A 55,362-nucleotide genomic window follows, 5' to 3' on the forward strand; every position below is an offset into this window, starting at 1 on the left:
CCGACGAAATCTCCTCGCCATACATCGACCAAGCAGCGAACTGGCCGATCTCGAGGAAGGGTGAACCGACATCCAGCAATTGCGCGAGGCGCTCGCGCGGCAGGAGCTTGCCGCGCGAAACATGCCGCTCACGCGCTTCCTCCGAGCCGCCGCGCTCGACGGTGGCCGCCTTCTCCGCAATGTCGGCGACCAGCGCCCGCATGCGCTCGGCATTGGCATGGAATGCTTCGGAGGAGGGGGATATCTGGGTTTGCAGCGTAGCCATGCTATACCCCTTCCGCCATGATCTCGCGGCCGATCAGCCAGCGGCGGATTTCGCTGGTGCCGGCGCCGATCTCGTAGAGCTTGGCGTCGCGCAGCAGGCGGCCGGTCGGATAGTCGTTGATGTAGCCATTGCCGCCAAGCAGCTGGATGGCGTCGAGCGCCATCAGCGTCGCCTTCTCGGCGGCAAACAGCACGCAGCCGGCGGCGTCCTTGCGCGTCGTCTGGCCGCGATCGCAGGCGGCGGCAACGGCATAGACATAGGCGCGCGCGGCGTTCATCACCGTGTACATGTCGGCCAGCTTGCCTTGCACCAGCTGGAACTCGCCGATCGCCTGGCCGAACTGCTTGCGCTCGTGCACATAGGGGACTGCCACGTCGAGGCACGCCGCCATCAGGCCGATCGGGCCGCCGCCAAGCACGGTACGTTCATAGTCGAGGCCCGACATCAGCACTTCGACGCCGCGCCCTTCCTCGTGCAGCACATTGTCGAAGGGCACCTCGACATCCCTGAACACCAGTTCGCCGGTGTTGGAGCCGCGCATGCCGAGCTTGTCGAGCTTTTGCGCCACGGAAAACCCGGCAAAAGCCTTCTCGACGATGAAGGCGGTGATGCCGCGCGATTTCAGGTCCGGGTCGGTCTTGGCGTAGACGACCAGGGTCTCGGCGTCAGGCCCGTTGGTGATCCACATCTTGGTGCCGTTGAGCACGTAGCGGTCATTGCGCTTTTCGGCACGCAGCTTGAGCGAGACGACGTCCGAGCCGGCGCCGGGTTCCGACATCGCCAGCGCGCCGACCCGCTCGCCCGAGCACAGTGGCGGCAGGAATTTTTCCTTCTGCGCCGTCGTCGCCCAGCGGTTGATCTGGTTGACGCAGAGATTGGAATGGGCACCGTAGGAGAGGCCGACCGAGGCCGAAGCGCGCGAGATTTCCTCGACGGCGATCACATGCGCAAGATAGCCCATGCCGCTGCCGCCGAAATCGGGATCGGCGGTGATCCCAAGCAGGCCGAGCGCACCGAGTTCACCCCACAGATGCGCCGGGAATTCGTTCGAGCGATCGATGTCGGCGGCGATCGGCGCAATGCGATCCTGGGCGAAGCGCCGCACCATGTCGCGCAGCGCCTCGATCTCCTCGTCATGCCCGAAGCTGAGCGTGTTCGTGTACATGCTTTTCCTCCCTGCCGCATGACCCCGAAAATCGACTTCGATTTTCGGGGTCATGCGAGAAATCAAAATGCTGCAGCGTCCTTTGCGCGTCCGAAGGGACGCGCGGCGCTGTAGGCGTCGATCTTCGCGCCGACGAGCCGCATTGTCATTGAAAGATATGTCGCCGTGACTTCAGCGATTGATAGCCGCTGGCCCGGCCGAAACCAGACGATCACGCCGGTCATCATCTGGATCAGCGCCATGGCCGTCAGCCCGGTGTCGTCGATGTTGAAGGCGCCCGTCTCGTCGCCGTCGCGCAGGATGGCGCGCAGCTCCTTTTCGTAGGCAGTGCGCATGCGCAGGATTTGCGTCAGCCGTTCGGGCGACAGGCTGCGCAATTCCATGTTCGACACATGCGTGGCGTGCCGTCGCTCGATGTGAAAGGCGATGTGATTGCGCACATAGACGGAGAGCAGTTGCGCCGAATCTGCGTTCGCCGGGCGGGCTGCTTCCCATGCTGTGGCCAGATCTTCCATGTGCTCGCGCATCAGCGTGAACAGAAGCTCTTCCTTGGTTGGAAAGTAGCGGTAGAGCGCGGCCGCCTGGACTCCGACCTCGGCGGCAAGCTGGCGCATCGACATCGCCTCGTAACCAAGGCGCGCGATGAGGTTGACCGCAGCCCCACGGATGGTCGCTTCGGTCTTTTCGCCATCGGACCCCGTGGTGCGTGCCATGTCAGCTCCTCCGCGGAACAATAATAAAACGAACGTTCAATTAATTCAAGATGAGGAGATCGAAACCGCAATCAGGCAATGATCCTGAACCCGACAAGGGCGTGTTGTACTGCCAACTCGTCGACGTCCACCCTGGAAACCGACGCCCCGGCCGGCCCCTTCCAGAGGCGCTCGATCATTGTCGAGACCGCCTCATCGAGCCCTGCGATCCGGGCCGTTACAGACCCGTCCGCCTCATTGCGAATCCAGCCCGCAAGGCCAAGGCTCGTGGCCTGATGCCGAGCCCAGGCCCTGAAGCCGACGCCTTGCACATTGCCGTAGACCCGCGTCAGCACTTCCCTGCGACGATCAGCCATGAATCTCTCCAAGCCTGTCTTGTTTGAATCTGGCGCATGGCGTGAGGAATGCAACCTGGGAGCTGCGCGCGGGCGCAATGGCTGGGCTCTCTGGCTCGAAATTTAATTGACTCCGTCCACTAATTTTGGAAAATACGGCTGCCTCAGGAGTGGCTGCGGATGTTGGACGAACGCAACGCATTGGTGGCCGATGTCAGGCGCTTCAATCGCTTCTACACGCGCACCGTTGGCCTTCTCGACGAGACGCTGACACAAAGTGCATTCACTTTGACCGAGGCGCGCGTGCTGTTCGAATTGGGTCACCGCAGCAACCCGGCTTCCGCCGAAATCGCCGGCGAGCGAGGTTTCCTGGCTGATGCTTTTCGGCTGGAGAATGGCCCGGCGGCCTCCGAAATATCAAGACAGTTGCGTGTCGATGCCGCCTATCTGACGCGGATCCTGCGCAAGTTCGCGGGCCAGGGGCTGACCGAGGCCAGAACGGACCCGGCTGACCGGCGCCGAAGGGTCCTCTCGCTGACCTCACGAGGCGAGGCAGCGCTTGCCAGACTGCAAGCGGCGGCCGATCGGGACACGGCGCGGCTGATCGAAAGCGTCCCCGACGACAGGTTGCATGAACTGCGCAGCGCCTTGCGCAAGGCGGGGGAATTGCTGGGCGACCCCACCCGTGAAAGCAGCGAGGTGACGTTGCGGCCGCATCGCGTCGGCGATGTCGGCTGGGTCGTGCAGCGCCAGGCCCAACTCTATGCCGAGGAATATGGCTGGACGATCGAGTTCGAGGCCATGCTCGCCGAGATCGGCGCCGATTTCATTCGCAATTTCGTGCCCGGCCGCGATTTCTGCTGGATCGCCGAGCGCGGTGGTCAGCCGGTCGGCGCGGTGTTCCTTGTTCATCAGGACGACAAGGTGGCCAAGCTGAGAATGCTGCATGTCGAGGCGTCGGCGCGCGGCCTCGGCATCGGCAAACGACTGGTCGCGGAATGCGTGAACCGGGCTCGAGCTTGCGGCTACACCAAGCTGGTGCTGTGGACCAACGACATCCTCGTTGCGGCGCGTGCAATCTACGAACGTGCCGGCTTCACGCTGGTCTCGCAGGAGCACCACCACAGCTTCGGCAAGGATCTGACCGGCCAGACCTGGGAAATGGATTTGTAGGCAGCTTTTGCTGCTGGGCTGCTTGCAGACGCGATTCTAGTTCCCCCGCGCCGTTGCCAGCGCGCCAGGCAACTCCTCGGCAAGAATATCGAGCTCGTGATCGAGGCCGACGCTGACGCGGATGCAGCGGTCGAGCCGTGGCACCATAGGCTTGCGGATGAAGACGTCGCGCGACAGCAGGCCTTGCAGAACTTTCAGCGCGAAAGCGCCATCGCCGCAGCAATCGATGGTGACGAAATTGGTCGCCGATGCCAGTGGCTTCAACCCGTTCGCTTCGGCAATGCCGGCGATGCGTCGGCGGCCGGCCGCGACCCGCGTGACCACGCTTTGCAGATAGTCCTGATCGGCGAGCGCCTCGACGCCGGCGATCTGCGCCATGCGGCTGACGCCATAATGGTTGCGGATCTTCTCGAAGTCGCGGATCACCTGGGCCTCGGCGATCGCATAGCCGCAACGTATGCCCGCCAGCCCGTAAGCCTTCGAGAAGGTGCGCATGCGGATGACGTTTGGCCTGGAGATATCGATCGGCGGCATCGCCGAGGCCGGCCCGAGTTCGCCATAGGCCTCGTCGAGCACCAGCATGGTGGTTTCCGGCAGCGCCTCGATGAAGCGGATGATCTCGCTCGCCTCCCACCAGCTGCCCATTGGATTGTCGGGGTTGGAGAGATAGACCAGCGGGGCCTTGTCCTTGCGCACCGCCGCCAGCAGGCCATCCAGGCTTTCTTTGTCGTTCTCGTAAGGGACTGTCACCAGCCGCCCGCCGACACCGGCAATGTGGAAGTTGAAGGTCGGATAAGCGCCGAGCGAGGTGACCACCGCGTCACCAGGCGCGACATACATGCGTGCCACCAGGCTGAGCAGGCCATCTATGCCTTCGCCGACAACGACGTTCTCGGCCTTCACGCCGTGATGCGCGGCGACCGCCACCTTCAGATCGTGATTGTCGGGATCGCAATACATCCACATGTCGCCGGCGATCTCGGCCATCCGGGCGGTGACGCGCGGCGAGGGACCAAAGCTGCTCTCATTGGCGCCGATGCGGGCGCGAAAAGCGCGGCCACGCTCGCGCTCCTGCGCTTCGGGGCCGACAAACGGCACCGTCGAGGGAAGCGCTGCGATGAGCGGCATGAGGGGAGGGCGCTGGTGCATGGCGGAAGCTCGCTTGAAAGGGCCTTCTTGCTAGCGCGCCGGATGGGTCGGTGCAAGTTGCCGCTGGGCAGATCCGTAACGCTGGATTCATCCGGCTCTTTTTGCTAGCGAGATATCATGAACAACCGTCTCCCGCCTGCTTGGTCAAAGCACATCAAGCCCGGGCCCACGCCGAAAGCGAAGGGGCCGATACTCAAGCCGACAGTGAGCCAAGGAAACGCTCAATCGCGAGCGCAGGCCGACGAAGCGCTGCTGAACCAGGCCTATGCCCTTCAGCAGGCCCAGCGGCTCGACGAGGCTCAGGACCTGTGCCTTCGGGTGCTGGCGCGCACGCCAAACCATCCGCTCGCTCTGTACATCCTGGGGACCCTGTACCAGCGTTACGATGACGAGATGGCCTTGCGATATTTCGCGCGGGCGGTCGGCGAGGAACCTAAAAACCCTTACTACCACCTCAGCCTCGGCGAGGCCTATGTGAAGGTCAGCGAATATTCGCCAGCCATCAAGCATATGCTGTATGCTTTGGAACTGCAGCCCAGACTTATCGAAGTGCTTTGTGCACTGGGGCGCGCCTACACCAAGTTTGACAAACCCGACATGGCTTTGCCGCTTTACGAGAAAGCGCTCAAGATCAACCGCGATCATCCCAAAGTGCGGGCGGGGCTGGCCAGCGCGCTCAGCGGCCTGGGGCGCATGGATGAGGCCGCCGCCTTTCTGAAAGAAGCAATCGGACGTCGCATCGACGTGCCGGCTGCCTACCACGACCTCGTACAGACGAAAAAATTCACCGAAGAGCCGGAGGAACTCCAATCCATCCTGCGTGAACTCGGCAATCCCAAGCTTGATCCGGACGGTGCTTACAAGCTCCATCACGCTGCCGGCAAGGTACTGAACGACCTCAAGCGCTACAGTGAGGCATTCGACCATTTCAATAGGGGGAAACGGGCCTCCGGCTACACCTTCGACATCAATCTGTATCGCCGCTGGATCGACTCCCTGATTGAAACCTTCACGCCGGACTTTCTGGCGGCCAGGGCCGGCTATGGAAATCCTTCCGAAGTGCCTGTGTTCGTGGTCGGTATGCCGCGGTCGGGCACAACGCTCACGGAACAGATCTGCGCCAGCCATCCCGATGTTCAAGGGGCAGGCGAGCTTAACAAATTAAGGCGGGTCGCCAATGCAATCGGCCTTAAAACCTCATCGGCCGGCGATTTGAGCCGGCCGGTCATGTCGGTCACGCAAGATCTGTCCAGAAAGTTGGCGGAAGAGCATCTGTCCTACCTTAGGGAGTGGGCGCCTGCCGCGCTTCGCGTGGTGGACAAGATGCCGCACAATTTTGAAATGATCGGCCTTATCGGCCTTCTCTTTCCCAACGCGCGCATCATTCATTGTCGCCGTGATGCCATCGACAATTGCGTCTCTTGCTTTGTCCAGAGCTTCAACAAAGGACACAGCTACAATACTGATTTGCGGATACTAGGTCTGTACTACCGCGAGTATGACCGACTGATGCGCCATTGGAACGAGGTTTTTCCAGGCCTTATCTTCGAAAATCGCTACGAAACGCTGGTCGAGGATCAGGAGGCGCAGTCACGCCGCCTCATAGATTACCTTGGGCTGCCCTGGGATGACGCCTGCCTGCGTTTTTTCGACAGGGATGGTTCGGTCAATACGCCCAGCCGCTGGCAGGTTCGCCAACCGATCTACAAATCGTCGGTCAAGCGCTGGAAGAATTATGAAAATGAGATTCAGACGCTGATTGATGCGTTGGGCGATCTAGCGGACAAATAATCCAATCCGAGCTGTGCGGGTGCATGCAATGCGCCCGCGACTTTCGCTGTTAATACCGAATCAATCAATTAAGACAGCGGGTTGCAGCACCGCATCCAATAGTCGCACAATGTCCTGAAAAAAACCCGGCGGTTGCCCGCCGGGTTGCAGACTGCTGACAAACCCCTAGCATTTGCTAGGGGTTTTTGATTCACTGGGTTATGTTGAAGCGACCCGCCCCTGAACAGACCGCACTCGAGATGGTGACGCTGGATCAGTTGGTTCCGGCTGATCACCGTTGCGCAAGATCGACCGTGTGATTGATTTCTCCTTCATCCACGAACTGACCGCGCCACTGTATTGCCCCTACAATGGCCGCCCGCCACTCGATCCGACGTTGATGTTCGAGGCGCTGTTCATCGGCTATCTGTTTGGAGTTCGCTCGGAACGGCAGCTGGTGCGCGAGATCGAGGTCATGTCGCCTATCGCTGGTTCCTGCGGCTGAAGCTGACGGACAAGGTGTTCGACGCCTCGACGTTGTCACAGAACCGGCGGCGGCGTTACGACGACACCAGCGTGTCGCAGGCGATCTTCGACCGCATCGTCGAGCAGGCGATCCGGGCGGGCCTTGTCGATGGCACGGTGCTTTACACCGCCTCCACCCATCTGAAGGCCAACGCCAACAAGACCCGCTTCGATCTGGCGTTCGTGGCCAAGTCGCGGGCCCATTACTGGGAGGCGCTGGACGCGGCGATCGATGAAGAGCGCGCCGTCCATAGCCAGAAACGGCTGAAGGAGAAGCAACGCCAGCCGGTGGAGAAAGAGACCAAGGTCTCGCGCATCGATCCCGACAGCGGCTACATGGTGCGCGAGGGCAAGCCGAAAGGCTTTTTCTATCTCGATCACCGCACGGTGGATGCGGCGCATGCCATCATCACCGACACACACGCGACAGCGATCGTCCATGATTCGACCGTCTACCTGTCGAGGCTCGATCGGCAGGTGGAGGGCTTCGGCTTTGATGTCGGCGCCGTCGGGTTGGACGCCGGCTATGCCACGGCCGGCATCGCCAAAGGACTGGAGGATCGAGCCATGTGCGGTGTCACCGGCTATCGCCGACCGAGACCGCCCAAGCCCGGCATGATGGCACCGTCGGCCTTCACCCATGAGCCGGCGGCTGATGGCCCACAGGGCCAGGTGCTGGCCTACGCCACCACCGACCGCAATGGCTACCGCCGCTACAAGAGCGACCCCGCCATCTGCCGCGGCTGCCCATCTCCTGACACAAACAGTCCAAGACACTTCAATCACATAACAAAAAACCCCGCCGAAAATCGACGGGGTTTGTCAGCAGTCTGAAACCCGGCGGTTGCCCGCCGGGTTTTCGATTCGACAAGTCGCAACTTATTAGAACGAGCGCTGGAAGCGAAGGAGGCCGCCGACGCTGTTCTTCTTGTCGGCCGGAGTCCAGGCGACGTTGTCCGTGCTGCCCTCATCGAACTTGCCGGCATGAAGATAGTCAACTTCGGCCGTGACGGTGAAGCCGGGGACGATGTCATAGGCGACGTTCGCTGCAACGCCGACGTTCTTCCAGTCATCAGCAGACGCCTGAAGGTTGAATGAGGTCTTCTCGTTGAACTTGTAGGTGCCACCGCCCCACACTGCCCAGTTGCCGCCCCACTGCTTGTAGAAGCCGCGACCGCCCGCGGGCTGATCATAGGTCGGGTCGTTGAGGTTGTCGTCGGTGCCATAGCCACCCATGATGAACAACGACAACTCGTTGGAAACGTTCACATCCAAGCGAACTTTGCCGGCGACTTCTTCGTAGTTGCTGTCATACGCAACAACACCAGTGATCGCGCCCCAGCCCTGGGTCCACTTCACGCCGCCGACAACATGCGGAACATAGCTGTCGATCGTGCCAACGCCATACTTGCCGTTGCCAAGATCGTCGACGGATCCAGCGCCCGAGCCTTCTTCGAGCGAGAGCACGGCCGAGAAACCATTGCCTGCGTCGAAATAGTACTGGACGACGTTGGTGTCGAAGTCGCCGTAGGGAACCAGCGTATCCTGGATGACATTGCCGGCGTAGCCGATGAACGTATCGAAGGCCGATTCGTCTTTACCGACGCGCAGACCGCCAAGTTGGATCCAGGCGAAGTTCAGCGATACGTCCTTGTTGTGCGCATCGTTCGGGCCGAAGTCGGGATCACCGTTGCTGTTGCCGAAATTGAAGCGGGTCTCGGTGTAGGTCTTCAAGGTGCCGAGCTCGGTCTCCTGGCCGGTCCAGGTTTTGAGCGTGAAGCGGGTGTTCTTGTACCAGGCTCCCTGGTTCTTGCCGTCCTGCACGTCGTTGCTGCGAGCACCATCGAACGAGCCGACGTCGCCAGCACCGATGTCATAACGGACATAGCCGCCGATGCGCAGGCAGGTTTCGGTGCCGGGGATGTAGAAGTAGCCAGCGCCGTAGACGTCGCAAATCTTGACGTATTCAGCGGGTTCCGGCTCGGCGACGACGACGGCGTCGGCGGCGCGCGCACCGGAAACTGCGATCAGGGCCGCAGCGGAGCCGAGGAGAAGGCTCTTGATGTTCATTTTCTGACCTCCAGTCAGAATCGAATGAAATTACGGGAGCCGCCGTCCGCTTCATCGGAGTAACGAGCTGTTATCGCTATCTCTTTTTGGAAAACCGTAGCATTTTTCGGTAGGCCTGCGGTCGTCACCAAAGCGTTTACTGGCGAAAGCGTGCCTGACCCGGATTTGAGATAACGTTCGAATGAAGCTGCCTTGGCCTGATTCGAGAAGGCCATATAGGTGACGATCCGCCATGGCAGGAACTTGGACGTATGGCTGGATTTTCCCGAATTGTGCTCGGCAAGCCGTCGTTTTAGGTCCGACGTCATGCCGACATAACGCCACCTTCCGCAACCTCGCTCTCCAGAAGATAAACGTACCACATGAGCCGGCCCCTCCTTTGCCAATGCGAGAAGGTATCCGGCTTGGCCGAAGGGCAGCTGCCAACCCTGTTTTTGCAAGAAATTCAGGCGCTTGAGCCCTCCTTCGCTACGGCTTCGGAGGGCATCCTGTTTCGCGCGGGGAGGTCGGGACTTGTCCTGCGAAGCGCGCAGCGCGAAGCAGGATGGCGGAGAGGATGGGATTCGAACCCACGAGAAGCTTTTGACCTCTACTCCCTTAGCAGGGGAGCGCCTTCGACCACTCGGCCACCTCTCCGTTGGGCCGCTGGATAAAGAAAAGCGCCGGCACAATCAACAAGCCCGCATCATTATATGCAAAATAAGAAGGCGCCGAACCGCGACCTTCCATAGATGTGGCGGTTCTGCGGTTGTTTCTGGCCAGCGACTCGGGAACTCGCCATGATTCCGTCGGTCCATCGCCGGATTCGGCGACGAGCAAGGGGTTGCGGTGGCCTGATGGTTAACGAGAGCTTTCTGAGTGAGGCCAAATCGTGTCATTTGTGCAACAACGCCGGGGGATAGCAGCCAGGCAGCCCTTTCACCGGTACGATCGTGGTTGAACGCCGCCGTCTCATGAGTAATGTCGATTTTGAAGGAGCGGCGCGGTGCGCATCTTTTTCGGTAGTGGGGATGGGGCAGGGAACGCTGTCCTTCAGCAAAGAATACCCAGACCCGTTTTTTAACTTTTGACTGGAGGTCAGAAAATGAACATCAAGAGCCTTCTCCTCGGCTCCGCTGCGGCCCTGATCGCAGTTTCCGGTGCGCGCGCCGCCGACGCCGTCGTCGTCGCCGAGCCGGAACCCGCTGAATACGTCAAGATTTGCGACGTCTACGGCGCTGGCTACTTCTACATCCCCGGCACCGAAACCTGCCTGCGCATCGGCGGCTATGTCCGTTATGACATCGGCGCTGGTGACATTGGTTCGTTTAATGGTGCTCGTGCTATCGACCGGATGGATGGTGACGTCCAGGATACCTGGAGAAAAAATGCACGCTTCGCGCTGAAGACCTGGACCGGCCAGGAGACCGAACTCGGCACCTTGAAGACCTACACCGAGACCCGTATCAATTTCGGCAACACGAATTTTAGCGACGAAGCCTTCAATAAGGGCATTTCGCTTAATTTCGCCTGGATCCAGCTCGGTGGCCTGCGCGTCGGTAAGGACGAATCGGCGTTCGATACGTTTACCGGTTATGCTGGCAACGTCATCCAGGATACGCTCGTTCCTTATGGTGGCTTCGACACGAACGTGATTCAGTACTACTTCGACGCTGGGAACGGCTTCTCGGCTGTGGTCTCGCTCGAAGAAGGCTATGGCGACTACACGATCGACAGCTACGTCCCTCATGTCGTTGGCGGCGTGAAGTGGACGCAGGGTTGGGGTGGCATCAGCGGCGTCATTGCTTATGACAGCAATTACGAAGAAGTTTCTGGAAAGGTTCGTTTGGATGTGAACGCCACGAATGAACTTTCGCTGTTTATCATGGGTGGCTACGGCACTGATGATAATATCAACGACTTCGGCGGTGGTCGCTCCATGTACAAGCTGTGGAGCGGTAGCTGGGCCGTATGGGGCGGTGGCACCTACAAGTTCAACGAGAAGACCTCGTTCAATGCTCAGCTGTCTTATGACGATGGCAAGAACTTCGGCGCCGCGGCTAACATTGCCTACGATATCGTCCCGGGTCTGACGATCACGGCGGAAGTCGACTACCTCCATGTTGGTGATGACACCGTCTCCAACTGGACTGGCGCCGACAAAGAAAACAACATCGGCGGTATCCTCCGCTTCCAGCGCTCGTTCTAAGGGCTGGTTCCTTACAGGTGAAATCCAGCCCGGGCGCACAACGCCCGGGCTGTTTTTGTTTTCGCGACTGGATCAAGGCAAACGGAAGGATGGGGGTAACGGTAGCTGAATGAATCCGTGGGGTGATTTCGTGGGATCTGCTGATGGGCGGATGAAATCACAACTGCGTGATTAAAATCTCTTGAAAGGACGCTTCCAAGCGGGTAGGGCTGACCTATCCCACTCGGGGGTGTGGCAAATGATGACGAACGAAGCGATTCAAGAGGGTGAGTCCTCTGATCATTTTTCGATGTTTTCTTCTCAAAGTCCGAAGATTCGATATACCTACAACAAGATTAGAGAAGTAAAGTCGCATCGGGTCGGAGATCTTTTTTCAGCATATCGGGACATATTATGGGATGATGGGCGGCATAAGTATAATGTCAGCTCGTTCATCGGCGAAATAGACGAGATCCTCCTTGGGGAGCGTTTCAGCGCCTTTGACCAAAGTACCCTGGACAACCTTATCGGCACCTTGCGCCAGCGCGGCAACAGCAACGCAACCATCAATCGAAAGATGGCTGCCCTCAGCAAACTGCTGCGCAAGGCTCACAAGATGGGGGATATCCACAGCCTGCCCGAGTTCCGCCGCCAGAAGGAGCGGGCGGGTCGGATTCGCTTCCTCGAAAGGGACGAAGAGGCGCGGCTGTTCGCCGCCATCAAGAGCCGCAGCGAGGATGCCTACAGGCTTTCCGTCTTCCTGGTCGACACCGGATGCCGTCTCGGCGAGGCGCTTGGGCTGATCTGGAACGATATCCAGGAGCATCGCGTCAGTTTCTGGATCACCAAATCCGGCCGCAGCCGCACCATCCCGATGACCGAGCGGGTCAAGGAGGTCATCAAGCTGCCTCCCACTGAGGGTCGCCGGCCCAAAGGACCGTTCACCAAGCTCAGCCAGGCACAGTTTCGTGCCATCTGGAACGACGCGAAGGCCGAAGTCGGTCTCGGCGCCGACGATCAGGTGGTGCCGCACATACTGCGCCATACCTGCGCCTCGCGTCTTGTCCAGGGCGGCATCGACATCCGGCGCGTGCAGATGTGGCTCGGCCATCAGACGTTGTCGATGACCATGCGCTACGCGCATCTGGCCACCAACGATCTCGATGGCTGTGTCATCGTGCTGGAAACGCCTCGATCGACTCAGCCGGGCGGCAATCGCGCTGAAGGCTCCATGTTTTCTTCGCCCGTGACGACGCCTTCGTCGCCGACGGCAGGGCGAAAAAAGAGGGATGAGGCAGCCGCCGCCGCAAAAGAGTCGCCGAAAGCGGCTCGGAAAAATTCAAAAGCCAAGTAGGCTGAAGAATCCTGTCTATACTATTGTAGCTATCCCGTGACCTTGTTTGGTCATGGGATTTACTTCGAGATATTCCTGCGTTCGGCTTGGTCGAGAAAAGCGGCTATGTCGCCCGGCAGGCTGCCGGTCTCCAGGAATGGCGCATGGCCCTGGCCCTCGACAGTGATCGTCTCCATCATGGAATGTCGCTCTCTCATCTGGTTGAGCGTGTCCATGGACAGCAATCTCGAATTGGCACCACGTATGGCGAGCAACGGGATGGCGGCCAACGCCTCGAATTGAGGCCATAGATCAGGCAGCTTCTGCGTCAGATCGAGGCTCGCCACGGTATCCACCAACTTCGGATCGAAATCCGGCACCAGCCCACCATCCGTTTCGCGGTAGAGAGCCCAGACCATGCGATCCCAATCGGCGCCGGCAAGGGCGGGGAAGTCTTCGCCATGCACGCTGCGCTGGGCGGCCGCCGCCTGCGTGCGGGTTTTCGGTCCCGGGTCGCGCTCGAGATAAGACTGGATATGGGCAAGCCCGGCCGTCTCGATCACCGGTCCGATGTCGTTGAAAACAATGGCTTTCAGGACGGATGGCCGCATCATCCCGAGCACATGGATGATCAGCCCGCCGCGCGAGGTGCCGATGAAGGCCGCTTCTCCGATGTTCAGCGCCGTCAGCCCGGCCAGGAGGTCGCCGGCCTCCACGCCGACATTGTAATTTTTGACGTCGGGATCATAGGTTGACTGCCCGCGCCCACGGTAGTCGAAGGCGACGACCTTTCGCGGAGTTGCCGCATCCGTCGACAGATAGAGCGCCAGCTCGTGAAAATCCCTGGCATTGCGGGTCAGGCCAGGCAGGCAGACAACCGGCCAGGATCCGGTATTGGCCTCACCATAGATGCGCGCATGAAGGCGTAGCCCATCGGGTGCGCTGAAGAAGAAGTCGGAAAAGCCTTTGGTGCTCGACATCTGGATTCTCTCCCGCCATGCCTCAGCCGACTGCTACAGGCGAGCGCGGGGATGGTCAAATAGAGGGCGGGGCGCTGAAGCTGCCGATCTCCCCCCTTGCGGGGGAGATGGCCGGCAGGCCAGAGGGGGGTGTGAAGGATTGCCAACCTTGGCCCATTACTGGGAATGAGCCATTGAACTGATAGGCCGAGGGACAGCACCCCCCCCTCTGCCTTGCCAGGCATCTCCCCCGCAAGGGGGAGATCTCCAGCTTCGACGAAGTCGCCTCTTGAGCCGTCAACCCCGCCCGTTCACCAGATCCCCGACAATGTCGTATTTGCCCGAAATACGCATCTTGTAGACCTCGTAATTCTCCATCACGCGCTGAACGTAACTTCTGGTTTCCGTGTAGGGAATTCGCTCGATCCAGTCGACGACCGCGTCGATGTCCTTGCCGCGTGGGTCGCCATACCTGGCCACCCACTGGCTGGCCCGGTTGGGGCCGGCATTGTAGCCGGCGAAGGTCAGCACGTAGGAGCCGTTGAAGCGGTCGAGCTGTTCGCCGAGGAAGGCCGAACCAAGCGTCGCGTTATAGCCGGCATCAGTGGTCAGCCGTGTTTGTGAAAACTGCAGCCCGGCCTTCTTCGCCAGTTGCCTTGCGGTTCCCGGCATCAGCTGCAGCAGCCCGCGCGCGCCGGCGCTCGACACGGCGCCGATGTTGAATTCGCTTTCCTGGCGGGCGATCGCATAGGCCAGCGCCTTGCCCGAGCCGGAAATGTCGGCCGAATCGGGAATGACGCCGAGCGGATGCGACAATGCGCCGACATCGATGCCGCGCGCCCCGGCGATCTTGCCGATTTTCAGCGCCATGAAATGGTTCCCTTGCTTTTCGGCAAGGACAGCCAGCAGCGCCAGTTCTCCCGGACTGGTCAACTGCCCGGCAAGGTCGCGATAGAGCGTCTCGGCATAGCGGTCGTAGCCCGCCTCCTGCAGCCGCTTGATGGCGCTGACGGCCTCGCGGCCGGCAAAATTCTGCCGGTCGGCTGCACTTGGCGAGGGATAGACGATGTTCAGCGCCTGCCGCCCCACGCGTTCGGCGGCAAGCTGGCCGTAGAATGTCGTGCCATAGGCAGCGGCGCGCGCAAAATAGTCCTTGGCATTGCCCGGACCGCCGACTTCCGCGGCACGGCCGAGCCAGTAATAGGCGCGCGACAGCGTCATCGGCCCCTGGGCGAGGTCCGCGATGTGAGCGAAATGACTGGCCGCGGTTTTTGGGTCGTTCAGGCCGCGCAGCGCGTACCAGCCAGCATGGAATTCGGCGTCCGCCGCATTGGTGGCACTTTCGGCGGCGTGTGTGGCGACGATCTTGTACGCGGTCTTCATGTCGCCCTGGTCTACCAGTTCGCGCGACAGCACCCGGCGCTCGACCCACCAGGCATCCGGATCGACCAGAGCTTCGCGATCGGTCGGCGCCTGCATCACAATGGCCGCGGCGCCGGCAAAATCCTCCTGCTTGCGCAGATATTCGGCCTGCGCGAAGAAGTAGCCGGCCGAACGTTGCATTGCCGGCACGGCCTTCAGCAGCTTGGGCGCGTTCTTGTCGCCTTTGTCGGCCGCCGCCCATGCATCGGCGAGCTGCTGGGCACCGGCAAGGCCGGCGACACGCAGGGCGGAATTCGCACGGTCGGCATAGAACATGCGCTCCATGCGAAAGCGGTGGTCGGCGGCCGGGATCAGGCTACCGAATTCCTTGATCAGCGCCGCCTCGTCCTTGGCCTCCAGGATCGCGGTGCGCCAGAAGGGCGACAGCACCGAACGTGCCGCCTTGATATTGCCTGACGCCACATAGGCGCGGGCAAGAACCATCACGCCTTCGAATGTCTGCGGCTGGCCGCCGTCGAATGCCGCAATGACGGCATCGGGGGCAGGGTTCTCGCGATAGAGTGCGCGTTCGCTGTTTTTGCGCAGGGTGACGGTGCCCGGCCAATTGGGCAGCATCTTGGCCGCAGCAGTGATATCGCCGCTCGGAATCTTGTCGCCGCCATAAAGCGCGATCGCCCAGGCAAGGATATGCTGGTCGAGCGACTGAGCGGGAAGGCCATCGCGCACACCACGAGCGCGGGGACTATCGCCCGCCGCCAACGCATCCAGCCCGCTTTTCAAGGGGGCGACGTCGGGCAAGGGCGGCTGTGGGATCCTGCCCTGCAGGTCAGGCAGCGCAATTGCCGCGCCTGGCATCGGAATGGCTGAGGTGACCCGTACGTCCACGCTACCACTGATCGCCATGCCCGGCATCAGCGCGAGCGTGGCGCCAAGCAGCGCGAGAATGTGAGGCCGACCGCCCGGCATGATCCTTAAATCTTCCTTGTCCTGGCATTCCACAAGCAGGCGGAGATGCCTCGAAGCCTAAACTTAGGTCGTGAAGAGCTCGTAAACAAAGAGTTATCGAGGCCGTTCGAATTGCGCTTGCTGGCACCATGGCAATGCTTGCCGTGCAACCATGTCGAGACTATGGTGCGCCGCTTCGCTTTCGGCTAGAAGGCGCGCACAACAAAACACCGACACAAAATAGAAGTGCCAAGGAGTTGGACGATATGCTGAGAGGCTCGCTTACTGCGCTCGTGACACCGTTCGAAAAGAGCGGGCGTTTCGACGAGAAAGCCTTTCGCGCATTCGTCGAATGGCAACTCGGCGAGGGCACGACTGGACTGGTGCCGGTCGGCACCACCGGCGAGTCGCCGACGCTGTCGCATGACGAGCACCGCCAGGTCGTCAAGGTGTGTATCGAGGTGGCCAAGGGCCGCGTTCCGGTCGTCGCCGGCGCCGGCTCCAACAACACCGAGGAAGCGGTCGGCCTCGTGCAGTATGCCGAGAAGGCCGGTGCGGATGCTGCACTCGTTGTCACGCCCTATTACAACAGGCCGACACAACGCGGCCTGTACGAGCACTTCGCGGCGGTCGCCAGGGCGACCAAGCTGCCGATCATCATCTACAACATCCCGCCGCGCTCGGTGATCGACATGATGCCGGAGACGATGGGGCGGCTTGCGCACGACTTCAAGAACATTGTCGGCGTCAAGGATGCCACCGGCAAGGTCGAACGGGTCTCCGAGCAGCGCGCCACGTGCGGCATGGATTTTATCCAGCTTTCGGGCGAGGATGCTTCGGCGCTTGGATTCAACGCGCATGGCGGCGTCGGCTGCATCTCGGTGACCTCGAATGTCGCGCCGCGGCTGTGCGCGGAATTTCAGGAGGCGACGCTGTCCGGCGACAGCGCCAAGGCACTGGAATTGCAAGATCGTCTGCTGCCGCTGCACAAGGCGATCTTTATCGAACCTGGCGTTTCCGGGGCGAAATATGCGCTGTCGAAGCTGGGCAAGGTCGAAAATGTGCTGCGTTCGCCGCTAATGACGGTCGAACATTCGACCGCCGACAAGATCGATGCGGCGATGAAGCACGCCGGCTTGATTAATTAGGGATGAGGCGCCACCTCTCCGCATCATGAATCAAGTCAGAAAAGCCGATCCCAACAACAAGACCGTTTCGGAAAACCGCAAGGCGCGGTTTTCCTATGAGGTGCTCGACACGGTCGAGGCCGGTCTGGTGCTGACCGGCACCGAGGTCAAGTCGCTGCGCCAGGGCCAAGCCAACATCCAAGACAGCTATGCCTCGGTCGAAGGCGGCGAGATCTGGCTGATCAACTCTTATCTGCCGGAATATCTGCAGGCCAACCGCTTCAACCATGAGCCGCGCCGGCGCCGCAAGCTGCTGCTCAACAAGCGCGAGATGGCGAAACTGTCGCAGAGTGTCGACCGCGAAGGCATGACGCTGGTGCCGCTGAAAATCTATTTCAACGACCAGGGTCGCGCCAAGCTGTTGCTCGCCGTCGGCCGCGGCAAGAAACTGCACGACAAGCGCGAATCCGAGAAGCAGCGCGACTGGTCGCGCGAGAAGGGCCGGCTCTTAAAAGAGCGTGGGTAGGCTGGGGCCATTCGCTTGACGAACCGGATTGTTCTTTTCGGTCTAGCGAGCCTGGTCTCGGTGTGCCTCATCACGGCAGGCGGCTATCTCTACTTCCGCACATTCTCGCCGGATCGCGATAAATATCCGGTCAGGGGCATCGACGTCTCCCATCATCAGGGCCAGATTGATTGGCGGCGCGTAGCCGCCGACGATGTCGCCTTTGCCGTCATCAAGGCGACCGAAGGCGGCGATCATGTCGATGATGCTTTCGCACGGAATTTGGAAGGGGCCCGGGCCGCCGGTCTCGCCGTCGGCGCCTATCACTTTTTCACCTTTTGCCGGCCGGGTGCGGACCAGGCGAAGAATTTCATCTCGGTGGTGCCGCACGATCAGCCCCTGCTGCCACCCGTGGTCGATATCGAATTCGGCGGCAACTGCCCGCAGCGGCCGACGCCCGAACAATTGAACGCCGAACTGGCCGCGTTCCTCGCTCCAGTCGAGGCGGCGTTCGGCAAGCCGGCGGTGGTCTATCTGACCGACGACGCAGCGGAAGCGTATGCAGCGCGGATTGCTGCCCGTCCGCTCTGGCTCCGCTCATTGCTCCTGGAGCCGGATCGCGACGACTGGGTCTACTGGCAGTACCACAACAGGGGTCGCGTCGACGGCATCAACGGCGATGTCGACCTGAATGTGCTGCAGGGTGGGCCGGAGAAATTGGCCGAGCTGTTCGCTGCACCTTGATCAGACGAATTCCGCTGGCGAGATGGAGAACCAAATGTCGGCGCGCTGATTCGTGTTACGCAGCGTTCCGTCCTGCCTGCGCGCTCACGAAGGTCAGTTTCAGACCAAGCGCCTCGGCCACTTTCATGATCGTTGCGAATTCGGGATTCCCTTCGCCGCTCAGGGCCTTGTAGAGAGCCTGTCGCGTCATACCGGCTTTCTCGGCAAGTCTCGTCATGTTCTGCGCACGCGCAATGACGCCAAGCGCATGAGCAATCTCCGCTGCGGTGCCATCTTCGCACGTCGCTGCCAGATATGCTTCGATTGCCTCTGGAGTGTCGAGATATTCGGCCCCGTCAAAGGCTGTGACTTTCATTGCCATATTGCCTTGTCCTTCCATTCCTTGGCGAGTTTTTTGCGGCTGCGATGTCTCTGCTTTGCGTTCCTTTGTCGCCACCGCAAAGGAGCAGCACGCACAAGTTGCCTGCTTGGAGGAAATAGATGCGATAGCCAGGACCATCGTCGATCCGCATTTCGCTTATGCCCTCGCCAACGGGCTTGACGTCTCCCGGATTGCCTACAGTCAGTCGGTCGATGCGCCGAACAATGCGGGCTTTTGCTTGCGCGTCGCGGAGGTCTTCGAGCCAGCGTTTGAATGTATCGGTTTCGAAAACCTGCATCATGGTAACTGTAAACCATGGTTGACTATTGTCAAGGGGAGAAGCTGATTGCTTATCGTGCCTACTTGCCCAAGAACGCCGCTATCTGGCTGAAAACGCTGACGAACATTGCCTCGGTCAGCACGCCGGTATTGGTGTTGTAGCGTGAGCAGTGATAGCTCGAAAACAGCGTGACGCCACCGGCCGGCAGCTGCCCGCCATGCTTGAACGGGTAGGCGGCGACGCGCCCACCCAGTGCCCGCACGGTCGACTGGTGCGCGATCGATCCCAGTGCCAGCACGGCGCGCAAATTGGGGAACCGCGCGATCGTCGGCACCAGGAATGTCCGACAGGTGGCAATCTCTGCGCCCACCGGCTTGTTCTCCGGCGGCACGCAGCGCACCGCGTTGGTGATCGCGGTGCCGACAAGCTCCAATCCGTCGTCGGGTCTGGCCTTGAATTCGCCGCGTGCAAAACCGTGCGAAATCAGCGTCGAGTAGAGCAGGTCGCCGGCATAGTCGCCGGTGAACGGGCGGCCCGTTCGGTTGGCACCGCGAAGGCCGGGCGCCAGCCCGACGATCAGCAGTTGGACCGTCGCGTCACCTTCGGGAGGCAAAAAAGTCGGCACCGGCGCATTGAACCAGGACGGCTCGCGCTGCCGCCATTCGGCGATGAAGTCATGCAGCCGCGGGCAGAGCGGGCAATCGCGGCCGGGTTCGGAGGCGGAAAGGGCGGTCAAGGCGACTGGCCTCAGTAATCGTCCTCGTCGACTTCGGCCGGCTCGGGCCGCCGCACCGACCGCTCGGAGGGATCACGGCCGACCTCGTTCTTCAATGTCATCAGGTCGATGAAATGGTCGGCCTGGCGGCGCAGGTCGTCGGAGATCATCGGCGGCTGCGAGGCCATGGTCGAGACGATCGACACCTTGCGGCCACGCCGCTGCAACGCCTCGACCAGCGTGCGGAAGTCGCCGTCGCCGGAAAAGATGACGTAGTGGTCGACGACATCGGCGAGCTGCAGCGCATCGACCGCAAGCTCGATGTCCATATTGCCCTTGATCTTGCGGCGACCGGTCGAGTCGGTGAACTCCTTGGCCGGCTTGGTGACCACCTTGAAGCCATTATAGTCGAGCCAGTCGATCAACGGACGGATCGAGGAGTATTCCTGATCCTCGACCAGCGCCGTGTAATAATAGGCGCGCAACAGATAGCCGCGCTTCTGAAAGCTCGACAGGAGCTTGCGATAGTCGATGTCGAAGCCGAGTGCACGCGACGTCGCGTAAAGATTGGCGCCGTCGATGAATAGGGCGATTTTTTCACGAGGGTCGAACATGGAAAATATTCCTTCTCGAAATAAACGGCCGTCTAAACGAAATGCGATAGCGTTCGGTCAGGCTCATAATAAACCGGCTGACCTCCATGCCATCCGAAATAGCGCCAGTTTCGCGGCAATCCAAGGGTGCGTGCTGTACTGCAAGCAATTGTGATCGGGACACCGAACACATAACCACAGACAGGTTTTGCCAAATCGGGTGTTTGAACCAAGGTTTGGGCGCCATGCAGCCCGGCCATTGCCATGATGCTTGTATTTTGGCGGCGTTCGGGTTATGGACCGCGCCTGTTTTCCATCAAATCCATCGCATGAAAGGGGCAATCCATGGCCCGCGTAACCGTTGAAGATTGCATCGACAAGGTCGACAACCGCTTCGAGCTGGTGCTCTTGGCCGGCCACCGCGCCCGCCAGATCAGCCAGGGCGCGCCGATCACCGTGCCGCGTGACAACGACAAGAACCCGGTCGTGGCGCTGCGCGAGATCGCCGATGAGACGCTTTCGCCCGACGACCTCAAGGAAGATCTGATCCATTCGCTGCAGAAGCATGTCGAGGTCGACGAGCCCGAAGCCGACGGCGAGGCGATTGCCGATCAGACCGGCGCCGCCGTTGCGGCCACCGACGCCGATGACACCGAGGAGAACGTCACCTTCGACCGGATGACCGAGGAAGACCTCCTGGCCGGCATCGAGGGCCTGGTGCCGCCGGAAAAGAGCGACGACTACTAAGCCAGCGCTCTGGACCTGCCTGGAATACGTTTCCGGCACTTCCGTCCAGTCAGTTTCGTGGCTATCTATGGGATGCGCCGTACGCTAGTGCGGCGCATCAATCATTTCAGCACCGCGAGATCCCGCCCATGATGCGTCAGTATGAGCTTGTCGAGCGCGTCCAGCGCTACAAGCCTGACGTCAACGAGGCGTTGCTCAACAAGGCCTATGTCTATGCCATGCAGAAGCATGGCCACCAGAAGCGCGCTTCCGGCGACCCGTATTTCTCGCACCCGCTCGAAGTCGCCGCCATCCTCACCGAGATGCATATGGACGAGGCGACGATCGCGGTCGCCCTGCTGCACGACACGATCGAGGACACGACCGCCACACGGGCCGAGATCGACGATCTGTTCGGCCCCGAAATGGGCAAGCTGGTCGAGGGCCTGACCAAGCTGAAGAAGCTCGATCTCGTCTCGAAGAAGGCCGAGCAGGCGGAAAACCTGAGAAAGCTTCTGCTGGCGATTTCGGAAGATGTCCGCGTGCTGCTGGTCAAGCTCGCCGACCGTTTGCACAATATGCGCACCCTCGACCACATGCCGGAGGCCAAGCGCCTGCGCATCGCCGAGGAGACGATGGATATCTATGCGCCGCTGGCCGGCCGCATGGGCATGCAAGGCATGCGCGAGGAGCTGGAGGAGATCGCCTTCCGCTTCATCAATCCGGAGGCCTATCGCGCCGTCACCGCACGGCTTGCCGAAATCTTCGAGCGCAACAAGGGCGTGCTGACGGACATCGAAAAAGCGCTGTCCACGCTGTTCGAGAAGCATGCGATCAACGCCGGCGTGAAGAGCCGGCAGAAGAAGCCGTGGTCGGTGTTCCGCAAGATGGAGGCCAAGGCACTGTCCTTCGAGCAGCTCTCGGATATTTTCGGCTTCCGCGTCGTCGTCGACACGGTCGAGGACTGTTACCGGGCGCTTGGCGCCATCCACACCGCGTGGTCGATGGTGCCGGGCCGCTTCAAGGACTACATCTCGACGCCGAAGCAGAACGATTATCGGTCGATCCACACCACCATCGTCGGCCCGTCGCGCCAGCGTGTCGAGCTGCAGATCCGCACCCGAGAGATGAACAAGATCGCCGAATACGGCGTCGCCGCGCATTCGATCTACAAGGACACAGGCGGCAAGACGAATGGCGCCGCCCACGCGATTTCAAAGGAAACCAACGCCTACGCCTGGCTGCGGCGCACCATCGAGCAGCTTGCCGAAGGCGACAATCCCGAGGATTTCCTCGAAAATACCAAGCTGGAACTGTTTCAGGACCAGGTGTTCTGCTTCACCCCGAAAGGCATGCTGATTGCGCTGCCGCGCGGCGCGACACCGATCGACTTCGCCTACGCGGTGCACACCGATGTCGGTGACACCTGCGTCGGTGCCAAGGTCAACGGCCGCATCATGCCGCTGATGACGGAACTGAAGAACGGCGATGAGGTCGAGATCATCCGCTCCAAGGCGCAGGTGCCGCCGGCGGCCTGGGAATCGGTCGTCGTCACCGGCAAGGCGCGCTCGGCCATCCGCCGTGCCACCAAGAACGCCATCCGCAAGCAATATTCGGGTCTCGGCATCCGCATCCTGGAGCGCGCCTTCGAGCGTGCCGGCAAGACCTTCACCAAGGAGAGCCTGAAGCAGGTGCTGCACAGGCTGGCGCGCAAGGACATCGAGGATGTGCTGGCCTCCGTCGGGCGCGGCGAGCTCGCCTCCACCGACGTCATGAAGGCGGTATTCCCCGACTACAAGGATGAGCGCGTCACCACGGCCGTCCCCAAGCCGCGCGAGGAGGGCTGGTCGAAAATCCGCAATGCCGCCGGCATGCTGTTCCAGATTCCGGGTCGTGCCGCGCGCAAGGACAAGGACCAGCCACGCGATGGCGCCGTGCCGATCCGCGGCGTGCGCGGCGATCTGCCGGTGCGCTTCGCGCCGGAAGGGGCGGTGCCTGGCGATCGCATCGTCGGCATCGTCCAGCCGGGCACCGGCATCACCATCTATCCGATCCAGTCGCCGGCGCTGCAGGCGTTCGACGATCAGCCCGAACGCTGGATCGACGTGCGCTGGGACATCGACGAGCGCACCAAGGAACGCTTTCCGGCGCGCGTATCGGTCACCGCCATCAACGCGCCGGGGTCACTCGCCGATATAGCGCAGGTGGTTGCCTCGAACGACGCCAACATCCATACACTGTCGATGGTGCGCACTGCTCCCGACTTCACCGAAATGCTGATCGATCTCGAAGTCTGGGATCTCAAGCACCTCAACCGGCTGCTGTCGCAGCTCAAGGACAATTCGAGCGTCAGCGACGCAAGACGCGTCAATGGCTAGACCATGCTCCGGTTTCGGACAAAGTCATGGTCAATCAAAAAGAGGCAGACATGAACACCGATGAAGTGCTGGGCATTTTCCGCGAGGCGGGTGCTGTTCTGGAAGGGCATTTCATTTTGACCTCGGGCCTGCGCAGTCCGGTCTTCCTGCAGAAGGCGCGCGTGTTCATGCATGCCGACAAGACCGAGCTTCTGTGCAAGGCGTTGGCCGAGAAGATACGCGCTGGCGTGCCAGGCAAGATCGACTATGTCGTAGGCCCGGCGATCGGAGGGCTGATCCCGGCCTATGAGACCTCGCGTCATCTGCGCGTGCCGGCGATCTGGGTCGAGCGGGAAGGCGGCAAGTTCCGCTTGCGCCGCTTCGAGATCGCCAGGGGCTCGCGTGTCGTCATCGTCGAGGACATCGTCACCACTGGCCTGTCGATCCGTGAGACCATCGAGTGCCTGCGCGATCTTGGCGCCGAGGTGGTGGCCGCGGCCTGCATCATTGATCGTTCGGCTGGCAAGACCGATGTCGGTGTGCCGCTCATCGCGCTTGCCGAGTATGAGGTCCCGGCCTATCCGGCCGACCGGCTGCCGCCGGAGCTTGCCGCCATCCCGGCGATCAAGCCCGGCAGCCGCAACATCTGACGGGGCATTTTTTTCGCCCAACAGTGTGCGGCGGTTTTGGGGAAAGCGACATGCGTGAGACAGATTGGAAATGATCGCCGGCATCGATCATTTCGTGCTGACGGTCGCTTCGCTGGAAGTGACCTGTGAGTTTTACCAGCGCGTGCTGGGTTTTGAGCGCATCGACGCGGCGGATCGGCCGACGGCGCTGGCTTTCGGTACCCATAAGATCAATGTGCATGAGGTCGGCCGCACCTTCGAGCCCAAGGCGAAGTCGCCGACATCAGGATCAGGTGATTTCTGCCTGATCACCGACCGGCCACTGGATGAGGTCCGTGCCCGGCTCGCGGCCAATGGTGTGGCGGTGGAACTCGGCCCGGTCGAACGTGTCGGGGCTAGAGGTCCTATGATGTCGGTCTATTTCCGTGACCCAGACGGCAATCTGTTCGAGGTCAGCGAATACCTGCGGTAGCCGCCGGCGGCGATGCGCCTTTCGGCGATGCGACTGCCGGTTCCCTAAATTCGCCGCGATTATCCAATGTTCGAAGCAAGACCTGCCGCCCCGAAGGGCGGCGACAAGCGCGGCGCATAGAAGGTGTTTGGTTGTTCTTGCGCCAGCGCGTCGTTATATAAGGTGGCGATTGCCATAGGGTGATCGTCAAGCGCAAGATGTGGCTGCCACGCCCGGCTGAAGGTGCCGTTGCGGGCGCTGTGGAACGGGAACAGAGTGCTTTTTCGACGCCGCAAGCCTGATGGCCTTTATGAGCGGGTGCGTACCTACCTTTGGCCGCGCCGCTCGTTTTCGCGCTCGCTTCAGTATTTTTCCAAGCGCATCCTGCGGCTGAAGGCCACACCGCATGCGGTTGCGGCCGGTGTTGCGGCCGGTGTCTTCGCTTCATTCTTTCCCGTCGGTTTCCATTTCATCATCGCTGCCCTCCTGTGCTGGGTGATCGCCGGCAATCTGGTGGCGGCCGCTCTCGGCGCGGTTTTTTTCGGCAACCCGCTGACCTTCCCGTTGCTATGGGGCGCGTCGTGGGAAACGGGCAAGCTCATCCTGCATGACCGCCTGCCGACGCATGGGCCGCCGGCACATCTGGGCGAGATGCTGCATAATCTCTCCTTCGCGCAATTGTGGAAACCGGTCCTCGAACCGATGCTGATCGGCGCGGTTCCGCTCGGGCTCGCCTTCGGGCTGCTGTTCTACGCCATCACGCGCTGGGGCATGAACGCTTTCCGCGAACAGCGGCGCAAGCGTCTGGCCGAGCGTGCAAGCCGGCATGCGCAATCGTCCCATCCCGGCGCAAGCATCGGTTCCACCGCGCGATGATCATCGGCATCGGCAGCGACCTGATCGACATCAGACGCATCGAAAAGTCGCTGGAGCGTCACGGCCAGCGCTTCATCCAGAGAATCTACACCGAGATCGAACAGGCCCGCTCCGAAAACCGGCGGGCGCGTGCTGCCTCCTATGCCAAGCGTTTCGCTGCCAAGGAGGCCTGCGCCAAGGCGCTGGGCACCGGTCTGGCGCAGGGCGTGTTCTGGCGCGACATGGGTGTCGTCAACCTGCCCAGTGGCGCGCCGACCATGGCGCTGACGGGAGGAGCGCAGGCCAGGCTGGACAAAATCCTGCCAAAGGGCCACCGGGCGGCGATCCACCTCACCATCACGGATGATTTCCCGCTCGCTCAAGCCTTTGTGATCATCGAGGCGCTGCCCGTCGAAGAAGCGCCACATTGATTGCCTCTGACGACCGGCATTGACGTTGCCCAGCGCGCGCCGAGACTCTATACCATCCAACGCACAATCGAGGACGACATGAGCGTGGCTGAAAAATCCGAGAAGAAATCCGGCGGGCTTGGCGAGACCGTCAGCGTCATCGTCCAGGCGCTTTTGCTCGCCCTGGTCATCCGCACGCTGCTGTTCCAGCCTTTTTCGATCCCGTCGGGATCGATGCGGCCGACGCTTTTGGAAGGCGACTATCTGTTCGTCACCAAATGGTCCTACGGCTATTCGCGCTACTCGCTGCCTTTCGGACCCGATATTTTTTCAGGCCGCATCTGGGGCTCCGAGCCGAAGCGCGGCGACGTAGCGGTTTTCAAGTTCCCGCCTGATCCGTCCGTCGACTACATCAAGCGCGTTGTCGGCCTGCCGGGTGACAAGATCCAGGTCAAGGACGGCCAGCTTTTCATCAACGGCGTCGGCGTGCCGCGCGTGAAAACAGGCCAGATCGACAATCCCGACATCACCGAGGAATCGCGCCCGATCGATGTGTATCGTGAGACCTTGCCCAACGGCGTCAGCTACGACACGCTCGACCTGAATTCGAACTCGATCGGCGACAACACCCGCGAATTCGACGTGCCGCCCGGCCACTATTTCATGATGGGCGACAACCGGGACAATTCCGCCGACAGCCGTTTCACCGTCGGCTACGTTCCCGCGGAAAATCTGGTTGGCCGCGCCAATCTTGTTTTCTTCTCGATCGCCGGCAAGGCGAGCCCTCTCGAAATCTGGAAATGGCCGTCGCTGATGCGCGCTTCGCGCCTGTTCCACTTCGTCAATTGATGGCTTTGAAGCGTCCGACAGGCGAAACTCTGGCCGGTTTGGTGAAGGCCAAGACCGGCCACGTCTTCAAGGATGTCCGTTTGCTCGAGACCGCCCTGACGCATTCCAGCGCGGTCAAGGCGGCCACCAACAACCAACGTCTTGAATTTCTTGGCGACCGCGTGCTCGGGCTTGTCGTCGCCGATATGCTTTTCGAGAAATTTCCTGATGCGCCGGAAGGTGAAATCGCCCCGCGCTTCAATGCGTTGGTCGATGCGCGGACATGCTCGGAAATCGGCATCGAAATGCAGCTCGAAGATCTGGTCCGCGCCGATTCTGCCTTGAAGATGCGGTCGCGTGGCTCGGGCGGAAACTATCTGGCGGATGCGGTAGAAGCCCTGATCGCGGCGGTTTACGTCGACGGTGGCATCGAGGCCGCGCGGCGGTTCGTCCTGCGCTACTGGGAACCGCGCTCGCATACGGTGATCGCAAAACCGCTCAATCCGAAATCCGATCTGCAGGAATGGATTGCCAAGGCCAGCGATGCGCGCCCCGAATATGTGATCGAGAAACGCGAAGGCCCGGACCACCAGCCCGTCTTCACCGTGTCCTTGCAGGTCCGCGGCTTTGCGCCGATAAGCGGTACTGGCGGCTCCCGCAGGGTGGCCGAAGAAGCGGCGGCTTCGGCATTTCTTTTGCGTGAAGGCGTATGGACCACCACATCGGCCCAAAAATCGGAGCGCGCGCGCTCAAGTGAAGGGAGTGGGGCATGACCGCCACCGAAGAGCCGGCAACGGAAGCTGCCCCCACGCATTCCGGTTTCGTTGCCCTGATCGGCGCGCCCAACGCCGGCAAGTCGACGCTGGTCAACCAATTGGTCGGCGCCAAGGTGTCGATCGTCACCCACAAGGTGCAGACGACCCGCGCCATCGTGCGCGGCATCGCCACGCATGACAATGCGCAGATCGTTTTCGTCGACACGCCCGGCATCTTCAAGCCGAAGCGGAGGCTCGACACGGCGATGGTGACCACCGCCTGGGGCGGGGCCAAGGACGCCGATATCGTGCTGCTTTTGATCGACGCCGAGCGCGGCATCAGGGGCGACGCCGACGCCATCCTCGAACGGCTGAAGGATGTGCGCCAGCCGATGGTGCTGATCCTCAACAAGGTCGACCGCGTCAAGCACGAAGCGCTGCTGGCTCTGTCGGCGGCAGCGAACGAAAGGGTGCCGTTCAAGCGCACCTTCATGGTTTCGGCGCTGACTGGTTCCGGCTGCAAGGACGTGCTCGATTACCTGGCCGAGGCTCTGCCGGTCGGTCCCTGGTACTATCCGGAAGACCAGATCTCGGACCTGCCGATGCGCCAGCTCGCGGCCGAGATCACCCGCGAAAAACTTTATCTCAGGCTGCATCAGGAACTGCCCTATTCCTCGCATATCGAGACCGAGAAATGGGAAGAGAAGCCGGACGGCTCGGTGCGCATCGACCAGACCATCTATGTCGAGCGGGACAGCCAGAAGAAGATCGTTCTCGGCCACAAGGGCGAGACCATCCGCGCCATCGGCCAGGCGGCGCGCATGGAGATAGCAGGCATCCTCGAACAGAAGGTGCACCTGTTCCTTTTCGTCAAGGTGCGCGAGAACTGGGGCGACGACCCCGAGCGCTACCGCGAAATGGGGCTCGAGTTTCCGCGCTAGACCGAAGGTCCGCGTAGCGACAGCGGCAAGCGGTTTTCGGAGAGTTCAAATAAATCGCTCCAGATCCATGGTCAGCAATCTGAACATCGACACGGCGCTTGTCAGCCGACTGGTCGCCACGCAGGAGTGATCTTGCGGTCAGGCCGGTCGAGATTGGCAGCTGAGGCTTCTATCTTGGCGACGAGATGAGGTGGAAAAGGGCGATCCCGCCTGTGATCTGGCAATTGCCTGGACGCTTTTCGAGGGCAAAAGCCGGGAAGCGTTCTGCGCCGGCCTTCCCGCCGACGAAGCGATGATGTGCAAAGCGCTGATCACGGTCGCCTGACACATCGGCACCAATCCCGTCGAGGTTGAAAAATCCTGGCACGTAGTCGATGAAGTGCTTGCCGATCACGCGCGGGCGTGAAGCGCCGAACGATAAGCCGCTCTAGCCAACCAGAACCCTGATCCTGTCGCCGGACCATCCGCCATCGCATGGCGTGACCAGGGACATTCTGGCCGAAGCGATGCTTTCCAGGACCTATGTATGCCAATCCGCCTATCGAGGCGGGCGATCACGTCGCCTGCGCCGCCAAGGTCGATTGAGAGGCGTTACGGAGGAATCGTTTTTCAACGGTTGGCTGCTGTCACAATCAGCGAAGCGACGGCGCTCCAGGGAATTTCGATCGTCTTGGAAGAGGCAGACAGGCTTGGAAGCGTCATCCCGCTTTTCGCCTCGGTGTCAGAGTGGGTTTGGCGATGTGCCTCATCTGACGATAGAGGGGGCGCAAGATTCAGGTCGATTTCGGCGGAATCAGGTAGATATTCCGCATTATGCGGTAATTTTAGGAATATATCACGTCAGAAGTGTATTTAGCCGCGAAAGTATCTGTATATATATTTAATATATGACGTTGTGCCAGTTGTTCCATTCGTCGTAATGGGAAGTGTTATTTGTGCAACACAGTATTAATCTGTTCAAGGAATTGGCATTATTCGAGAAATCGTCATTGAAGACAGATGATCGATGGGTATGTTCGCCGCTGAAAAGGGCGAGCGATGCGAGCCTTTTTCGCTGTGGGGGTGAGGCGGGAAAACATTGCCGCCAGCCACAAATCCGAAGCCATTTATAACTATGACTGGAGAGGTCAGAAAATGAACATCAAGAGCCTCCTTCTCGGCTCAGCCGCGGCCCTGATCGCGGCCAGCGGCGCGCGCGCCGCGGACGCTGTCGTCGTTGCCGAGCCGGAACCTGCCGAATACGTCAAGATTTGCGACGTCTATGGCGCCGGCTACTTCTACATCCCGGGCACCGAGACCTGCCTGCGCATCGGCGGCTATCTCCGCTACGACATGGGCGTCGGCGATTCCGGCACGTTCGATGGTGTCAACAACGTTGCCGATCACATGGACGGCGATAGGCACGACACTTATTACAAGAACATGCGCTTCACGCTGAGGACTTATACCGGCCAGGAAACCGAGCTCGGCACGTTGAAGACCTTCACCGAGACCCGGTTCCAGTTCGGCAACTCCTCTGGCGACTATGACGGAAGCTCAAGCACTGGCTGGCAAGCCGGCAATAACAAGGCAGATGGAACCAGCAAGACTTCGCTGAATTTCGCCTGGATCCAGCTCGGTGGCCTGCGGGTCGGCAAGGATGAAACGGTATACGACCAGTTCATCGGCTATGCCGGCAATGTCATCCAGGACACGCTCATCCCGTATGGTGTCAAGGATACCAACCTCATCAGCTACTACTTCGACGCAGGCAGCGGCTTCACGGGCGTGGTCTCGCTCGAAGAAGGCACCGCCGTCAACACGATCGACAGCTACGTTCCGCATGTTGTCGGCGGTTTGAAGTACAAGGGCGACTGGGGTGCGATCACCGGCGTCGTGGCCTATGACAGCAACTATGAGGAAGTGTCCGGCAAGGTCCGTCTGGACGTCAACGTCAGCAAGGAACTGACGCTGTTCGTCATGGGCGGCTACGGCACCAACGACAACATCAACGACTTCGGCACAGGCCGTACCCAATACAAGCCATGGGGCGGAAACTGGGCGATCTGGGGCGGCGGCACCTACAAGTTCAACGACAAGACCTCGTTCAACGCCCAGGTCTCCTATGACGACTGGAAGAACCTCGGCGTCGCGGCCAACGTTGCCTACACCATCGTCCCCGGTTACACGATCACGGCCGAAGTCGATTACCTCAATGCAGGAAAATTCGACGACTTCGATTTCAACAACTGGACCAAGGCCGACAAGAAGAGCAGCGTCGGCGGCATCGTTCGCTTCCAGCGCAATTTCTAACAGATCGACTGACCTCACCAGCCCGCCCGCAGCACATCGCTGCGGGCGGTTTTTTATGCCATTGGCATGAGAGTTACCCAGGGCCAAGCCGATACCTTGATTTCGCCACCCGATCGGTGAAAAGCTCCTGAAATGGAATGGCGCGACGAGGGAATCATTCTCGGCACCCGCAAGCATGGCGAAACCAGCGCCATTCTCGAGGTGTTGACGCGAGCGCATGGCCGTCATCTCGGCCTTGTTCGCGGCGGCCGTTCGCGCAAGCAGCAGCCTGTTCTCCAGCCCGGCAACCGTGTCGACCTGTTGTGGCGAGCGCGCCTTGACGAGCACCTCGGCACGTTCCAGGCCGAAGCGATCGAGATGAACGCGGCCCGGCTGATGGACAGCGCCGTCGCCGTCTACGGCTTGCAGACCATGGCCGCGCATCTGCGCCTGCTGCCCGAGCGCGATGCGCACGAAGGTCTTTACGAAACGCTTGCCGTAATGATCGTCCATCTCGACGATGCCGAAATTGCCGGCGAACTGGTGGCGCGCTTCGAGCTTCTGGTGCTGGACGAACTCGGCTTCGGCCTCGATCTCAGTCAATGTGCCGCCACCGGCACGCGACAGGACCTGGCCTATGTCTCGCCGAAGTCGGGACGCGCGGTATCGCGCGAAGCCGGTTTGCCTTGGCGCGACAAGATGCTGGCTCTGCCGGCTTTCCTGCAGCGCGGCTCCGGCCTGCGCGCCGATGCGGCAGCGGTCGAGGACGCCTTCCGGCTCACCGGCTTCTTCTTCAACCGCCATGTCTATGAGCCGCGCGGCTTCGAGCCGCCAGACGCTCGTACCGGCTTCCTCGCCGCCTTGCGCAAACATCACGCGCGCGGCAAGGCCATAGCTGGCGAGGACGCAGCCAGAGAAATCATCACATGAGCGAGGTCGAACTTTATCCTGGCCGGGTCTCACCGCTCGGCCTCGGCACCATTCCGCACGCCGACATCCTGAAATACACCGGTTTGGAATTGCTGCAGCGCATCGTCGACGGCAAGTATCCGGCGCCGCCGATTTCCTTTCAGCTGAATTTCACTCTCACCGAAGTCTCGGAAGGGCGCGCTGTCTTTCGTGGCATGCCGAGCGAGCGCCATCTCAATCCGCTGGGCAGCGTACATGGCGGCTGGGCGGCGACGCTGCTCGATTCGGCACTGGCCTGTGCCGTGCAGACGCTGCTCGAAAAGGGCGAGGCCTATACGACGGCGGAGTTCAAGGTGAATTTGACGCGGCCCATCACGCCGAAAACCGGCGAGGTGGTCTGCGAGGGCAGGGTTGTTCACAAGGGCCGCACGTTGGCGGTGTCGGAAGCGACGTTGAAGGATGCCGGCGGCAAGCTGCTGGCTTTCGGCACCGAAACATGCTCGATCTTTCCGGCCGCCAATCTGGCGGCGCGTTGACTGGCGGCGCGTTGAGTTTTCCGAGCTTGGATTTTCTGGCCGCTTGGCCGCCGCATTTGAATGTCAGTACGACGAATGTCAGTGAAAACTGGCCTGGTTTGGGGGAACCGCCATGTTTGAAAGCCTGATCGGCCTTGTCGCCATCATCGCCTTGTTCGTCATCATTTCGCGCCAGCAGAGCCGCATCGGCCTTGTCGAGCGTGAACTAGGCGCGCTGCGCAGCCTGGTCCTTTCCGGTGCCGTGCTGCCTGCGGCCCAGTCGTCCGAACAGGTGGACGACAACGCGCCCGCCGACATGGCTCCGGACGCAGCGGCTGCGACCGATATCGTTCCGCCGGAGGTAAGCGCAGCGGTCACCGCCCCGGCGCCAGCCACGGACACGGAAGACTCGACCGGCGAGATCGTCTCCGGGCCGTGGACCGCTCTAGAACCTGCACCGAAGGCGGTGGATACCGCGGAGCTTCCCGGAGCGGCGAAAGCCGCCCGCCAATCCGATGTCGAAACCGCGCTCGGCACCCGCTGGGCGGTCTGGGTCGGAGGCATCGCACTGGCGCTGGGCGGCCTGTTCCTGATCCGCTACACCATCGAAGCCGGCATTTTCGGTCCCGGCGTGCGGCTGACCATGGCGGCGTGCTCGGCCTTGTGCTGGTCGCCGGCGGCGAGTTCATCCGGCGCACCGGCTTCAAAGTACCGGTGCAAGGCGCTGCCGGCGCCTATATCCCGGCGATCCTGACCGCGGCCGGTGCCTTCATCCTGTTCGGCACCGTCTATGCCGCGCATGGCATTTACGGCTTCATCGGCCCGGCACTTGCTTTCATGCTGCTTGGCGTCATCGGGGTGGCGACGATCGCGGCAGCCCTTGTCCATGGCCAGGCGCTGGCCGGCATCGGCCTTGTCGGCGCCATGGTGACGCCGGTGCTGGTCGCCTCGCAGGCACCCAGTCCCTGGGCGCTGTTCGGCTATCTCGCGATCGTGCTCGCAGCGACCGGCGTCATCGCCCGCATGCGCGACTGGAAATTACTGATCGCGGCCGCCTTTTTCGGCACCGGTGTCTGGACCATCCTCTATATGACCGATGCGCCGGGGGCGAACCTCTCTGCCATCCTGTTCATCGACGCCGTCACGCTGGCCGTGCTCGCCCTTGTCTGGCTCGCTCGCCGTGACGGCGAACCCGGACCAGCCAGGGTTTTCGACTGGCCGTCCATCGTGCCCGGCCTGTTCGTCGCATTCTCGGCGCTGGGCCTGTCGGTCGACCCGGCCTTCGCTGCCGCCGGCTATGCCTTGCCGGGCGCCGTGGTGATCGCCGCGATGGTGGTCGTCGCGCTTTATCGGCCCCTGGCGCTGCCGCTCGTCTATGCCGCGGGACTGGTCACGGTGCTGATCTATCTCGGCATCATCCCGCCAACCTCGATCGCTTCCGAATTTTCGGGCGGTGCCCTGGGCGTCGACGGACTGCCGGTGGCCACGTCCAACGCGCTGACCTTGCGCATCGGCATCGTACTTGGCCTGGTTTTCATCGGCGCCGGCTTCTGGGCCGCACGCCGGTTCGCCGCCGGCACGCAGATCCGCGCGGCCTCATGGGCAGCGTGGGGCGTCATCGTCCCGCTGGTCGTCCTGCTGGCGCTCTGGTTCACTTTCGGCAATCTCGACCGTGACTTTGTCTACGCTGCCGCGGCGGCACTGCTGGTCGTCATTTTCGCCGCCGGTGGCGAGTGGATCGCGCGGGCCGAGGAGCCGCCGCTCAAGGGCGGTGTCGCGGTGTCGTTTGCCCTGGGCGGCGCGGCCATCGCCGGGCTCCTGCTCATGCATATGGCTTTCGATTCCGGCTGGACCACCATCCTGCTCGGTGCGGCGGCCATCGTGCCGGCGCTGGCCACGCGCCGGCGCGCCTATCCGGTGCTCGGCTGGATTTCGGTCGGCGCTGTGATCGCGGTGCTTGGCCGCGTCGCTTTCGACCCGACCATTGTCGGCGCCGGGTTCCTGTCGAGGACACCGGTCTTCAACTGGCTGTTGCCCGGCTACGGCGTGCCGGCGCTGGCCTTCGGCTTCGCCGCCTGGCAGCTCGCCCGCACCACGAATGGCCGGCCGCGCCTTGCCATGGAGGCGGCTGCGGCGCTGTTTGCGCTGCTCACGCTCGCCATGCTGGTGCGCCACGCCATGCACGGCGGCGTCATCGACACGGGTGCCATGACGCTCGCCGAACAGTCGATCTACACGCTGATCGCCATTGGCGCCGGCGCCATCCTGGTCGCCATCGACATGCGCTCGCCAAGCTCGGTGCTGCGCTATGGTTCGATGGCCGCCGGTGTGGCCTCGGTCGCCTTCATCGTTGTCAGGCATTTCGTCTTGCTGAACCCATTGTTCACCGACGAATCGACCGGCCGCATCCCGGTGTTCAACCTGTTGTTCCTCGCCTATCTCTTGCCAGCGGTCGCCGTTGGCGCGCTGGCGCTCTACACCAGGGACAAGCGGCCGAAATGGTATGCGCAGATGTTGGCTGTGGTGGCTGCCGCGCTTGCCTTCGCCTATGCCACGCTCTCGGTGAGGCGTCTGTTCAAGGGCGAGTTCATCGGCTTGTGGAGCGGCCTCGGCCAGCTGGAAACCTACACCTACTCGGCGCTTTGGCTGGTCATCGGTGTGGCGCTGCTCACCGCCGGCGTCTGGCTGAAGTCGCAGGTGCTGCGAATTGCCTCGGCCGCGCTGATCGCGATCGCCGTGCTGAAAGTCTTCATCTTCGACATGTCGGAGTTGGAGGGAGTGCTCAGGGCGCTGTCCTTCATCGGCCTCGGCGCGGTGCTGATCGGCATCGGACTGTTTTATCAGCGGCTGCTGACGCGGGCGGCGAAGGAGGGATGACACGCTTGCTTCCGTGAACAGTTCTTACCGGTTCATGGACCGCCTATTCGCTATTTTCGGATGGTGCCACGCACGCGGCGTTGTACGACTGCCTCTTTGATGAGGCCCGCGATCTTGCGGACAAACGCCGGGCTGAAGGAACCTATTGGCTTCGTCGTGACCAGATCATAAGCTTCGTCGACTTGTACGCGGTTGTACTCGTCTAGAATCAGCCACGACGGAAAATCGAGCCCACCTCTGCGGCACTCGATTTCGCTCACGGCAACATGCGTGTGGGACTGGTCGGGCTTTTGCGAAGTGAGCGGAAACAAGAAGAGTGCGGCAGGCGTTGCCGGCGTTCTAACCACAATGCAGACGGGCCGCGCCTTGCGGCCGGACTCCTCGCCGACATCAGCCTGCCGCGCCCATAGATAGTAGTATCGAAGCAAATCGCCGGGCTTAAGCATCCGGCTTGTCGCCGGTTGTGATGGCCTCCAATCCGGACATGAGTTCATCGTGGATCTCGTCCGGCGCGTCCTCAAGCGTGTAGGCTACGGCATGAGGCGAACTGACGAGCTGCCGGTATTGGGTGGCTGACAGGATGATCAGCTTCTCCTTGCCACGTTTCGTGAGAGCGACAGGCTCGATCATTGCCGTTTCGAGAATTTCGCCGGACGCCCGGTTCATGTCTGAAAAGGTGAACTGCTTCATCGGGTGGTCCTCATACGTATTTCACCTATTGTGCATATTTTACGTATCTAAGCAATCGATTTGCCGCTGCCTTCCGGTCGGGAATAAATCGGCACCAGCCAGCGTTATCTCATTGCTTGGGTGACCGGAGCGGCGGACCGCTTCGCGCTGGCCGCTTGCGCCGCGCCCGGAAGGCGCGTTCAATCGGATCAACAAGGGCGACCTCGAAAACCAGCGGTCATGGACGAAAAGAAGGCAGCAATCCTTGGCGAAATACCGCGCCTGCGCCGATACGCACGCTCGCTTTTGCGCGACCGCGACGCAGCCGACGACCTTGTTCAGGATTGCCTCGAGCGGGCGCTTGTGCGGCTCGACAATTGGCAGACAGGAGAAAGCCCCAGGAGGTGGCTGTTTACGATCATGCATCATTTGTTCATCGATCAGATGCGCAAGGTGAACCGCCGCGGCGAGGCGGCGATGCTGCCGCTGGAGGCGGGCGAGGCCGTTGCCCAGCCGGCCGAGCAGATGGAGAGCATTGCCTCGCGCGAGATCATCGACGCATTGCAGGCGATCAGCCCCGACCGTCGCGCAGCCCTTGTCATGGTTGCCATCGAAGGTTTTTCCTATGCCGAAGCCGCCAACATTCTGGGCGTGCCTGCGGGCACGCTGATGTCGCGCATTGCGCGCGGGCGTGAGGAATTGCGCGGGTTGCTGGACGACACGGCGCGCCGCCGGGCGATAAGGATCGTCGAGAAATGATCCGCCGCGACTTTTCCGAACGTGACATCCACATGGCGCTCGATGGCGAGCTGCCCGGCGATGAGCGCTCGGCCTACGATGCCTGGCTCGACGCCAATCCCGAGATGAAGGCCAAGAGCGCCCGTTTCACCGCCGACCGAGCGGCGCTGCGTGCCGCCTTCGCCGACGTGCTGGACGAAGCCGTGCCTGCGCGGTTGCGCAAGGTCGTGCTTGGCGAGACGCCGGTCAAGGCATCTGTGCCACGCTCACGCTGGTGGCTTGCCGCTGCTGCCGCCGTGCTTCTGGTCACTGGCGGACTTGGTGGCTACTTTGCCGGCATCGATGGCATCGGCCAGGAGGACCCGGCGGAAGATCGGCTGGCCGAGCAGGCAATCGCGGCCCATGTCATCTATGCCGCCGAAAAGCGGCATGCCGTCGAGGTGCCGGCCAGCGACAAGGACCATCTGCAGACTTGGCTGTCCAACCGGATAGGGCTGAAGCTGGTGGCGCCGGACCTGACCGCCGACGGATTCCAGCTGGTCGGCGGCCGGCTGTTGCCGGCAGGCGAGAGCAAGGCCGCCATGCTGCTTTACGAGGACGGCAATGGGCAGCGTATCTCGCTGTTCGTCACCACCGAATCGACCGAGAATGCCAAGGGCACCTACGCCGCCGCGCAAGACGGACCCGAGGCCGTCTACTGGCTGGACAAGGGCTATGGCTGTGCCGTGGTCGGCTCCTTGCCGCGCGAGCGGTTGGCCGAGGTCGCGAGGAGCGCCTACACGCAACTTGTAAACGGGCTGGCAAGCTGAACGGCATCGCTTTTGCCGGTGCCGTCGATGCGCGAATGCTGATCCGGTCGAAGGACCTTTTGCGCCCGTCGGGCCGGCGTCGGATTTGTCACAATTCGGCCCTAATCGAGGTGCGATAGCGCTTGATGAATGCCGTCGCATCGCCCCGAAAATCGGAAACGGTTTTTGGAAACCCGAGGCGAAGATTCAAGGTGGTGGAGCGGACTTCGTGCGCCCAGGTGGACGCCGGTTTTCCCAACGCCCTGGTTGGCGTCAAGGACGTGTTCGAGTAGGGCCATTTCCACCACCAATCGAGGTTTTCTGAAGCCGCATGCCTGCCGAGATCCGCACGGCCCGCGCGTCTGACGTCGATGATCTCGCCGCCATTGAGAAAGCTGTTTTCTCAAGCGACCGTATTTCCCGCCGCTCCTTCCGCCTGTTCATCGAGCGTGAAACCGCCGAGACGCTGGTCGCCGAAGTCGACGGCCGCGTGGCCGGCTATGCGATCGTGCTGTTTCGCAAGGGCAGCGGCGTGGCGCGCCTCTACTCGATTGCGACCAGTCCGTTTTTCGGCGGACTGGGTGTCGGCCGCATGCTGCTCGGATCCGCCGAAGATGCCGCCTTCGAGCACGACCGCATGATGCTGCGCCTCGAAGTTCGCGAGGACAACAGCCGCGCGATCCGCATCTACGAACGGGCCGGTTATCGCAAGATCGGCCGTGAGCCCGGCTACTATGAGGATGGCGAAACGGCACTTCGCTACGAAAAGACGTTGCGTGGCGGCATTCCGATCGCCACCAAGGTTCCGTTCTACCCGCAGACCTGCGAATTCACCTGCGGCCCGTGCTGCCTGATGATGGCGATGGCCAATTTCGATCGCGGCTTCGTGCCGGATCCGGTCATGGAAATCCGCCTGTGGCGTGAAGCGACGACCGTCTTCATGATGTCGGGTCCCGGTGGTTGCGAACCGTTCGGCCTTGCTGTCTCGGGCTACGAAAGCGGGCTCGCGGTGGAGATCTACGTTTCCTTCTATGGCGCGCTGTTCCTGCAATCGGTGCGCAGTGAGGACAAGCGCAGGGTGATGGAACTGGCCCAGGTCGACTTTCGCCGACGCGCGGAACTTTACGGTATCCCGGTGAATTACCGTGCATTCACAATCGACGATATCCGCGCTGCGATCGCTGGGGGAAAGCTGGTGCTGGTGCTGATCAGCGGCTTCCTGATGTTCGGCAAGAAGGTGCCGCACTGGGTGCTGGCGATCGGCGATGACGGCGACCATATCCTGATCCACGACCCTTGGGTCGAGGATGAAAGGCAGGAGACCATTCTTGATGCAGCCAACATTCCCGTGCCTTACGGCATCTTCATGAACATGGCGCAGTTCGGTCGCGATGGACTGCGTGCCGCCATCACTCTGGGAAAGCGTGACAGATAATGACCTGGGTCATCCTTACCGGCAGGCAGAGCGATCTCGACCAGGTGGCGACACCGCACAAGATCATCACCAATCGCGACTATCTCGCGCATCCGTCACTGTTTCGCGGCCAGCGGCCGAAGGTCATCAACCTGTCGAACAATTACGCCTACCAGAGCCGCGGCTACTATGCGTCGCTGCTGGCAAGCTCGCGCGGCCACAAGGTGATCCCGACGGTCGAAACGATGATCGACCTTTCGGAGCGCAAGCTCTATGAACACGCGCTGCCGGAACTGGAGCTGGCGCTCAACAAATGCCGCAAGGACCTCGGCGACGTTTTTCCGCAAAAGGTCTGCATCTTCTTCGGCATCGGCCCGTCGAAAATCTGGGACCGCTTCGCCAAACTTCTGTTCGACTGGTTCCGCGCGCCGGCGCTCGAAGTCCACATCAAGGACAGCGCCGAATGGGCCTCGATCCGCAAGATCGGTTTCCATCCGCTGGCGCGGATGACCGAGGACGAGGAAAAAAGCTTCATCCAGTGCCTGGAGACCTACACCAACCGCGAATGGCGCGACACCAAGGGCCGCACGCCGGCGCGCTACACCTTCGCCACGCTGGTCGACCCGCATGAGGAATTGCCGCCCTCGGAGATATCGTCGCTGCGCTATTGGGCCAAGATCGCCGAGAAGATGGGCGTCGAAATCGAGCCGATCACCAAACGGGACCTCGCCAAGCTCGCCAATTACGACGCGCTGTTCATCCGCGAGACCACCTCGATCTCCAACCACACCTATCGTTTCGCCCGCCGCGCCCAGCAGGAAGGAATGCCGGTGATCGACGATCCGCTGTCGATGATCCGCTGCACCAACAAGGTCTATCTCAACGAGCTGATGGCCTACAACAAGGTGCCGGTGCCGCCGACGGTGATGATCGCCGGCACCTCGGATCTCGAACTGGCGGCGCAGACCCTGGGCTTTCCGCTGGTGCTGAAGATCCCGGATTCGTCGTTCTCGCGCGGCGTCAAGAAATGCGCCAATTTCGAGGAACTGAAGACGCTGGCCACCGAATGGCTGGAGGATTCCGACCTTCTGATCGCGCAGAAATTCATTCCGACCGAGTATGACTGGCGCGTCGGCGTGCTCGGCGGCCAGCCATTGTTTGCCGTGCACTATCTGATGGCCAAGAAGCACTGGCAGATCGTCAACCACAAGGCCAACGGCAAGCCCGACCAGGGCGGCATCAAGACCTTCACGCTAAAGGAAACGCCGGCGCATGTCGTCGAGACGGCAGTGAAGGCGGCGCGCTGCATCGGTGACGGGCTCTATGGAGTCGATCTCAAGGAGACCAAGGACGGCGTCTTCGTCATAGAGGTCAACGACAATCCCAACCTCGACCATGGCTGGGAGGATTCCGGCGAGAAGGACGAGGTCTGGGTGCGGCTGACGCAGTGGTTCCTGGAGCGGCTGGACCGGCCGGGGCGGTAATTTGATCGGGGGTAGAACATGCAGTTCATCGTCATCGAGGATTTCACCGGCTGCGATCGCAAGGAGATCTACCGCCGCTTTCGCGACCGCGGCCGCCTGAAACCTGACGAGCTTCTCGTGCACCACAGTTGGATCGCGGCGGACATGAGCCGCTGCTTCCTGCTGGTGGAGACCGATGACGTCACACTGCTGCAGCGTTGGGTCATCGAATGGGCGGATCTGGTGGAGTTCGAGATCATCCCCGTGGCGACAAACAAGGACATGGCTGAGGCATTGAGCGGGCACCTCTGATCATCGCCGCACACTACGTCAACGCAGTGCCGGCGAGCCGACTGCGCGCCGACACTCGTCGATCAGCCACAGGCGAAACGCCGCCACGACATCGCGCCTGGCGCTGCGCTCCGGGATCGTCAGGCAATAGGGCTGGCGCAGCTCCAGTGCCTGGGCGAGGGGCCTGACAAGTCGGCCGTCTGCCAGCGCCGCGGCACAGTAGATCCCTTGCGCCAGCGCCACGCCCAATCCCGAAATGGCAAGGTCGAGTGCCGCGCGCGATGAGTTGGCCGAGAGGCCGCGCTGCGCTGCCCGGCCGGGCTCGATGCCGGCCGCCTCGAACCAGTTGTGCCAGGACGGAAAGGACGCACCAGTCGGTCCCCAGCCCGTGTGGATAAGCGGCAGGCTGGCCAGGCCCTCGGGTTTGATTGTGTCCGCCAGCCCGGGGGCACACACGGGATAGACTGCGTCCTGGACGATGTCCTCGGTCGGGTGCTCGCGATAATGCGGCCCATAGGAGAGCCTGATGTCGATCAGTTCACGGTCGAACGGCACCGGGTCGTCGTCGCCTCTGAGCGATATGTCGACGACGCCATGGCTTGAGGCAAAACCAGCGAGACGCTGCGAAAGCCAACCCATGGCCATGGATGGCGGCACCGACACCACAAGGCGTGGGCGGAACGTATCGCCGCCCAGCTGGCGCGCGACGCTGCCGATCTCCTGGAAGGCCATGGTCAGCCTGGGCAGCATCTCGACGCCGGCCTCGGTGAGGACGACGCGCCGGTTGACGCGGTGGAACAGCTTGCGGCCCATCTGCTCCTCGACCGTGCGGATGAGCTGACTGACGGCAGCGGCCGACACCGAAAGCTCTTCCGCCGCCGCGGCAAAGCTGCCTATACGGGCCGCAGCCTCGAAAGCTTGAAGCCCTTTGAGAGAGGGAGGTACGGCCATAATCACCGAATAGATAAGTTCAGCTTATCTAGATTGCAGAAATCGTCGTTTTTGGAAAGGTTGTTCATTGGCTACAGTGGGTTCATCAAACTCCAGTCTGGATCGAAGCACGTGGATCATCGTGACGTAATTTCATCGCTGACGCAGGAGGAGCGCAATCGGCTGACCGCCAAGTCTGATGTTGCGGGCCTCGTTCAGCTTGCTGCTCATTGGGGCGCGATCGTGGTCGTCGGATCGCTGATCGCCGTCAAGGTGCCGTTCTGGCCACTGCTGATGCTGCCGCAAGGTATCCTCATCGTCTTCCTGTTCACGCTGCTGCACGAAACGGTCCATCGCACGGCCTTTGAGTCGCAATGGCTGAACGATGCCGTGGCGCGGGTGTGCAGCCTGGCGATCGCGCTGCCGGCGGACTGGTTTCGCTATTTCCATTTCGCCCACCATCGATACACGCAGGACCCGCAGAACGACCCGGAACTGGCCTTCCCCAAACCGGAGACATGGCGGCAATATCTCGTCCACATATCCGGCATCCCTTTGTGGTGGGGCCACCTCAAGACGCTTTATGCCAATGCGATGGACCGCGGCCGGGAAAGCTACGTTCCGCCAAAGGGCTATGACAAGGTGCGCATCGAGGCACGCGCCATGATTGCCTTTTACGCCGTGGTCCTTCTGCTGGCCGTCTATTTCCGGCTCTCGGTGCTTCTCTATGTCTGGATCTTGCCCGCTCTGTTGGGGCAGCCGTTTCTGCGCCTCTATCTCTTAGCCGAGCACGGCCGTTGTCCGTTCGTCGCCAACATGCTGGAGAACACCAGGACCACGCTGACCAACTGGCTGGTCCGCAGGCTGGCGTGGAACATGCCGTTCCATGCCGAGCATCATGCCTATCCAGGCGTGCCGTTTCATCAACTGCCGCGGTTTCATGCGCTGATCGAGCGGCATCTCAAGGTGGTCGAGCCCGGCTATGTCAGCTTCCACGGCAAATACATCGACACGCTGCGTTGACGATGGCCGGCCTCAGCCGGTCTGGCTGTGGAGCGCTCGGGATTTCAACAGACGCTGGATCTCGGCGGCCGTTGACGGCACGCCGATCAGATAGCCCTGCGCCTCTGTACAGCCATTGCCGCGCAGGATGTCGAGTTGCGCCTCGGTCTCGACCCCCTCGGCGGTGACAGTGATGCCAAGCTCGGCGCCCAGCCCGATGACGGTGCGAACGATCGCCGCGGCGTCACGATTGCCCAGGTCGTGGATGAACGAACGATCGATCTTGATCTTGTCGACGGGAAAACGCCTGAGATAGCCGAGCGAAGAATAGCCGATGCCGAAATCGTCCAGCGCGATACGGATGCCGAGTTCGCGCAACTGCCGCAGCGTCCTTAGCACCGCCTCGCTTTCGTCCATCAGCACGGTTTCGGTGATTTCAAGCTCCAACCGACCGGCTGGCACGCCGGAGAAAGCCAGCGCCGAGATGACGCTGCGGGCGAAGCTGCCGCTTTTAAGTTGCACGGCCGAGACATTGACCGCGACGCGCAGGCCGGCGGGCCAGTCGGCCGCCGCCGTGCAGGCTTTCCTCAGCGCCCATTCGCCAAGCGGCACGATCAATCCGGTGTCTTCGGCGACCGGAATGAAGCTGTCCGGCGCCACCGTGCCGCGTGTCGGCGAATGCCAGCGCATCAAGGCTTCCGCGCCGACGATCTCCCCGGATGCGATGTTCATGATGGGCTGGAAATCGAGGTCGAACTCCTGGCGCGGCAGCGCGGTCTCAAGGTCGACCTCCAGCGCACGCCGTGCCTGTACCATTGCGTCCATTCCGGGTTCGAAGAACCGATACAGATTGCGCCCTTCGCTCTTCGCCCGATAAAGCGCTGTATCGGCGTTCCTCAGCAGCGTGTCGGCATCTCGGCCGTCGTCGGGGAAAACCGCGATACCCAGGCTGATTCCGATATGCATCTCGCGGCTCTTGTCGCGGAACGGTTTTCCGATTGTCTCGACGATGCGCTTCGCGAGTTTTTCAGCACTGGCAATGCCCTTGAAATTGAACTGGATGATGACGAATTCATCGCCGCCGAAGCGGGCGACGACGTCGTTTTCATTATGCAGGCAGCGCTGTAGTCGCTCGGCCACGCTCTTCAGAAGCCAGTCGCCGGCCGGATGTCCCCAGGTGTCGTTGACCGCCTTGAAGCGATCGAGATCGAGCGAGAAGATCGCCAGCGGCGTGGCCGCCGTGTCCTCCAGCGCAAGGTCGAGCCGTTCGCGGAACATCGAGCGGTTGGGCAGGCCGGTCAGCATATCGTGATGCGCAAGATGGGTCATGCGCTCTTCGGTACGGCGGCGCTCCGTAACATCGTCGAAGGTCGCCACCCAACCGCCGCCGCTCATCGGCTGGCGGGTGACCAGAACCGTCCTGCCGTCGGTAAGATGCCGATAGGCCGAGTGCATTTTTCTCGCCACCAGGCAGGCCTCGGTCTTGGCGACTTCGCTGTCGACATCGATCTTCGTATAGATGCCGAGCTCCAGCAATCGTTCGAGCGCGTCGCGGTGCGTTGTTCCAAGCGGGAAGTCCGCCGCGGTGACGTTGTAGAGTTCTAGAAAACGCCCGTTGCGCACGATCATCTTGCCGTCGGCGTCATACATCAGCAGGCCTTGCGACATGTTGGCGAGCGCTGCGTCGAAGCGGCGGTGCTGCTCCTTGAGATCCTCTTGCGCGCGGCGCTGCTCGGTGATGTCTTCATAGATCGAGACCCAGCCGCCCAGAGCCAGAGGGCGGTGCGAGATGCTGACGATGCGGCCGTCCGACAGTGTTTCTTCGTAGGTCGACGGCTTTGCCTGATCGATATAGGGCTTGCGGATGGCGTAGAGTTCGTCGGCGGTTTGCGAGGCGATGCCGATATCGGCGCTGTGGCGCAGAATGTCGAGGAATCGGATGCCGGGCCTTATCACGCTGGCTTCGAGGCAAAAGATGTTCAGGTAGTTGCCGTTGCAGATGATCATCCGCTCGTCGGCGTCGAACATGCACAGGCCGTGCGACATGTTCTCGACCGCAGCCGAAAAGCGTTGGTTCTGCTCGCGCAGTTCGTCTTCCATGTGGCGGGAGTGGTCCATGCCTTCGGCCTCCCGTTTCGGGATGGTCGGACCATCCTTGGCATCAGCGACGGGCATGAGCGCGCCTGCGGACCGTGATCGAACGCGCTATTGTGGCCGCCGCCGGTTAATTTAGCGTTTTTAGCCGATTGCGGTCGCCGAAACCTGGTGCCGCGACGTCTCGATCGCGGAAAACCGCTTCAGGAACGCATTTTGCGCCCAGGTCACCGAGCGTGGCGTGAAATCGAAGCGGTCGGCATTGAAGCCGCGCGGCCGGCCGAAGAACTCGGTCGCCTCGGCGGTCGAAAAGCCGGCGAGCAGCGTTGCCTCGAAATAGGCGGCGATCTGGTCGGCGCGCTTGATCTCCTTGCGCAGCGCAGCACCCGGTTCCGGCAGCGAGAAGCGCAGATGGATGGCGCGCTGCAGCCGCAACTCACAATCCTTGTAGCTGCCGCCCATTACCGATTTGAACGGTGAGATCATGTCGCCGATGACATATTCGGGGGCGTCGTGCAGAAGAGCCGCCAGCCCGGCGTCGGCCGAAGCCTCGGGTACCAGGTCGCGGAACAGCGCTTCGACCAGCAGCGAGTGCTGGGCGACCGAAAAGGCATGCTCACCGCTGGTCTGGCCGTTCCAGCGGGCAACGCGGGCGAGCCCATGCGCAATGTCTGAAATCTCGATGTCGAGCGGCGAGGGGTCGAGCAGGTCGAGCCGGCGGCCCGACAGCATGCGCTGCCAGGCGCGTGCCGGTGCGCCGACGCGGTCGGCCGCCATCAGACCCCCTCCGCGCTGGCGGCTTCCTGCGGGAAGGTGAATTTTGCCCAACCGGGAATGGCCAGCGTAACTGGAACGTCCGCCGCCATGATCGGCAGATCGGCGTCGAGCGCCGCCTTGATCCGGTCGATACGGACAATCGCCAGACCAGCCGTGCCGGCAGTCGAGCCAAGCGTGCCAACCGGCCTGCCTTCGACGGTCAGCTCAGAGCCGGGCGCGGGCAGGGGCCGGTCGGCTGACACAATCAGCACGCGCCGCCTGGCGGTGCCGCGATGCTGCATGCGCGAGACGACCTCCTGGCCGACATAGCAGCCCTTCTTGAAGCCGACGCCACCGGTTTCGTCCAGCAGCACGTCGTGGGGGAAGGCGTCTCCGAGTTGGTAGTCGCTGCCGCTTTCGGCAATGCCGCCGGCAATGCGGAAGGCTTGCCACGCGGCAAGATCGCTGCGCTCATCTGTTTCGCCATAGGAACGCGTGACGGCACCCTTCGGAAAGCGTGTGTCGGCGGCTGCCGTTGAATCAGATTGTGAGGGTGTTGATTCATGTCCCCATGCGACGGTGACAAATGCCTGATCGGATTTTGCAATCTCGACCTTGGCGCGCAGTTTGTAGAGCGTCAGCCGGCGTATGAAATCGTCCGCTATGTCGGCACGGCATTCGAGCCGGAATGCATTCTCGCCGGTGCGCGAGATCAGGAAATCGAACAGGATCTTGCCTTGCGGCGTCAGCAGCGCACCGGGCTTGGCTTCGCCGGGAGCCAGAATGTCGAGATCGGTGGTCACGATGTTTTGCAAAAAATGCTCGGCATCCGGACCTGATACGGAAATGAGGGCGCGGTCTTTGAGCTGGGCAAAGGGCATGGGCGGAAAAGCAACCTGATCTTGCAAAATGGTCGGCCTTTACGTAAGCCGCTGGCACTCCCCCCGCAAGAGAGCATGGCCATGATCTACGACCTCATCCTGACAGGCGGCACAGTGGTCAACCATGACGGCGAAGGGGCTCGCGACATCGGCGTGAAGGACGGGCGCATCGCTGCCATCGGCGGTCTCCGCCAGGCCTCGGCCGGCGAGACGATCGACTGCCGCGGCCTGCATATCCTGCCGGGTGTCATCGACAGCCAGGTGCACTTTCGCGAGCCGGGACTGGAGCACAAGGAAGATTTGGAAACGGGGTCGCGCGCGGCCGTGCTTGGCGGCGTCACCGCCGTGTTCGAGATGCCCAACACCAATCCTTTGACCACCAGCGAGGCAGCGCTTGCCGACAAGGTCCGGCGCGGCACGGATCGCATGCATTGCGATTTCGCCTTCTGGGTCGGCGGTACCCGCGAAAACGCCGGGGATGTCGGCGAGCTTGAGCGGCTGCCGGGCGCTGCCGGGATCAAGGTTTTCATGGGCTCGTCCACTGGCGACCTGCTGGTCGAGGATGACGAGGGCGTGGCGTCGATCCTGAGAAACACGCGCCGGCGCGCCGCCTTTCATTCGGAAGACGAATTCCGGCTGCGCGAGCGTCTTGGCGAGCGCATCGAGGGCGACCCGGCATCGCACCCTGTCTGGCGCGACGAGATCGCCGCCTTACGCTGTACCGAACGGCTTGTACGCATCGCGCGCAGCGTTCGCGCCCGCATTCATGTCCTGCACATCTCGACGGCCGAGGAGATTGTGTTTCTCGAACAACACAAGGATGTCGCGACCTGCGAGGCAACGCCGCATCATTTGACGCTAAGCGCCGACGACTACGCACGCCTTGGCACGCTGATCCAGATGAACCCGCCGGTGCGCGCCGCCCGCCATCGCGACGGCGTCTGGCACGGCATTGCCCAAGGCGTCGTCGACGTGCTCGGCTCCGACCATGCGCCGCACACGCTGGCCGAGAAGGCCAAGCCGTATCCGGCCTCACCGTCGGGAATGACCGGCGTGCAGACGCTGGTGCCGATCATGCTCGACCACGTCAATGCCGGCCGGCTGACCTTGCAGCGCTTTGTCGACCTGTCCAGTCATGGCCCGCAGCGGATCTTCGGCATGGCCAGGAAAGGCCGCATCGCAGCCGGCTATGACGCCGACTTCACCATCGTAGACATGATGCGGCGCGAGATGATCACCAATGCGCAGGCCGGCTCGAAAGCCGGCTGGACGCCTTATGATGGCAGGGAAGTGACGGGTTGGCCGGTCGGCACCGTCATTCGAGGCCGACGTGTCATGTGGGAGGGCGAAATCGTCACGCCAGGCCAAGGCAAAGCGGTGGAGTTTTCCGAGGCATTGCCCGTCTAGGCTCCCGGATCTCTGCAAGGGCAGAGGCAGAAAGCTCAATCCCCGGCGACGAAGAACGACCACTGTCCGGCAGGCGTGATGCCGACACGGTAGAAGATATAGGCGCCGAACTGCTTCATATCATTGAAATCGCCGGCGGTGACGATCTTGAAGAGCTCGACCCGCTGCTTGGCGTCCAGCTTGTCCAGCGGCAGGGCGAAGAAATACGGCCACACATAGAGTTCTTGTGGCGTGCCGGCATCGAGGTGGACGTAGCCGGCATTAAGCACCTCCTCCAGGATGGCCAGAATCTCCTGGCCGTCTGGGTCTCCGGAGAGGCCCTTGAGGAAGGCGATGGCGTCGCCGTCTATGTCGGTCAGCGATATCTGTGTCATGCTCTCGCCCGTGCCGATCAACGGTCGCAGCTTTTCGATATCGCCGCCCTTGCAGGCTTCGACGATCAGATCGTGCATGCGCCGCACCGGTTCCGGCAGCTTGCCGAGATCGTAGACGACCTCAGGCACCGGCGTTTCCGGATCGACGCGCGGTCTGGTCACGCCGCCATCCGCCGGGCTGTCCGGCTCGGCTTCGGCAGGAGCAGTCGGCTGGCTGGCCGGCGGCGGTGTTCCGACCGGGTTGGGCATTGGCACGGCGCTTCCGGGGGGCGACATGTCGTCGTCGGCCGGCGGCGTGACTGTCGGGGGGAGCTCTTCGCGCTTGATTTCGCTCAGCGCATACACGGGGCTGCTCGCGAGACACACAAGCAGGGGAATCGCGGCACAGCAAGCGGCGAAGGAGATGCGAAGGATCAAGCCACACGGCTTGCCTGACATCGAAAAACTCACTGCCCGTTTCTCCCTGCTTCCGGGCATGACGCCCGAGCGGCATGTTCCCGTCAAAGAACCGGACGTCGGTTCAGTGCCGCAGCCGTTCAGGTTCGAAGGCGCCAGCAATCACCTTTTCACGCATACGGTCGAGCAGGGCAAGGGCCGAGGTCTCGCCATTGGCACGCAACATCTCGCCGAAGGCTGTTTCGAGCGCTGCTTCGGCGATGATCTCGGGCTCTATCCCGGCGGAGAGACCTTCCGCCCAGGCCTCGCTGTGGCTTTCCACGGCGGTCAGGCGTTTTTCTTCCCTGACCAGCGCGTCGATGTCGTTGACACCATGTTCCATAAGCGAATGTCCACCCTTTCAAGCTGCGATCCATCGATGTGGATCAGGCCTGATCTGTTCATTTCACACGCAGGGGCAATTAAGTATTTGTAAATACGACATTTTTTTGATCGTCTTTTACAAAGCCCGATTGCCTTGTGCGAAGCTGCGTTCAGCTCGAGTCAAACTTAGCCGATTGGGGCGGCCTGCGGGGCGAAAACCTTCAGTTTGAGTTAATTCCGCTTTCGCGCGGTAAGGTTTCGTTAATACTGTTGCAGAAGTGCAACATGAGGATTGCACCAAGATATCGCCTGGCACAAGCCGATATATCCGCTGTGCCCAGCAATGATCCGGATAGTTGTTGATGAGCGAGTGCCTAGTTGCCGTAACGCGAGGCGATATCGCGAGATAGCGTCTCGCCTTCCTTCATGTAGCGGCTGATGGCTTCGGTCGCCGAGGGCGTGCACCTCGTATAGGTGCCGCCGAAAGAGCGGTAGCCGCGATTGAAGCTGGCGATGAAGCGGGCGCGCCGCTCGGCGTCCGGATTTTCCGAATCGAGCAGTTTTGTCATCTCGACACGCCACTGCTCGCCCTTCTCGCCGCACAGATTGCGCAGGAAATGCAGCGAGCCCAGAACCTCCGCCAGCCGCATCAACCCAGGCTCGAACGGCGACTCGGCGCTGAGCGCGGGCCGTATCGAAACGGTCGTGCTGACGGAAAGACACACGGCGAGGAGCATGGATGGACGGTTCATAAGCCTTCTCTACCCAACGGCGTGGCTCTGCCAAACAGGATAAGTCTTTGTGGCGAAACAATTTGTCGCCTGCAAGGCGGTTTTCAGGGCAGCAGTCCGGCGTTTCTGCCAGGGGCCAACAAGTCTTCTGCGACCGCGAATACCGAGCCTGCTAGCGGCAGCGCCGCCATCTCGATGAGCGTATAGAAGGCCGCCGTCTCTGCATCGTCGCTGGCCACCGCCTCGCCGCCGGCATAGACGGCTCCGAAGACTGTGAGGAGATAGTCAACCGGGTGGCTGTCGTCCCTGCCGTCGATGTGGATTTCCCGAAGCCGGCGATAATCGGTGGCCCGCAAGCCGGTCTCTTCCAACAGTTCGCGAGCGATGGCTTGCTCCAGCGTTTCGTCGGGCTCGACCTTGCCGCCTGGAAAGGCATAGAGCCCCTGCGAGGGTTGCCGCGCCCGCTTGACCAGAAGCACGGTGTCTGCGCGCACGACGGCGACCGAAACTGCCGGAAGTGTCTTGCGCGCTTTGTTCATGGGTTCCCGATCAGGCGTGAAGCTGGTCTGTTGTGGAACCGCCAGCATGCGGAAGCTTTAGCGGTTGCGCAACGGCGGTTCTATCGCCACTTTCAAGCTGAACCATTCGAAGGGCGCCAATCGACCATGTGCGGACGTTTTGCCTTGACCGCGACGCCGGACCAGACTGCCGCCTTGCTAGGTTTGGCTGAACTGGAGGATTTCCCGGCGCGCTACAACATCGCACCAACCCAACCGATCCTGATGGCGGTCGCCGGCCCCCCGCAGGCGCCGGGCTCCAATCTGCCGGACCGGCAGCCGATGCTGGTGCGCTGGGGGCTGATTCCGACCTGGGTCAAGGATACCAGGGAATTTCCGCTGCTGTTCAACGCGCGCTCTGAAGGCGCAGCTGAGAAGGCCTCGTTCAAAGCCGCCATGCGCCATCGCCGCGCGCTGGTGCCGGCGTCGGGTTTTTACGAGTGGCGGCAAACTGGTGGCAAGAAGGGGCAGCCCTACTGGATCAGGCCTAGGCATGGCGGGTTGCTCGCCTTTGCCGGCTTGATCGAGACCTATGCCGAGCCGGGCGGTTCGGAAATGGACACCGGCGCTATCTTGACCGTCAACGCCAATGCCGACATCGCCCATATTCACGACCGCATGCCGGTGGTGATCGATCCCAGGGATTTCGCCCGCTGGCTGGATTGCCGCACGCTCGAGCCGCGCGATGTCGCCGACCTGTTGCGGCCGGCACAGCCTGATTTCTTCGAGGCAATTCCCGTCTCCGACCTCGTCAACAAGGTCGTCAACACCGGACCGGAGATCCAGGAGCGGGGCGAGATCGGGCCGGAGCCCGAAAAAGTCAAGCGCCAGAAGCCCGGCGCGGACGACAGTCAGCTGACGTTGTTTTAGCTGAGCTGTTCTTCAGGGCCGCATGTCAGCGCCCTCATGCCTGGCACCTTTGGCGCCAGCCACACACTGCTTCAGGCAGCGCGGGGCGATACGATCTTCTGCGCCGGCTTCTTCTTCTTCGCGGTGTGGAGAAGTGCGGCGACGATCGCGGCCGGGCCTATGGCGCGATAGTGGTTGGCCAGCGCCGGTTGCTTGGCGCGATTGGATTCCTGCTTGCTTCGGAGCATGTCTCTCTTCCCAGGTAACATTTTCGTGTCTGCGTTTGATGGCCGATTCTGACCAAATCGTGACGCCTGCTGATCTAGCCGGCGAATGTTTCATGACTGTGCCGACATGTTTAATAAAATGTTTCAGTGGCTCATTACCTGTGATCCAGCGACGTTTTTGCCGAAACTAGCGACTTGACGGCAACACTCGCCAAGGCGATAAAGCCGCCCATGAAAACGTCTTTCGCCATTTGTGGCATTTGCATTATTGGCTAGCCTCGCGCTGGTCCGGACGTTTTCGCCTCATCTTTCCCCAGATTGGACAAACGCCCCGGCCAGCAGGCTGGAGCCTGATTTGCGTCTTGGCGCGGGCTGGCTCCATCCAGATGAAAGATCTGAAACGGGAAGGCACGAATGTCTGACGCATCGCAGGGCCTGCGCCTCTACAACACGCTGACGCGGACGAAAGAGGATTTCGTCCCGATCGATCCGCTGAACGTGCGCATGTATGTCTGCGGTCCGACCGTCTACGACTTTGCCCATATCGGCAATGCCAGACCGGTGATCGTCTTCGACGTGCTGTTCCGCCTGCTGCGCCAAGTCTATGGCGAGGCGCACGTCACCTATGTGCGCAACATCACCGACGTCGACGACAAGATCAACGCGCGCGCTCTGCGCGACTTCGGCGGCGAGATCGCTTCCGGAACACTTTCGCTCAACGAGGCGATCAGGCGGGTCACCGAAAAGACCGCCGACCAGTTCCACAGCGATGTGGCGGTTCTCGGCTGCCTGGAGCCGACGGTCGAGCCGCGCGCCACCGAATTCGTCGAGCCCCGCGCCGACGGCAAAGTCGACATGATCACCTTGATTCAAAGCCTGATCGAACGCGGCCATGCCTATGTTGCCGCGGGCGAAGTCCTGTTCGATACGGCGTCGATGCCGGACTACGGCCAGCTGTCGAAGCGCAATCTCGACGAGCAGCAGGCTGGTGCTCGCGTCGCCGTCGACGCGCACAAGAAAAATCCCGGCGATTTTGTCCTGTGGAAGTTGTCGTCGCCGGAGGAGCCCGGCTGGAATTCGCCATGGGGCAGGGGTCGGCCGGGCTGGCACATCGAATGCTCGGCAATGTCGGCCGCCTATCTTGGCGAGGTGTTCGACATCCATGGCGGCGGCCTCGACCTGATCTTCCCGCACCATGAGAACGAGATCGCCCAGTCGCGCTGCGCCCATGGCACGGACGTGATGGCCAACATCTGGATGCACAACGGCTTCCTGCAGGTCGAAGGCCAGAAAATGTCGAAAAGCGTCGGCAATTTCTATTCGATCAACGAACTGCTGGAGACCGAGACCTTTGGCGGCCGCAAATGGCCGGGCGAGGTGCTGCGGCTGGCGATGCTGATGACGCACTACCGCGAACCAATCGACTTTTCCGTGCGCAAGCTGGAAGAGGCCGAGAACACGCTGCGCAAATGGAAGCGAGTAGCTGATGGAGCGCGTTATGAAACGGGCCCCCCTAGCAGCTTTGTTAAGGCACTTTCGGACGACCTTTCGACACCTCAGGCCTTTTACATATTGGCGGAGCTCGTTTCAGACGCGAGCAAAGGTCTGGGGTCGGAGGGCTCAGAAACGCCCTTTGTTGAAATTGATGGCGATCCAATAGACGTCGAATTTAAGTTGAATGCCGCTGCTGAGGTAAAGGCAGCTTTGTTATTTCTTGGTTTTGACTTTGCGGAAGCAAAAGTTGCCGAACATGCCATTGTTGAGGCAATTGAAACCCGACTTGCCCTCATAGCGTCGAAGAACTGGGCCGAGGCCGACCGCATCCGCGACGAACTGCTGGCGCAAGGTGTACAGTTGAAGGACGGTAAGGATCTGGTCACTGGCGAGCGAGTGACGACGTGGGAGGTCAAGCGGTGAGGTTGGCGCGAAACACTTTTGAAAGGTTGGCGGAGACCCTGGTGACAGCCGATCTCCCCCCTTGCGGGGGAGATGTCCGGCAGGACAGAGGGGGGTGTGAAGGAACGCCATCGTTTCTGTTTGCCTACCCTCGTTTCGACCGTTTCCTGAGAAGGCAGCGGTCTCCAATTGATAAGCGGGCGGGACAGCACCCCCCTCTGCCCTGCCGGGCATCTCCCCCGCAAGGGGGGAGATCAGCCCTCGTCGCCGATTTCGCTAATCACCGGCGAAGGGGTGTTTGATGGGACACGATCTCGTTCCGCAACGACACCGCCGGAATGCAAAATCCATGCGTCGCGTCATGACCGATGCGGAGTTGAAACTTTGGAATGAGTTGCGTGCTCACCAGCTTATGGGGATGAGCTTTCGACGGCAGGTGCCGATCGGACCTTATATCGTTGACTTTGCTTGCTCGGCCTATCGTCTCATCGTCGAGGTAGACGGCAGCCAGCATGCGGATAGCGAAAATCTACAACAAGACGAGACACGCAGCGCATATTTTAAGAGCAGTGGCTGGACCATCCTGCGCTTCTGGAACGACGACGTCATTCGCGATATCGACAATGTCTGCCAGCACATCGTCATCGAGGCCGGCCTGGCCGCTGCCGAAGTGCTGGCGATCGAACCAGCTAGGGAGGCAATTTCATGATAGACCATCTTGGCATCACCGTTGCCGATTTCGATGCTTCGAAGGCTTTCTATGACAAGGCGATGGCGCCGCTTGGTGCAGCGCTCCTCTACATGGTGCCGCTGGAATACACCGGCGGCGCCAAGGTCGGCGGCTATGGCCGTGACCGGCCGGTGTTCTGGCTGAGTTCGGCCAAGGACAAGCCCAGGGATCACCAGCACGTCGCCTTCACCGCGCGCAGCCGCGCCGAGGTCGATGCCTTCCACGCAGCGGCACTTGCTGCCGGTGGCAAGGACAATGGCGGGCCGGGCCTGCGCCGGCATTATCACCCGAACTACTATGGCGCCTTCGTCTTCGATCCCGACGGCAACAATGTCGAAGCCGTCTGCCATGCGCCGGAGTGAGCCGAGATGAGCCTCGACAACCGGCCGATCTACACCGGCGGCTGCCAGTGCGGCGCGGTGCGCTTTCGCGTTGAAGGCGCGCTCGGCGACGCTTCGGTCTGCCATTGCCGCATGTGCCAGAAGGCGTTCGGCTCGTTCTATGCGCCGCTGGTTTCGGTGCGTGGCGCCCGGCTCGACTGGACGCGCGGCGAGCCGAAATACTTCCGCTCCTCCAACCATGTCGATCGCGGTTTTTGCGCCGATTGCGGCACGCCGCTGACCTTCACCGCGCCGGACGGCGTTGGCCTCGCCATCGGCGCGTTCGACAATCCGGCGGAGATCGTGCCGCTGATCCAATGGGGTGTCGAGGCAAAGCTGCCTTATGTCGATACGATCCCGCAATTGCCGGGCGAGGAGACGATGGCCGACGTGTCGTCGGCCTCTTATCTGGCCGATCTCGTCTCCTACCAGCATCCGGACCACGACACCGAACAATGGCCGCCGAAGGAAAGACCATGACCGAGACAGTAAGAACTGGCGGCTGCCAATGCGGCGCCGTGCGTTTCCGCATTCATGGGGCGCTCGGCCGTCCCTCGATCTGCCATTGCCGGATGTGCCAGAAGCAGTTCGGCTCGTTCTTCGGTGCGCTGGTCACGGTGCCCAGGGATGGCGTCAAATGGACCCATGAAGAGCCAAGCTATTTCCAGTCGTCGGTCAACATCGATCGTGGTTTCTGCGCCCGCTGCGGGACGCCGCTGACCTACCGGCAGCCCGGTGGACTTGAGATCGCTATCGGTGCCTTCGACGACCGCTCAGATCTCGCCCCGCAGATCCAGGTCAACTACGCCGCGCGGCTGCCCTGGGTGGAGACGATCTTCGATCAGCCCGTCCACCAGGATCCCGACTACTATAACAGGCAGGAATCCATCATCTCCTTCCAGCACCCCGACCATGAAACAGCGGACTGGCCGACCAAAGGTTTGCAACTATGAGCAGTCAATTGCGTACCCTCTATCCCGAGATCGAGGCCTTCGAGTCCGGCATGCTCGATGTCGGCGACGGCCATCAGGTCTACTGGGAACGTTCCGGCACCAAAGGCGCCAAACCGGCGGTGTTTCTGCATGGCGGGCCGGGCGGCACCATCTCGCCAAAGCACCGGCGGCTGTTCGACCCGAAGCTCTACGATGTCATCCTGTTCGATCAACGCGGCTGCGGAAAATCGACGCCCAATGCCTCGCTCGAAGCCAACACGACCTGGCACCTGGTCGCCGACATCGAACGCCTGCGCGAAATGGCCGGCTTCGACAAATGGCTGGTGTTCGGCGGCTCCTGGGGGTCGACGCTGGCGCTCGCCTATGCCGAAACGCACCCCGAACGCGTCAGTGAGTTGGTGGTACGCGGCATCTACACGCTGACACGTGCGGAACTCGAATGGTACTATCAGTTCGGCGTCTCGGAAATGTTCCCGGACAAATGGGAGCGCTTTCTGGCGCCGGTCCCGGAGGCCGAGCGCGGCGACATGATGGCTGCCTACCGCAAGCGGCTGGTCGGCACGGATCGCAAGGCGCAGATCGAAGCCGCCCGCGCCTGGAGCCTGTGGGAGGGCGAAACGATCACGCTGTTGCCGGAACCGGAGACCAGTGGACCGTTTGGTGAGGACGACT

58 protein-coding genes, 1 tRNA gene and 2 pseudogenes (2 of these 61 running past the window's edge) are annotated in these 55,362 nt (G+C 61.6%); 36 read left to right on the forward strand and 25 right to left on the reverse strand.

Translation table 11 applies throughout. The features are described 5' to 3' along the window. The 4 genes from NKH95_RS04500 to NKH95_RS04515 form a co-directional block, all read right to left on the reverse strand. Positions 1–265, reverse strand: partial view of a carboxyl transferase domain-containing protein gene (locus NKH95_RS04500; RefSeq protein WP_352891130.1) — the beginning only. It extends 1,343 nt beyond the left edge of the window; the window shows 265 of its 1,608 coding nt (coding positions 1–265); its start codon is at positions 263–265; its stop codon lies beyond the left edge, outside the window. A 1-nt stretch (position 266) separates the two neighbouring features. Then, positions 267–1,430 carry an isovaleryl-CoA dehydrogenase gene (locus NKH95_RS04505; protein ID WP_352891131.1) on the reverse strand — a complete coding sequence of 388 codons (1,164 nt, stop codon included), beginning with the start codon at positions 1,428–1,430 and terminating at the stop codon, positions 267–269. A gap of 62 nt (positions 1,431–1,492) precedes the next feature. Beyond that, complete coding sequence (locus NKH95_RS04510) at positions 1,493–2,143, reverse strand: TetR/AcrR family transcriptional regulator (RefSeq protein WP_352891132.1); 651 nt, start codon at positions 2,141–2,143, stop codon at positions 1,493–1,495. Between the two features lie 71 nt (positions 2,144–2,214). Then, positions 2,215–2,499: an acylphosphatase gene (locus NKH95_RS04515; RefSeq protein ID WP_352891133.1), complete on the reverse strand. Its 285-nt coding sequence runs from the start codon at positions 2,497–2,499 to the stop codon at positions 2,215–2,217. A gap of 159 nt (positions 2,500–2,658) precedes the next feature. Between NKH95_RS04515 and NKH95_RS04520 the strand changes: the two genes are divergently transcribed. Further along, entirely contained in the window at positions 2,659–3,651 is a 993-nt protein-coding gene (locus tag NKH95_RS04520; protein WP_352677439.1) for a bifunctional helix-turn-helix transcriptional regulator/GNAT family N-acetyltransferase, read from the forward strand. Positions 3,652–3,687: 36 nt separating this feature from the next. Here NKH95_RS04520 and NKH95_RS04525 read toward each other — a convergent pair whose 3' ends face one another. Continuing rightward, complete coding sequence (locus NKH95_RS04525) at positions 3,688–4,800, reverse strand: pyridoxal phosphate-dependent aminotransferase (protein WP_352677440.1); 1,113 nt, start codon at positions 4,798–4,800, stop codon at positions 3,688–3,690. Positions 4,801–4,917: 117 nt separating this feature from the next. Here NKH95_RS04525 and NKH95_RS04530 point away from each other — a divergent pair, with 117 nt between their 5' ends. Together NKH95_RS04530 and NKH95_RS04535 are read left to right on the forward strand one after the other, a co-directional pair. After that, a complete protein-coding gene (locus NKH95_RS04530; protein WP_352441277.1) occupies positions 4,918–6,591 on the forward strand; it encodes a tetratricopeptide repeat-containing sulfotransferase family protein in 1,674 nt (557 codons plus the stop codon). Between the two features lie 200 nt (positions 6,592–6,791). Beyond that, positions 6,792–7,845 (forward strand): annotated as a pseudogene (locus NKH95_RS04535) (IS1182 family transposase); the annotation flags it as partial. Positions 7,846–7,977: 132 nt separating this feature from the next. On the opposite strand, the gene NKH95_RS04540 reads toward NKH95_RS04535, so the two are convergent. The 3 genes from NKH95_RS04540 to NKH95_RS04550 form a co-directional block, all read right to left on the reverse strand. Next, positions 7,978–9,165, reverse strand: coding sequence for a porin (locus NKH95_RS04540; protein ID WP_127257438.1), 1,188 nt, complete (start codon positions 9,163–9,165; stop codon positions 7,978–7,980). Between the two features lie 14 nt (positions 9,166–9,179). Beyond that, positions 9,180–9,473 (reverse strand): GIY-YIG nuclease family protein, encoded by a 294-nt coding sequence (locus NKH95_RS33420; protein WP_502895159.1) that lies wholly within the window; start codon positions 9,471–9,473, stop codon positions 9,180–9,182. A gap of 237 nt (positions 9,474–9,710) precedes the next feature. Then, positions 9,711–9,801: transfer RNA gene (locus NKH95_RS04550), tRNA-Ser, on the reverse strand. Between the two features lie 448 nt (positions 9,802–10,249). On the opposite strand from NKH95_RS04550, the gene NKH95_RS04555 reads away from it, so the two are divergent. Together NKH95_RS04555 and NKH95_RS04560 are read left to right on the forward strand one after the other, a co-directional pair. Further along, positions 10,250–11,353 carry a porin gene (locus NKH95_RS04555; protein ID WP_128363099.1) on the forward strand — a complete coding sequence of 368 codons (1,104 nt, stop codon included), beginning with the start codon at positions 10,250–10,252 and terminating at the stop codon, positions 11,351–11,353. Between the two features lie 238 nt (positions 11,354–11,591). Next, positions 11,592–12,686, forward strand: a complete 1,095-nt coding sequence (locus tag NKH95_RS04560) for a tyrosine-type recombinase/integrase (protein WP_352441276.1) — start codon at positions 11,592–11,594, stop codon at positions 12,684–12,686. Positions 12,687–12,745: 59 nt separating this feature from the next. Here the strand turns inward: NKH95_RS04560 and NKH95_RS04565 are convergent, their stop codons facing one another. Continuing rightward, on the reverse strand, positions 12,746–13,645 hold the full coding sequence (locus NKH95_RS04565) for an alpha/beta fold hydrolase (RefSeq protein ID WP_352441275.1): 900 nt from the start codon (positions 13,643–13,645) through the stop codon (positions 12,746–12,748). Positions 13,646–13,921: 276 nt separating this feature from the next. Beyond that, a complete protein-coding gene (locus NKH95_RS04570) occupies positions 13,922–15,973 on the reverse strand; it encodes a lytic transglycosylase domain-containing protein (protein WP_352891134.1) in 2,052 nt (683 codons plus the stop codon). 245 nt (positions 15,974–16,218) lie between these two features. Here NKH95_RS04570 and dapA point away from each other — a divergent pair, with 245 nt between their 5' ends. The 3 genes from dapA to NKH95_RS04585 are packed head-to-tail and all read left to right on the forward strand — an operon-like array spanning position 16,219 to position 18,328. Continuing rightward, a complete protein-coding gene (gene dapA / locus NKH95_RS04575) occupies positions 16,219–17,100 on the forward strand; it encodes a 4-hydroxy-tetrahydrodipicolinate synthase (RefSeq protein WP_352775982.1) in 882 nt (293 codons plus the stop codon). A gap of 25 nt (positions 17,101–17,125) precedes the next feature. Continuing rightward, positions 17,126–17,605 carry an SsrA-binding protein SmpB gene (smpB, locus tag NKH95_RS04580; protein ID WP_013532594.1) on the forward strand — a complete coding sequence of 160 codons (480 nt, stop codon included), beginning with the start codon at positions 17,126–17,128 and terminating at the stop codon, positions 17,603–17,605. A gap of 15 nt (positions 17,606–17,620) precedes the next feature. Then, positions 17,621–18,328: a glycoside hydrolase family 25 protein gene (locus NKH95_RS04585; protein ID WP_352891135.1), complete on the forward strand. Its 708-nt coding sequence runs from the start codon at positions 17,621–17,623 to the stop codon at positions 18,326–18,328. A gap of 55 nt (positions 18,329–18,383) precedes the next feature. Here the strand turns inward: NKH95_RS04585 and NKH95_RS04590 are convergent, their stop codons facing one another. From NKH95_RS04590 to NKH95_RS04605, 4 genes are read right to left on the reverse strand one after another with little or no spacing between them, the layout of a single operon-like run. Continuing rightward, a complete protein-coding gene (locus NKH95_RS04590; RefSeq protein WP_023812859.1) occupies positions 18,384–18,689 on the reverse strand; it encodes an addiction module antidote protein in 306 nt (101 codons plus the stop codon). Beyond that, on the reverse strand, positions 18,664–18,990 hold the full coding sequence (locus NKH95_RS04595) for a type II toxin-antitoxin system RelE/ParE family toxin (RefSeq protein ID WP_352891136.1): 327 nt from the start codon (positions 18,988–18,990) through the stop codon (positions 18,664–18,666). The genes NKH95_RS04590 and NKH95_RS04595 overlap by 26 nt, the downstream gene beginning before the upstream one ends. A gap of 58 nt (positions 18,991–19,048) precedes the next feature. Beyond that, on the reverse strand, positions 19,049–19,705 hold the full coding sequence (locus NKH95_RS04600) for a uracil-DNA glycosylase (protein ID WP_128303033.1): 657 nt from the start codon (positions 19,703–19,705) through the stop codon (positions 19,049–19,051). Between the two features lie 11 nt (positions 19,706–19,716). Beyond that, a complete protein-coding gene (locus NKH95_RS04605; protein ID WP_023812862.1) occupies positions 19,717–20,298 on the reverse strand; it encodes a LabA-like NYN domain-containing protein in 582 nt (193 codons plus the stop codon). Between the two features lie 324 nt (positions 20,299–20,622). Here NKH95_RS04605 and rpoZ point away from each other — a divergent pair, with 324 nt between their 5' ends. From rpoZ to NKH95_RS04675, 14 genes and pseudogenes are all read left to right on the forward strand, one after another. Further along, positions 20,623–21,024, forward strand: coding sequence for a DNA-directed RNA polymerase subunit omega (gene rpoZ, locus NKH95_RS04610; protein ID WP_023812863.1), 402 nt, complete (start codon positions 20,623–20,625; stop codon positions 21,022–21,024). A 128-nt stretch (positions 21,025–21,152) separates the two neighbouring features. Then, positions 21,153–23,381: a RelA/SpoT family protein gene (locus tag NKH95_RS04615; RefSeq protein ID WP_023812864.1), complete on the forward strand. Its 2,229-nt coding sequence runs from the start codon at positions 21,153–21,155 to the stop codon at positions 23,379–23,381. Positions 23,382–23,431: 50 nt separating this feature from the next. Then, complete coding sequence (pyrE, locus tag NKH95_RS04620) at positions 23,432–24,010, forward strand: orotate phosphoribosyltransferase (RefSeq protein WP_127289373.1); 579 nt, start codon at positions 23,432–23,434, stop codon at positions 24,008–24,010. Positions 24,011–24,080: 70 nt separating this feature from the next. Continuing rightward, complete coding sequence (locus NKH95_RS04625; RefSeq protein ID WP_352891143.1) at positions 24,081–24,461, forward strand: VOC family protein; 381 nt, start codon at positions 24,081–24,083, stop codon at positions 24,459–24,461. Between the two features lie 255 nt (positions 24,462–24,716). Then, positions 24,717–25,316, forward strand: a complete 600-nt coding sequence (locus tag NKH95_RS04630) for a DUF2062 domain-containing protein (RefSeq protein ID WP_128303036.1) — start codon at positions 24,717–24,719, stop codon at positions 25,314–25,316. Continuing rightward, positions 25,313–25,726, forward strand: coding sequence for a holo-ACP synthase (acpS, locus tag NKH95_RS04635; protein WP_023812868.1), 414 nt, complete (start codon positions 25,313–25,315; stop codon positions 25,724–25,726). Before NKH95_RS04630 ends, acpS begins: the two co-directional genes overlap by 4 nt. Positions 25,727–25,804: 78 nt before the next feature. Continuing rightward, positions 25,805–26,554, forward strand: coding sequence for a signal peptidase I (gene lepB / locus NKH95_RS04640; protein ID WP_013532585.1), 750 nt, complete (start codon positions 25,805–25,807; stop codon positions 26,552–26,554). Beyond that, a complete protein-coding gene (rnc, locus tag NKH95_RS04645; protein WP_352868564.1) occupies positions 26,554–27,306 on the forward strand; it encodes a ribonuclease III in 753 nt (250 codons plus the stop codon). The genes lepB and rnc overlap by 1 nt, the downstream gene beginning before the upstream one ends. Next, the gene (era, locus tag NKH95_RS04650) at positions 27,303–28,229 is read left to right on the forward strand and encodes a GTPase Era (RefSeq protein ID WP_128303038.1); all 927 of its coding nucleotides are present in this window, start codon (positions 27,303–27,305) and stop codon (positions 28,227–28,229) included. Before rnc ends, era begins: the two co-directional genes overlap by 4 nt. 190 nt (positions 28,230–28,419) lie before the next feature. Further along, on the forward strand, positions 28,420–28,554 hold the full coding sequence (locus tag NKH95_RS04655) for a hypothetical protein (RefSeq protein ID WP_281040470.1): 135 nt from the start codon (positions 28,420–28,422) through the stop codon (positions 28,552–28,554). Positions 28,555–29,363: 809 nt separating this feature from the next. Next, entirely contained in the window at positions 29,364–30,521 is a 1,158-nt protein-coding gene (locus NKH95_RS04660) for a porin (protein WP_023812874.1), read from the forward strand. A gap of 132 nt (positions 30,522–30,653) precedes the next feature. Then, on the forward strand, positions 30,654–31,430 hold the full coding sequence (recO, locus tag NKH95_RS04665) for a DNA repair protein RecO (RefSeq protein WP_352677450.1): 777 nt from the start codon (positions 30,654–30,656) through the stop codon (positions 31,428–31,430). Then, on the forward strand, positions 31,427–31,945 hold the full coding sequence (locus NKH95_RS04670) for a PaaI family thioesterase (protein ID WP_027162667.1): 519 nt from the start codon (positions 31,427–31,429) through the stop codon (positions 31,943–31,945). Before recO ends, NKH95_RS04670 begins: the two co-directional genes overlap by 4 nt. Before the next feature lie 112 nt (positions 31,946–32,057). Continuing rightward, positions 32,058–34,801: pseudogene (locus NKH95_RS04675) on the forward strand (DUF2339 domain-containing protein). 50 nt (positions 34,802–34,851) lie between these two features. Here the strand turns inward: NKH95_RS04675 and NKH95_RS04680 are convergent. Continuing rightward, positions 34,852–35,247, reverse strand: coding sequence for a hypothetical protein (locus NKH95_RS04680; protein ID WP_352609808.1), 396 nt, complete (start codon positions 35,245–35,247; stop codon positions 34,852–34,854). Beyond that, on the reverse strand, positions 35,240–35,491 hold the full coding sequence (locus tag NKH95_RS04685; RefSeq protein WP_023812878.1) for a type II toxin-antitoxin system Phd/YefM family antitoxin: 252 nt from the start codon (positions 35,489–35,491) through the stop codon (positions 35,240–35,242). The genes NKH95_RS04680 and NKH95_RS04685 overlap by 8 nt, the downstream gene beginning before the upstream one ends. A gap of 219 nt (positions 35,492–35,710) precedes the next feature. On the opposite strand from NKH95_RS04685, the gene NKH95_RS04690 reads away from it, so the two are divergent. From NKH95_RS04690 to NKH95_RS04710, 5 genes are all read left to right on the forward strand, one after another. Then, positions 35,711–36,229: an RNA polymerase sigma factor gene (locus NKH95_RS04690; RefSeq protein WP_023812879.1), complete on the forward strand. Its 519-nt coding sequence runs from the start codon at positions 35,711–35,713 to the stop codon at positions 36,227–36,229. Further along, positions 36,226–37,017, forward strand: coding sequence for an anti-sigma factor family protein (locus NKH95_RS04695; RefSeq protein WP_023812880.1), 792 nt, complete (start codon positions 36,226–36,228; stop codon positions 37,015–37,017). The genes NKH95_RS04690 and NKH95_RS04695 overlap by 4 nt, the downstream gene beginning before the upstream one ends. Positions 37,018–37,327: 310 nt before the next feature. Then, positions 37,328–38,431 carry a peptidase C39 family protein gene (locus NKH95_RS04700; protein WP_352630842.1) on the forward strand — a complete coding sequence of 368 codons (1,104 nt, stop codon included), beginning with the start codon at positions 37,328–37,330 and terminating at the stop codon, positions 38,429–38,431. Further along, a complete protein-coding gene (locus NKH95_RS04705) occupies positions 38,431–39,894 on the forward strand; it encodes a RimK family ATP-grasp domain-containing protein (RefSeq protein ID WP_023812882.1) in 1,464 nt (487 codons plus the stop codon). The genes NKH95_RS04700 and NKH95_RS04705 overlap by 1 nt, the downstream gene beginning before the upstream one ends. 18 nt (positions 39,895–39,912) lie before the next feature. Next, on the forward strand, positions 39,913–40,185 hold the full coding sequence (locus NKH95_RS04710) for a DUF3303 domain-containing protein (protein WP_127268533.1): 273 nt from the start codon (positions 39,913–39,915) through the stop codon (positions 40,183–40,185). Positions 40,186–40,203: 18 nt separating this feature from the next. Here NKH95_RS04710 and NKH95_RS04715 read toward each other — a convergent pair whose 3' ends face one another. Continuing rightward, positions 40,204–41,115 carry a LysR substrate-binding domain-containing protein gene (locus NKH95_RS04715; protein WP_128303041.1) on the reverse strand — a complete coding sequence of 304 codons (912 nt, stop codon included), beginning with the start codon at positions 41,113–41,115 and terminating at the stop codon, positions 40,204–40,206. A gap of 111 nt (positions 41,116–41,226) precedes the next feature. Here NKH95_RS04715 and NKH95_RS04720 point away from each other — a divergent pair, with 111 nt between their 5' ends. After that, positions 41,227–42,117: a fatty acid desaturase family protein gene (locus tag NKH95_RS04720; protein ID WP_352443175.1), complete on the forward strand. Its 891-nt coding sequence runs from the start codon at positions 41,227–41,229 to the stop codon at positions 42,115–42,117. A 12-nt stretch (positions 42,118–42,129) separates the two neighbouring features. On the opposite strand, the gene NKH95_RS04725 is transcribed toward NKH95_RS04720, so the two are convergent. From NKH95_RS04725 to ygfZ, 3 genes are all read right to left on the reverse strand, one after another. Further along, the gene (locus NKH95_RS04725) at positions 42,130–44,271 is read right to left on the reverse strand and encodes a putative bifunctional diguanylate cyclase/phosphodiesterase (protein ID WP_023812886.1); all 2,142 of its coding nucleotides are present in this window, start codon (positions 44,269–44,271) and stop codon (positions 42,130–42,132) included. Between the two features lie 63 nt (positions 44,272–44,334). Next, positions 44,335–44,967 carry an HD domain-containing protein gene (locus NKH95_RS04730; protein WP_352891137.1) on the reverse strand — a complete coding sequence of 211 codons (633 nt, stop codon included), beginning with the start codon at positions 44,965–44,967 and terminating at the stop codon, positions 44,335–44,337. Next, complete coding sequence (gene ygfZ / locus NKH95_RS04735; RefSeq protein WP_023812888.1) at positions 44,967–45,827, reverse strand: CAF17-like 4Fe-4S cluster assembly/insertion protein YgfZ; 861 nt, start codon at positions 45,825–45,827, stop codon at positions 44,967–44,969. Before ygfZ ends, NKH95_RS04730 begins: the two co-directional genes overlap by 1 nt. Before the next feature lie 75 nt (positions 45,828–45,902). Here ygfZ and NKH95_RS04740 point away from each other — a divergent pair, with 75 nt between their 5' ends. Beyond that, entirely contained in the window at positions 45,903–47,234 is a 1,332-nt protein-coding gene (locus NKH95_RS04740) for a dihydroorotase (RefSeq protein WP_023812889.1), read from the forward strand. Positions 47,235–47,269: 35 nt separating this feature from the next. Here NKH95_RS04740 and NKH95_RS04745 read toward each other — a convergent pair whose 3' ends face one another. From NKH95_RS04745 to NKH95_RS04760, 4 genes are all read right to left on the reverse strand, one after another. Further along, positions 47,270–48,058, reverse strand: coding sequence for a hypothetical protein (locus NKH95_RS04745; RefSeq protein WP_023812890.1), 789 nt, complete (start codon positions 48,056–48,058; stop codon positions 47,270–47,272). 70 nt (positions 48,059–48,128) lie between these two features. Beyond that, positions 48,129–48,386, reverse strand: a complete 258-nt coding sequence (locus NKH95_RS04750; protein ID WP_008874920.1) for a hypothetical protein — start codon at positions 48,384–48,386, stop codon at positions 48,129–48,131. 355 nt (positions 48,387–48,741) lie between these two features. Further along, on the reverse strand, positions 48,742–49,119 hold the full coding sequence (locus NKH95_RS04755) for a TIGR02301 family protein (protein ID WP_023812891.1): 378 nt from the start codon (positions 49,117–49,119) through the stop codon (positions 48,742–48,744). 83 nt (positions 49,120–49,202) lie between these two features. Continuing rightward, positions 49,203–49,637 carry an NUDIX hydrolase gene (locus NKH95_RS04760; RefSeq protein ID WP_023812892.1) on the reverse strand — a complete coding sequence of 145 codons (435 nt, stop codon included), beginning with the start codon at positions 49,635–49,637 and terminating at the stop codon, positions 49,203–49,205. Positions 49,638–49,763: 126 nt separating this feature from the next. Between NKH95_RS04760 and NKH95_RS04765 the strand changes: the two genes are divergently transcribed. Next, positions 49,764–50,525, forward strand: a complete 762-nt coding sequence (locus NKH95_RS04765; protein ID WP_023812893.1) for an SOS response-associated peptidase — start codon at positions 49,764–49,766, stop codon at positions 50,523–50,525. A 71-nt stretch (positions 50,526–50,596) separates the two neighbouring features. Here NKH95_RS04765 and NKH95_RS04770 read toward each other — a convergent pair whose 3' ends face one another. Then, positions 50,597–50,752 (reverse strand): hypothetical protein, encoded by a 156-nt coding sequence (locus NKH95_RS04770; protein ID WP_023812894.1) that lies wholly within the window; start codon positions 50,750–50,752, stop codon positions 50,597–50,599. Positions 50,753–51,145: 393 nt separating this feature from the next. On the opposite strand from NKH95_RS04770, the gene cysS reads away from it, so the two are divergent. The 6 genes from cysS to pip form a co-directional block, all read left to right on the forward strand. Then, the gene (cysS, locus tag NKH95_RS04775; protein WP_023812895.1) at positions 51,146–52,648 is read left to right on the forward strand and encodes a cysteine--tRNA ligase; all 1,503 of its coding nucleotides are present in this window, start codon (positions 51,146–51,148) and stop codon (positions 52,646–52,648) included. 280 nt (positions 52,649–52,928) lie between these two features. Next, positions 52,929–53,336 (forward strand): endonuclease domain-containing protein, encoded by a 408-nt coding sequence (locus NKH95_RS04780; protein WP_023812896.1) that lies wholly within the window; start codon positions 52,929–52,931, stop codon positions 53,334–53,336. Beyond that, the gene (locus NKH95_RS04785; RefSeq protein WP_023812897.1) at positions 53,333–53,719 is read left to right on the forward strand and encodes a VOC family protein; all 387 of its coding nucleotides are present in this window, start codon (positions 53,333–53,335) and stop codon (positions 53,717–53,719) included. The genes NKH95_RS04780 and NKH95_RS04785 overlap by 4 nt, the downstream gene beginning before the upstream one ends. Before the next feature lie 6 nt (positions 53,720–53,725). After that, positions 53,726–54,217, forward strand: coding sequence for a GFA family protein (locus NKH95_RS04790; RefSeq protein ID WP_023812898.1), 492 nt, complete (start codon positions 53,726–53,728; stop codon positions 54,215–54,217). Continuing rightward, positions 54,214–54,690 (forward strand): GFA family protein, encoded by a 477-nt coding sequence (locus NKH95_RS04795; protein ID WP_023812899.1) that lies wholly within the window; start codon positions 54,214–54,216, stop codon positions 54,688–54,690. The genes NKH95_RS04790 and NKH95_RS04795 overlap by 4 nt, the downstream gene beginning before the upstream one ends. After that, positions 54,687–55,362 carry the 5' portion of a prolyl aminopeptidase gene (gene pip / locus NKH95_RS04800; protein ID WP_023812900.1) on the forward strand. Its footprint extends 284 nt past the window's final position, so the window shows 676 of its 960 coding nt (coding positions 1–676); its start codon is at positions 54,687–54,689; its stop codon lies off the right edge, out of view. The genes NKH95_RS04795 and pip overlap by 4 nt, the downstream gene beginning before the upstream one ends.

Source organism: Mesorhizobium sp. M0848 (genome assembly GCF_040319805.1).
Taxonomy (GTDB): domain Bacteria; phylum Pseudomonadota; class Alphaproteobacteria; order Rhizobiales; family Rhizobiaceae; genus Mesorhizobium.

Coding starts and splice junctions, on each gene's coding strand:
- NKH95_RS04505 (WP_352891131.1), bottom strand. CDS start 1,430: ATGTACACGAACACGCTCAGCTTCGGGCATGACGAGGAGATCGAGGCG.
- NKH95_RS04510 (WP_352891132.1), bottom strand. CDS start 2,143: ATGGCACGCACCACGGGGTCCGATGGCGAAAAGACCGAAGCGACCATC.
- NKH95_RS04515 (WP_352891133.1), bottom strand. CDS start 2,499: ATGGCTGATCGTCGCAGGGAAGTGCTGACGCGGGTCTACGGCAATGTG.
- NKH95_RS04520 (WP_352677439.1), top strand. CDS start 2,659: ATGTTGGACGAACGCAACGCATTGGTGGCCGATGTCAGGCGCTTCAAT.
- NKH95_RS04525 (WP_352677440.1), bottom strand. CDS start 4,800: ATGCACCAGCGCCCTCCCCTCATGCCGCTCATCGCAGCGCTTCCCTCG.
- NKH95_RS04530 (WP_352441277.1), top strand. CDS start 4,918: ATGAACAACCGTCTCCCGCCTGCTTGGTCAAAGCACATCAAGCCCGGG.
- NKH95_RS04540 (WP_127257438.1), bottom strand. CDS start 9,165: ATGAACATCAAGAGCCTTCTCCTCGGCTCCGCTGCGGCCCTGATCGCA.
- NKH95_RS33420 (WP_502895159.1), bottom strand. CDS start 9,473: ATGACGTCGGACCTAAAACGACGGCTTGCCGAGCACAATTCGGGAAAA.
- NKH95_RS04555 (WP_128363099.1), top strand. CDS start 10,250: ATGAACATCAAGAGCCTTCTCCTCGGCTCCGCTGCGGCCCTGATCGCA.
- NKH95_RS04560 (WP_352441276.1), top strand. CDS start 11,592: ATGATGACGAACGAAGCGATTCAAGAGGGTGAGTCCTCTGATCATTTT.
- NKH95_RS04565 (WP_352441275.1), bottom strand. CDS start 13,645: ATGTCGAGCACCAAAGGCTTTTCCGACTTCTTCTTCAGCGCACCCGAT.
- NKH95_RS04570 (WP_352891134.1), bottom strand. CDS start 15,973: ATGCCGGGCGGTCGGCCTCACATTCTCGCGCTGCTTGGCGCCACGCTC.
- dapA (WP_352775982.1), top strand. CDS start 16,219: ATGCTGAGAGGCTCGCTTACTGCGCTCGTGACACCGTTCGAAAAGAGC.
- smpB (WP_013532594.1), top strand. CDS start 17,126: ATGAATCAAGTCAGAAAAGCCGATCCCAACAACAAGACCGTTTCGGAA.
- NKH95_RS04590 (WP_023812859.1), bottom strand. CDS start 18,689: ATGGCAATGAAAGTCACAGCCTTTGACGGGGCCGAATATCTCGACACT.
- NKH95_RS04595 (WP_352891136.1), bottom strand. CDS start 18,990: ATGATGCAGGTTTTCGAAACCGATACATTCAAACGCTGGCTCGAAGAC.
- NKH95_RS04605 (WP_023812862.1), bottom strand. CDS start 20,298: ATGTTCGACCCTCGTGAAAAAATCGCCCTATTCATCGACGGCGCCAAT.
- rpoZ (WP_023812863.1), top strand. CDS start 20,623: ATGGCCCGCGTAACCGTTGAAGATTGCATCGACAAGGTCGACAACCGC.
- NKH95_RS04615 (WP_023812864.1), top strand. CDS start 21,153: ATGATGCGTCAGTATGAGCTTGTCGAGCGCGTCCAGCGCTACAAGCCT.
- pyrE (WP_127289373.1), top strand. CDS start 23,432: ATGAACACCGATGAAGTGCTGGGCATTTTCCGCGAGGCGGGTGCTGTT.
- NKH95_RS04625 (WP_352891143.1), top strand. CDS start 24,081: ATGATCGCCGGCATCGATCATTTCGTGCTGACGGTCGCTTCGCTGGAA.
- acpS (WP_023812868.1), top strand. CDS start 25,313: ATGATCATCGGCATCGGCAGCGACCTGATCGACATCAGACGCATCGAA.
- lepB (WP_013532585.1), top strand. CDS start 25,805: ATGAGCGTGGCTGAAAAATCCGAGAAGAAATCCGGCGGGCTTGGCGAG.
- rnc (WP_352868564.1), top strand. CDS start 26,554: ATGGCTTTGAAGCGTCCGACAGGCGAAACTCTGGCCGGTTTGGTGAAG.
- era (WP_128303038.1), top strand. CDS start 27,303: ATGACCGCCACCGAAGAGCCGGCAACGGAAGCTGCCCCCACGCATTCC.
- NKH95_RS04660 (WP_023812874.1), top strand. CDS start 29,364: ATGAACATCAAGAGCCTCCTTCTCGGCTCAGCCGCGGCCCTGATCGCG.
- recO (WP_352677450.1), top strand. CDS start 30,654: ATGGAATGGCGCGACGAGGGAATCATTCTCGGCACCCGCAAGCATGGC.
- NKH95_RS04670 (WP_027162667.1), top strand. CDS start 31,427: ATGAGCGAGGTCGAACTTTATCCTGGCCGGGTCTCACCGCTCGGCCTC.
- NKH95_RS04680 (WP_352609808.1), bottom strand. CDS start 35,247: ATGCTTAAGCCCGGCGATTTGCTTCGATACTACTATCTATGGGCGCGG.
- NKH95_RS04685 (WP_023812878.1), bottom strand. CDS start 35,491: ATGAAGCAGTTCACCTTTTCAGACATGAACCGGGCGTCCGGCGAAATT.
- NKH95_RS04690 (WP_023812879.1), top strand. CDS start 35,711: ATGGACGAAAAGAAGGCAGCAATCCTTGGCGAAATACCGCGCCTGCGC.
- NKH95_RS04695 (WP_023812880.1), top strand. CDS start 36,226: ATGATCCGCCGCGACTTTTCCGAACGTGACATCCACATGGCGCTCGAT.
- NKH95_RS04700 (WP_352630842.1), top strand. CDS start 37,328: ATGCCTGCCGAGATCCGCACGGCCCGCGCGTCTGACGTCGATGATCTC.
- NKH95_RS04705 (WP_023812882.1), top strand. CDS start 38,431: ATGACCTGGGTCATCCTTACCGGCAGGCAGAGCGATCTCGACCAGGTG.
- NKH95_RS04710 (WP_127268533.1), top strand. CDS start 39,913: ATGCAGTTCATCGTCATCGAGGATTTCACCGGCTGCGATCGCAAGGAG.
- NKH95_RS04715 (WP_128303041.1), bottom strand. CDS start 41,115: ATGGCCGTACCTCCCTCTCTCAAAGGGCTTCAAGCTTTCGAGGCTGCG.
- NKH95_RS04725 (WP_023812886.1), bottom strand. CDS start 44,271: ATGCCCGTCGCTGATGCCAAGGATGGTCCGACCATCCCGAAACGGGAG.
- NKH95_RS04730 (WP_352891137.1), bottom strand. CDS start 44,967: ATGGCGGCCGACCGCGTCGGCGCACCGGCACGCGCCTGGCAGCGCATG.
- ygfZ (WP_023812888.1), bottom strand. CDS start 45,827: ATGCCCTTTGCCCAGCTCAAAGACCGCGCCCTCATTTCCGTATCAGGT.
- NKH95_RS04740 (WP_023812889.1), top strand. CDS start 45,903: ATGGCCATGATCTACGACCTCATCCTGACAGGCGGCACAGTGGTCAAC.
- NKH95_RS04750 (WP_008874920.1), bottom strand. CDS start 48,386: ATGGAACATGGTGTCAACGACATCGACGCGCTGGTCAGGGAAGAAAAA.
- NKH95_RS04755 (WP_023812891.1), bottom strand. CDS start 49,119: ATGAACCGTCCATCCATGCTCCTCGCCGTGTGTCTTTCCGTCAGCACG.
- NKH95_RS04760 (WP_023812892.1), bottom strand. CDS start 49,637: ATGAACAAAGCGCGCAAGACACTTCCGGCAGTTTCGGTCGCCGTCGTG.
- NKH95_RS04765 (WP_023812893.1), top strand. CDS start 49,764: ATGTGCGGACGTTTTGCCTTGACCGCGACGCCGGACCAGACTGCCGCC.
- NKH95_RS04770 (WP_023812894.1), bottom strand. CDS start 50,752: ATGCTCCGAAGCAAGCAGGAATCCAATCGCGCCAAGCAACCGGCGCTG.
- cysS (WP_023812895.1), top strand. CDS start 51,146: ATGTCTGACGCATCGCAGGGCCTGCGCCTCTACAACACGCTGACGCGG.
- NKH95_RS04780 (WP_023812896.1), top strand. CDS start 52,929: ATGGGACACGATCTCGTTCCGCAACGACACCGCCGGAATGCAAAATCC.
- NKH95_RS04785 (WP_023812897.1), top strand. CDS start 53,333: ATGATAGACCATCTTGGCATCACCGTTGCCGATTTCGATGCTTCGAAG.
- NKH95_RS04790 (WP_023812898.1), top strand. CDS start 53,726: ATGAGCCTCGACAACCGGCCGATCTACACCGGCGGCTGCCAGTGCGGC.
- NKH95_RS04795 (WP_023812899.1), top strand. CDS start 54,214: ATGACCGAGACAGTAAGAACTGGCGGCTGCCAATGCGGCGCCGTGCGT.